The sequence below is a fragment of the Trichococcus sp. K1Tr genome, from assembly GCF_028309625.1.
In the GTDB taxonomy this organism is placed as follows: Bacteria; Bacillota; Bacilli; order Lactobacillales; family Aerococcaceae; genus Trichococcus.
This window is the reverse complement of sequence record NZ_JAQMHR010000005.1, coordinates 1-57,671: the sequence shown is the minus strand read 5'-3', so window position 1 is coordinate 57,671 and position 57,671 is coordinate 1. Positions and strand designations below refer to the sequence as shown.

53 protein-coding genes (1 of these 53 running past the window's edge) are annotated in these 57,671 nt (G+C 48.6%); 19 read left to right on the top strand and 34 right to left on the bottom strand.

Translation table 11 applies throughout. From position 1 onward, the window contains the following. The 5 genes from PH235_RS09585 to PH235_RS09565 form a co-directional block, all read right to left on the bottom strand. On the bottom strand, nt 1–307 hold the 5' portion of the coding sequence (locus tag PH235_RS09585; RefSeq protein WP_272162131.1) for a GntR family transcriptional regulator. The gene continues 95 nt to the left of window position 1, outside the view; the window shows 307 of its 402 coding nt (coding positions 1–307); its start codon is at nt 305–307; its stop codon lies off the left edge, out of view. Nucleotides 308–646: 339 nt separating this feature from the next. Beyond that, nucleotides 647–1,216: an RDD family protein gene (locus PH235_RS09580; RefSeq protein WP_272162130.1), complete on the bottom strand. Its 570-nt coding sequence runs from the start codon at nt 1,214–1,216 to the stop codon at nt 647–649. Beyond that, nucleotides 1,216–2,256, bottom strand: a complete 1,041-nt coding sequence (gene sppA, locus PH235_RS09575) for a signal peptide peptidase SppA (protein ID WP_272162129.1) — start codon at nt 2,254–2,256, stop codon at nt 1,216–1,218. Before sppA ends, PH235_RS09580 begins: the two co-directional genes overlap by 1 nt. A gap of 25 nt (nt 2,257–2,281) precedes the next feature. Further along, nucleotides 2,282–3,481 carry an AI-2E family transporter gene (locus tag PH235_RS09570; protein ID WP_272162128.1) on the bottom strand — a complete coding sequence of 400 codons (1,200 nt, stop codon included), beginning with the start codon at nt 3,479–3,481 and terminating at the stop codon, nt 2,282–2,284. An 11-nt stretch (nt 3,482–3,492) separates the two neighbouring features. Then, entirely contained in the window at nt 3,493–3,852 is a 360-nt protein-coding gene (locus PH235_RS09565) for a PTS glucitol/sorbitol transporter subunit IIA (RefSeq protein WP_272162127.1), read from the bottom strand. 174 nt (nt 3,853–4,026) lie between these two features. On the opposite strand from PH235_RS09565, the gene PH235_RS09560 reads away from it, so the two are divergent. From PH235_RS09560 to PH235_RS09550, 3 genes are all read left to right on the top strand, one after another. Next, nucleotides 4,027–5,058: a lactonase family protein gene (locus PH235_RS09560; RefSeq protein WP_272162126.1), complete on the top strand. Its 1,032-nt coding sequence runs from the start codon at nt 4,027–4,029 to the stop codon at nt 5,056–5,058. Nucleotides 5,059–5,243: 185 nt separating this feature from the next. Then, entirely contained in the window at nt 5,244–6,146 is a 903-nt protein-coding gene (locus PH235_RS09555) for a VOC family protein (RefSeq protein WP_272162125.1), read from the top strand. Nucleotides 6,147–6,150: 4 nt separating this feature from the next. Beyond that, nucleotides 6,151–6,768 carry a flavin reductase family protein gene (locus PH235_RS09550; protein ID WP_272162124.1) on the top strand — a complete coding sequence of 206 codons (618 nt, stop codon included), beginning with the start codon at nt 6,151–6,153 and terminating at the stop codon, nt 6,766–6,768. A 158-nt stretch (nt 6,769–6,926) separates the two neighbouring features. Here the strand turns inward: PH235_RS09550 and PH235_RS09545 are convergent, their stop codons facing one another. Then, nucleotides 6,927–7,436 carry a PTS sugar transporter subunit IIA gene (locus PH235_RS09545; protein WP_272162123.1) on the bottom strand — a complete coding sequence of 170 codons (510 nt, stop codon included), beginning with the start codon at nt 7,434–7,436 and terminating at the stop codon, nt 6,927–6,929. 218 nt (nt 7,437–7,654) lie between these two features. On the opposite strand from PH235_RS09545, the gene PH235_RS09540 reads away from it, so the two are divergent. Both PH235_RS09540 and PH235_RS09535 read left to right on the top strand, forming a co-directional pair. Beyond that, nucleotides 7,655–8,476, top strand: a complete 822-nt coding sequence (locus PH235_RS09540) for an undecaprenyl-diphosphate phosphatase (protein WP_272162122.1) — start codon at nt 7,655–7,657, stop codon at nt 8,474–8,476. A gap of 260 nt (nt 8,477–8,736) precedes the next feature. Further along, nucleotides 8,737–10,680 carry a heavy metal translocating P-type ATPase gene (locus PH235_RS09535; protein WP_272162121.1) on the top strand — a complete coding sequence of 648 codons (1,944 nt, stop codon included), beginning with the start codon at nt 8,737–8,739 and terminating at the stop codon, nt 10,678–10,680. 228 nt (nt 10,681–10,908) lie between these two features. Here the strand turns inward: PH235_RS09535 and PH235_RS09530 are convergent, their stop codons facing one another. Next, nucleotides 10,909–12,276 carry an aspartate kinase gene (locus PH235_RS09530; RefSeq protein WP_272162120.1) on the bottom strand — a complete coding sequence of 456 codons (1,368 nt, stop codon included), beginning with the start codon at nt 12,274–12,276 and terminating at the stop codon, nt 10,909–10,911. A gap of 212 nt (nt 12,277–12,488) precedes the next feature. Between PH235_RS09530 and PH235_RS09525 the strand changes: the two genes are divergently transcribed. Beyond that, entirely contained in the window at nt 12,489–12,851 is a 363-nt protein-coding gene (locus PH235_RS09525) for a DUF4828 domain-containing protein (protein ID WP_272162119.1), read from the top strand. A gap of 169 nt (nt 12,852–13,020) precedes the next feature. Here PH235_RS09525 and PH235_RS09520 read toward each other — a convergent pair whose 3' ends face one another. The 10 genes from PH235_RS09520 to gloA form a co-directional block, all read right to left on the bottom strand. Then, complete coding sequence (locus tag PH235_RS09520; protein WP_272162118.1) at nt 13,021–15,420, bottom strand: glycogen/starch/alpha-glucan phosphorylase; 2,400 nt, start codon at nt 15,418–15,420, stop codon at nt 13,021–13,023. A gap of 18 nt (nt 15,421–15,438) precedes the next feature. Further along, complete coding sequence (gene glgA, locus PH235_RS09515; protein WP_272162117.1) at nt 15,439–16,878, bottom strand: glycogen synthase GlgA; 1,440 nt, start codon at nt 16,876–16,878, stop codon at nt 15,439–15,441. A gap of 17 nt (nt 16,879–16,895) precedes the next feature. Further along, nucleotides 16,896–18,041: a glucose-1-phosphate adenylyltransferase subunit GlgD gene (gene glgD / locus PH235_RS09510; RefSeq protein ID WP_272162116.1), complete on the bottom strand. Its 1,146-nt coding sequence runs from the start codon at nt 18,039–18,041 to the stop codon at nt 16,896–16,898. After that, entirely contained in the window at nt 18,028–19,176 is a 1,149-nt protein-coding gene (locus PH235_RS09505; RefSeq protein ID WP_272162115.1) for a glucose-1-phosphate adenylyltransferase, read from the bottom strand. The genes glgD and PH235_RS09505 overlap by 14 nt, the downstream gene beginning before the upstream one ends. 58 nt (nt 19,177–19,234) lie before the next feature. Then, nucleotides 19,235–21,145: a 1,4-alpha-glucan branching protein GlgB gene (glgB, locus tag PH235_RS09500; protein WP_272162114.1), complete on the bottom strand. Its 1,911-nt coding sequence runs from the start codon at nt 21,143–21,145 to the stop codon at nt 19,235–19,237. 516 nt (nt 21,146–21,661) lie between these two features. Next, a complete protein-coding gene (locus tag PH235_RS09495; protein WP_272162113.1) occupies nt 21,662–22,045 on the bottom strand; it encodes a (deoxy)nucleoside triphosphate pyrophosphohydrolase in 384 nt (127 codons plus the stop codon). 21 nt (nt 22,046–22,066) lie between these two features. Then, nucleotides 22,067–23,350, bottom strand: a complete 1,284-nt coding sequence (locus PH235_RS09490; RefSeq protein WP_272162112.1) for an alkaline phosphatase family protein — start codon at nt 23,348–23,350, stop codon at nt 22,067–22,069. 168 nt (nt 23,351–23,518) lie between these two features. Further along, the gene (locus tag PH235_RS09485; RefSeq protein ID WP_272162111.1) at nt 23,519–24,640 is read right to left on the bottom strand and encodes a DUF4349 domain-containing protein; all 1,122 of its coding nucleotides are present in this window, start codon (nt 24,638–24,640) and stop codon (nt 23,519–23,521) included. 601 nt (nt 24,641–25,241) lie between these two features. Further along, nucleotides 25,242–25,889, bottom strand: coding sequence for an SGNH/GDSL hydrolase family protein (locus PH235_RS09480; protein WP_272162110.1), 648 nt, complete (start codon nt 25,887–25,889; stop codon nt 25,242–25,244). Between the two features lie 9 nt (nt 25,890–25,898). After that, complete coding sequence (gene gloA / locus PH235_RS09475) at nt 25,899–26,273, bottom strand: lactoylglutathione lyase (protein ID WP_272162109.1); 375 nt, start codon at nt 26,271–26,273, stop codon at nt 25,899–25,901. Nucleotides 26,274–26,420: 147 nt separating this feature from the next. Here gloA and PH235_RS09470 point away from each other — a divergent pair, with 147 nt between their 5' ends. Then, the gene (locus tag PH235_RS09470; RefSeq protein ID WP_272162108.1) at nt 26,421–27,269 is read left to right on the top strand and encodes a hypothetical protein; all 849 of its coding nucleotides are present in this window, start codon (nt 26,421–26,423) and stop codon (nt 27,267–27,269) included. Between the two features lie 49 nt (nt 27,270–27,318). Here the strand turns inward: PH235_RS09470 and PH235_RS09465 are convergent, their stop codons facing one another. From PH235_RS09465 to PH235_RS09455, 3 genes are all read right to left on the bottom strand, one after another. After that, entirely contained in the window at nt 27,319–27,717 is a 399-nt protein-coding gene (locus PH235_RS09465) for a cytidine deaminase (RefSeq protein ID WP_272162107.1), read from the bottom strand. Nucleotides 27,718–27,865: 148 nt separating this feature from the next. Further along, nucleotides 27,866–28,978 (bottom strand): iron-containing alcohol dehydrogenase family protein, encoded by a 1,113-nt coding sequence (locus tag PH235_RS09460; RefSeq protein WP_272162106.1) that lies wholly within the window; start codon nt 28,976–28,978, stop codon nt 27,866–27,868. A gap of 24 nt (nt 28,979–29,002) precedes the next feature. Beyond that, nucleotides 29,003–29,464: an S-ribosylhomocysteine lyase gene (locus tag PH235_RS09455; RefSeq protein ID WP_086942537.1), complete on the bottom strand. Its 462-nt coding sequence runs from the start codon at nt 29,462–29,464 to the stop codon at nt 29,003–29,005. Between the two features lie 179 nt (nt 29,465–29,643). Here PH235_RS09455 and PH235_RS09450 point away from each other — a divergent pair, with 179 nt between their 5' ends. Beyond that, on the top strand, nt 29,644–30,555 hold the full coding sequence (locus PH235_RS09450) for an AEC family transporter (RefSeq protein WP_272162105.1): 912 nt from the start codon (nt 29,644–29,646) through the stop codon (nt 30,553–30,555). Between the two features lie 24 nt (nt 30,556–30,579). Continuing rightward, nucleotides 30,580–31,206 (top strand): carbonic anhydrase, encoded by a 627-nt coding sequence (locus PH235_RS09445; protein ID WP_108032078.1) that lies wholly within the window; start codon nt 30,580–30,582, stop codon nt 31,204–31,206. 95 nt (nt 31,207–31,301) lie between these two features. Here the strand turns inward: PH235_RS09445 and PH235_RS09440 are convergent, their stop codons facing one another. From PH235_RS09440 to aroF, 7 genes are all read right to left on the bottom strand, one after another. Beyond that, nucleotides 31,302–31,859 carry a hypothetical protein gene (locus tag PH235_RS09440; protein ID WP_272162104.1) on the bottom strand — a complete coding sequence of 186 codons (558 nt, stop codon included), beginning with the start codon at nt 31,857–31,859 and terminating at the stop codon, nt 31,302–31,304. A gap of 97 nt (nt 31,860–31,956) precedes the next feature. Next, entirely contained in the window at nt 31,957–32,481 is a 525-nt protein-coding gene (locus PH235_RS09435; protein ID WP_239992640.1) for a transcription repressor NadR, read from the bottom strand. 152 nt (nt 32,482–32,633) lie between these two features. Then, nucleotides 32,634–33,779 (bottom strand): prephenate dehydratase, encoded by a 1,146-nt coding sequence (gene pheA, locus PH235_RS09430; protein ID WP_272162103.1) that lies wholly within the window; start codon nt 33,777–33,779, stop codon nt 32,634–32,636. A 20-nt stretch (nt 33,780–33,799) separates the two neighbouring features. After that, nucleotides 33,800–34,897, bottom strand: a complete 1,098-nt coding sequence (gene aroC, locus PH235_RS09425; protein WP_119093463.1) for a chorismate synthase — start codon at nt 34,895–34,897, stop codon at nt 33,800–33,802. After that, complete coding sequence (gene aroA / locus PH235_RS09420) at nt 34,894–36,189, bottom strand: 3-phosphoshikimate 1-carboxyvinyltransferase (RefSeq protein WP_272162102.1); 1,296 nt, start codon at nt 36,187–36,189, stop codon at nt 34,894–34,896. The genes aroC and aroA overlap by 4 nt, the downstream gene beginning before the upstream one ends. 58 nt (nt 36,190–36,247) lie before the next feature. Then, nucleotides 36,248–37,321, bottom strand: coding sequence for a 3-dehydroquinate synthase (aroB, locus tag PH235_RS09415; protein WP_272162101.1), 1,074 nt, complete (start codon nt 37,319–37,321; stop codon nt 36,248–36,250). Nucleotides 37,322–37,571: 250 nt separating this feature from the next. Further along, nucleotides 37,572–38,597, bottom strand: a complete 1,026-nt coding sequence (gene aroF / locus PH235_RS09410; RefSeq protein ID WP_272162100.1) for a 3-deoxy-7-phosphoheptulonate synthase — start codon at nt 38,595–38,597, stop codon at nt 37,572–37,574. 455 nt (nt 38,598–39,052) lie between these two features. On the opposite strand from aroF, the gene aroE reads away from it, so the two are divergent. The 6 genes from aroE (at nt 39,053) to PH235_RS09380 (ending at nt 42,823) form a co-directional block, all read left to right on the top strand. After that, on the top strand, nt 39,053–39,862 hold the full coding sequence (aroE, locus tag PH235_RS09405; protein ID WP_272162099.1) for a shikimate dehydrogenase: 810 nt from the start codon (nt 39,053–39,055) through the stop codon (nt 39,860–39,862). Between the two features lie 18 nt (nt 39,863–39,880). Then, nucleotides 39,881–40,411: a shikimate kinase gene (locus PH235_RS09400; protein WP_272162098.1), complete on the top strand. Its 531-nt coding sequence runs from the start codon at nt 39,881–39,883 to the stop codon at nt 40,409–40,411. Beyond that, complete coding sequence (locus PH235_RS09395) at nt 40,395–41,255, top strand: prephenate dehydrogenase (RefSeq protein ID WP_272162097.1); 861 nt, start codon at nt 40,395–40,397, stop codon at nt 41,253–41,255. Before PH235_RS09400 ends, PH235_RS09395 begins: the two co-directional genes overlap by 17 nt. Before the next feature lie 160 nt (nt 41,256–41,415). Continuing rightward, nucleotides 41,416–42,126, top strand: a complete 711-nt coding sequence (locus PH235_RS09390; protein WP_272162096.1) for a hypothetical protein — start codon at nt 41,416–41,418, stop codon at nt 42,124–42,126. Between the two features lie 9 nt (nt 42,127–42,135). After that, the gene (locus PH235_RS09385; RefSeq protein ID WP_272162095.1) at nt 42,136–42,579 is read left to right on the top strand and encodes a GNAT family N-acetyltransferase; all 444 of its coding nucleotides are present in this window, start codon (nt 42,136–42,138) and stop codon (nt 42,577–42,579) included. A gap of 19 nt (nt 42,580–42,598) precedes the next feature. Then, a complete protein-coding gene (locus PH235_RS09380; protein WP_272162094.1) occupies nt 42,599–42,823 on the top strand; it encodes a hypothetical protein in 225 nt (74 codons plus the stop codon). Between the two features lie 84 nt (nt 42,824–42,907). On the opposite strand, the gene PH235_RS09375 is transcribed toward PH235_RS09380, so the two are convergent. The 6 genes from PH235_RS09375 to PH235_RS09350 all read right to left on the bottom strand — a co-directional run bounded on the left by PH235_RS09375 (nt 42,908) and on the right by PH235_RS09350 (nt 50,665). Continuing rightward, on the bottom strand, nt 42,908–43,912 hold the full coding sequence (locus PH235_RS09375; protein WP_272162093.1) for a sugar kinase: 1,005 nt from the start codon (nt 43,910–43,912) through the stop codon (nt 42,908–42,910). A gap of 495 nt (nt 43,913–44,407) precedes the next feature. Continuing rightward, nucleotides 44,408–45,184, bottom strand: coding sequence for an IclR family transcriptional regulator (locus tag PH235_RS09370; protein WP_272162092.1), 777 nt, complete (start codon nt 45,182–45,184; stop codon nt 44,408–44,410). A gap of 126 nt (nt 45,185–45,310) precedes the next feature. Next, nucleotides 45,311–45,970, bottom strand: a complete 660-nt coding sequence (locus PH235_RS09365; RefSeq protein WP_272162091.1) for a YrrS family protein — start codon at nt 45,968–45,970, stop codon at nt 45,311–45,313. A gap of 88 nt (nt 45,971–46,058) precedes the next feature. Continuing rightward, nucleotides 46,059–46,523 (bottom strand): threonine/serine exporter family protein, encoded by a 465-nt coding sequence (locus PH235_RS09360; protein ID WP_106450850.1) that lies wholly within the window; start codon nt 46,521–46,523, stop codon nt 46,059–46,061. Further along, nucleotides 46,520–47,305 carry a threonine/serine exporter family protein gene (locus PH235_RS09355; RefSeq protein ID WP_272162090.1) on the bottom strand — a complete coding sequence of 262 codons (786 nt, stop codon included), beginning with the start codon at nt 47,303–47,305 and terminating at the stop codon, nt 46,520–46,522. The genes PH235_RS09360 and PH235_RS09355 overlap by 4 nt, the downstream gene beginning before the upstream one ends. A gap of 81 nt (nt 47,306–47,386) precedes the next feature. Continuing rightward, nucleotides 47,387–50,665 (bottom strand): DEAD/DEAH box helicase, encoded by a 3,279-nt coding sequence (locus tag PH235_RS09350; RefSeq protein WP_272162089.1) that lies wholly within the window; start codon nt 50,663–50,665, stop codon nt 47,387–47,389. 209 nt (nt 50,666–50,874) lie between these two features. On the opposite strand from PH235_RS09350, the gene PH235_RS09345 reads away from it, so the two are divergent. From PH235_RS09345 to PH235_RS09330, 4 genes are all read left to right on the top strand, one after another. Beyond that, nucleotides 50,875–51,510: a CBS domain-containing protein gene (locus tag PH235_RS09345; RefSeq protein ID WP_086987566.1), complete on the top strand. Its 636-nt coding sequence runs from the start codon at nt 50,875–50,877 to the stop codon at nt 51,508–51,510. A gap of 15 nt (nt 51,511–51,525) precedes the next feature. Continuing rightward, complete coding sequence (locus tag PH235_RS09340; RefSeq protein ID WP_272162088.1) at nt 51,526–52,353, top strand: pyruvate, water dikinase regulatory protein; 828 nt, start codon at nt 51,526–51,528, stop codon at nt 52,351–52,353. A gap of 24 nt (nt 52,354–52,377) precedes the next feature. Next, complete coding sequence (gene ppdK / locus PH235_RS09335) at nt 52,378–55,050, top strand: pyruvate, phosphate dikinase (RefSeq protein WP_272162087.1); 2,673 nt, start codon at nt 52,378–52,380, stop codon at nt 55,048–55,050. A gap of 466 nt (nt 55,051–55,516) precedes the next feature. Next, nucleotides 55,517–55,855 carry a zinc ribbon domain-containing protein YjdM gene (locus PH235_RS09330; RefSeq protein ID WP_205076523.1) on the top strand — a complete coding sequence of 113 codons (339 nt, stop codon included), beginning with the start codon at nt 55,517–55,519 and terminating at the stop codon, nt 55,853–55,855. A gap of 350 nt (nt 55,856–56,205) precedes the next feature. On the opposite strand, the gene PH235_RS09325 is transcribed toward PH235_RS09330, so the two are convergent. Further along, on the bottom strand, nt 56,206–57,303 hold the full coding sequence (locus PH235_RS09325; protein WP_272162086.1) for an RNA-guided endonuclease InsQ/TnpB family protein: 1,098 nt from the start codon (nt 57,301–57,303) through the stop codon (nt 56,206–56,208). Nucleotides 57,304–57,671 lie beyond the last annotated feature (368 nt).

Here is a 57,671-nt window from a genome sequence, read left to right as displayed (position 1 = left end):
GTTTATCAATCAGGATTTCCTTGAGCTTATCCTGCATCGCCGCTTTCGTGCGTTCATTGGACGCCATTGTCGCGCGTTCGCTCACGAAATAGCCTTTCTGGTTTTTTTCCAGCACGCCTTCGTCGGCCAACAGATTGTACGCTTTATTCACGGTATGCATGTTGATGCCCAATTCGCCGGCCAAACTCCGGACGCTCGGCAATCCATCCCCATATGACCATTCCCGTTTGAGGATGCCAATTTTGATCTGGTACATCAGCTGCGTGTAGATCGGCGTATCGCTGTTCGGGAGAATTTCGATGAACATATTTACCCCTCCTGTTCGTTATATAACAAGTATAACACTAGCGGCGGAATTTGCAAGTCGGAATAGGTGTGCTGCCGTCTCCTCCGGTTAAAGCTGTCTTCCCCGGAAGAGAGGGTAAGAAGGATAGGTGTCCTCCCACGAGCAGGTCCTCGCCGGAGGACATTCTGTGGTTTACCGCTCTTCTCCGGCGAATGACGGCATCGCCGGAGTTCCAAACTATTATACGTATTATCCACATTCTCCTCCAGCCATCCCGCAAAAAAAATTGACCACAACACAAAAAAAGGGCATGCGACCGATAACCACCGATCGCATGCCGTTTTTCCACATTTTTTCTCTCTACTGGTAACTTTCTTGCAAAGCCCTGATGCTGTTTTCCGTCACGACCGACGTATCGCAAAGCATATCGATCGGATGTTGTTTCTTGTTTTGGAAGGCAGCGACCAGATAGATAACGGCCACGACTTTGCCGATATAGCGGCCGACGCCTTCGCGGATCAGGATGGTCTGCCAACTGAGTTTTTCTTCTTTGAAGCAGACGACACGGATGCCGAAGATCATTTTCCCAAGTGTTTGACCGTTCGTATATTTCGTCGTCAATATGAAATACCCGACAAAGATCAGCAACTGAAAAAATCCGTACATGGTCAAGGGATCGTTCCCTTGCATATTGATGCCGCCCAAAGCGAAGATCGGCTTGATCAGGATCGCCACCAAAGCCTGCACGACAAGCAGGTCGACGAGGTAGGCAAAGAACCGGATCCAAAAACCGGCGAATACGTAATCCGGATAGCGGTGAAACGGGCGTTCCTGTTGGTCGGAAAAGCGCTCGGCTTCCTCCCAGGCTACTTTCTTTTTCCGGATCTCTTCCAAGCGTTCTTCATGCGTAGTGGTTTGCTCTTCCATCATCACTCACCTCCGTAGAGATAAAGCAATCTCGGCGCGGCGGTTGTCCCGAAAGTGTCACGGAGCAGCTGCAGTTCAGAAAGCGTCTGGTTGTCCTGGCTCGTCAGTTTGGCAGCCGCCTGAGCGAACAACCAAGAAAAATCGGAAAACAATCCAGGTGTCGAAGTATAGTCGAACACTTCCGCATCTTCGAGGTCGTAAGCTGCTTTCATCGCTTTCAAGGCATCATCCGTGTAGGCTATCTCATCCACCAACCCTAGCGCTTGAGCTTGGGTTCCCGAATAAATCATGCCATTCGCAACAGCGCGGACCTCTTCTTCCGGCATATCCCTTCCCGTCGATACGACGGTGACGAAACGCTGATAAGCCTCATCGACGTATGCCTGAAGCAACGCACGTTCTTCTTCCGTCATATCCCGATCCGGAGACCCGATGTCCTTGAGGCTGCCTGACTTGATCGTATTGTATTCGATACCCAATTTTTCAAGCAGGCCAGAGTATTCGATTGCTTGCATGATGACACCGATCGAACCGGTAGTCGTTTCGGCAGTGGCATAAATTTTGTCCGCACCGGCGGAGATGTAGTAGCCCCCGCTTGCGGCCGTGCCTTGCATCGAAGCATAGACCGGAAGTTTCTTCTCAGCGGCGATGCGGTACAATTTATCGTGCGCCTCCGCACTTTCATATACCCCACCACCCGGACTGTCCACTATCAGGAAGATCCCTTTGATCGTGTCATCCTCTTCGATGGCTTTCAATTGCTCCAGGAAAAGGTCGTGATCATAGCTGGATCCGTCCGTCAGCATACTGCCTGCACCTGATTGGATGGTGCCTTCGATATGCAGAACCGCAATCCGGTTGCTGGCATCGCCGCTTTCCAGAACACTTTCCTGCAGGCTCGTCCCTGGTATCAGATTGCCGGTAAGCTGGCTGAGGGAATCTTCCGTTTGGTCAGCCAATCGGGTCGACAAAAATTGCGAGCCGAGTGATGCCACGAAAAGCACAAGCGCGATTGCGACCGCAATCCATCTCTTTTTGTTCATCAAGCATTACCCCTTTTCGTTTCGATTATTCTTGAGCATAATCCTCTTCCGGTTCTTCCTCGACTTCAGGTTCATCCAAATACAAGCCGGAAATTTCTTTGTACCAATCGAAGATATGCATGAACAGCACTTTAAGGACAGCATAACCGGGAATACCCAAGATGAAACCGGTCAGGCCGAACAGTTTTCCTGCCGTGAGCAATACGAAGATGATCGTGACGGGATGGACCTCGAGATTGCTGCCGAGTACCTGCGGAGAAATGACGCGGCCTTCGATGAACTGCTCGATCGAAAAAACAAGCAGCACTTTTGCCAGCATCAGCGGTGAATCAACAATCGCAACGATCACTGCTGGTATCATCGCAATGAAGGACCCCATGTACGGGATGATGTTCAGGAAACCTGCGAGTATCCCCAGGACGATGCCGAACTTCATTCCGACGATGGCGTAGCCGATGACGAACATCAGCCCGACAAAGAAAGCAACTATTATCTGACCGCGCACATATTGGCTGATCTGCGTGTTGATTTTCTTCAGCAGTTCCCCGATCGATTCCCGCAGATTTGTGGGAAAGAATTGCAGAAAAGTCAGCGGCAACTTCTCTCCTTCTTTCAGCAGATAATACAGAATAATCGGCATCGTGATGATGCCCACAAACGCATTCGTCAACAATCCGACGACACTGCCCAAGCCGCTGACCGTGTTCGACAGCACTTCGTTCAATTTCGCGGAAACGCTGTTGAAGATGTCCGCATTGATTTCGTTGATCTGATCCTGCAGGGAGGTGAACCAATCATAATTGACCAATTCGATCGTCATGCTCTCAAGCGCCTGCCAATAAGCCGGAAATTCGCGTACAATGCCTATCGTCTGGTCGCGGATGATCGGAATCAGGATCGCAAATCCCCAGATCATCAGCAGCAACACCAGCACGAAAGCGATCCACGTCCCGACAAAACGCTTTATGCCCCGCTTCTCCATCAGCGTAACCAACGGATTCAGCATGTAATAAAAAATACCCGCCATTATCAGCGGAAAACCGATGACACTGAAGAAGCTGCCTATCGGCCCTAAAAGATAAGATACTTTTGAAAATACCAAAACGATCAGGAGAATCAGTAAAGTGATCAACAGGATAGTCACGAATTTGTTGTTCAGAAACCATCTTTCGAACCACGACAACCTATTCCCGGATTTCGTTCCTCTACGCGGAGCTCTTTCCATGGGACTCACCTTCAATCTTTCTTCTTATAAGTAATGGTGGTGCCGTCCGTTATTGCCGGCAAAATGTAAGGAGTCAAATAGATGCTTGTTTCCAGGCGTTCGTCATCCCAATTTTTGAAGATCATGGTTGTATGGCCGATCGACTGCAGATTTTTCAGGACGTGCGTACCGACATAGGATATACGGTATTCCTGGTCGTCAAACAAAATCCGATCACCGTCTTCCAGTTCGAACCATTCCTGGGGCTCGACAAAACGATGGATCACGGAAACCTCCTGCAATGGTGGCGTTGCGCTGTCATCGAACAGGATGATCATGGGTTCCTTTATATCTATCGCTTTTTCTCCAATTTGAATTACTTTGCTTTGCATTGACATATCTCCTTTTCAGACACTTTTTACAACTTCTATTCTATCACAGTTTATTTGGCAAACCATTGATTATACCATTGAATCCAACTTTATTTGCTTTACAAGCTTTTTTCCCTGTAATTGTGAATGGCGTTTGTTATAATGGAATTATCATAATATTTAGGAGGTCTTTGAATGGAACAAGTTTTATATCTTGGCTCTTACACGAAAAGAGAAAGTAAAGGGGTTCATCAAATCATTTTGGACACCGATAAAAAAGAATTGCGTGATTATCGCTTGATCGCGGAAGTCGACAGCCCTACTTACCTGGACTTATCTGCGGACAAAGAAACGCTGTACGCGATTTCCAAAACGGATGAAGGCGGCGGCATCACTTCTTTCAAGAAAAATGAAAACGGAACCTATGACAAGGTAGCCGAAATTTCTGCTGAAGGATCTGCGCCTTGCTATATCTACTTCGACGAAGACAAAAAATTGATCTTCACTGCCAATTACCACGGCGGATACTTGACAGTCTATAAAGAGAACGCTGACGGCTCCTTCACGATGACTGACCGTGCGCAGCATGAGGGTTCAAGCATCCATGAAAACCAAACTATTCCGCATGTGCACTACAGCGCACTTTCCCCGGACAAGAAATTCTTGTTGGCTTGCGATTTGGGTACCGACGAAGTTTACACCTACACGGTTTCTGATGAAGGCAAATTGGCGGAAGTTGCCCATTATAAAGCGACGCCCGGAACTGGACCGCGTCACTTGGTTTTCCATCCGAACGGCAAAGTGGCTTACATGTTCGGTGAATTGAGCAGCGATGTAGAAGTGTTGGCTTATGATGCAGCAACAGGCACTTTCTCATTATTGCAAGTCATCACGACTATCCCTGAAGAGCACACAGGTTTCAACGGCGGCGCAGCTATCCGCATTTCCGCAGACGGCAAATTCGTCTACGCTTCCAACCGCGGACATGATTCATTGGTTGTCTATGCGGTATCCGAAGACGGCGAAACATTGTCATTAGTGGAATATGTCCCTACCGAAGGAAACATCCCGCGTGACTTCAACTTGGATCCGAGCGGCCAATTCGTAATCGTGGCCCATCAGGATTCCGACAACCTGACTTTGTTCGAACGCGATGCAGAAACCGGCAAATTGACGTTGGTGCAAAAAGACGTCTACGCGCCAGAGTGCGTTTGTGTTTTCTACTAAAATAATAACAATACGCCTCCCGTTCTGATGAACGCGGAGGTTTTTTTGATATCATTCAGTCGGTTTCATTTATTTCCATCCACGGGTCCAGCTCTCCCGCCCCCGCTGAGCAGAATAGTTACCTCGCTGAGGCACTCTCCTGTATACTCGACTTATGGATTATTTGAATGGAGGTTGGAGCATACATGATTACCGGTTTTCACCATCTCACCGCCATCACCAAAGATGCTGAGAAGAACAAAACCTTTTACAGCGATACCTTAGGATTGCGTCTCGTCAAACAGACAGTCAATCAGGATAATTTGACCGATCCCCACCTTTTTTATGGGGACTACAAGGGAACTCCCGGTACGATATTGACCTTTTTCGAGTTGCCGAGAGTCGGCCAACGTCACGAAGAAGACAGCTATATCCATGAAGTGCTGCTGAAGATCCCTCAAGGCAGTCTGCCGTTCTGGAAAAAACGCCTTACCGCGGGAGCCGTTCGTTTAATTGGAAACGATGAAGCTAGCTGCACTTTCCTGGATCCGGACGACATGAAAATCAGTTTGGTCGAAGTGCCCGGAATGATTGCGCCCGATCAGGCGACGCGCCACAGCGATGTGCCCGCCGGATACCAGATCATCGGAATCCAAGGCATCCATTACACCGTTTCCGACCTGGAAAAAACGGAGACCTTTTTCCGAGATGTTCTGGGCATGTTGCTGACAGACCATATTGCCCATCCGATCCCTGCGCCTGGAGAGGAAAGTCGACTGATCCAGTCCACCAGCCTGAAGCCTAGCCGTCTCGGCAGAGGAGCCATCGATCACATCGCCTACAGCGTGCACGGACGCAAAGATCTGTATCAGATCCTCGAAAAGGCAAAAGAAAATAATATTACCGTGGAAAAAATCATCGACCGCGGTTACTTCCAAAGCCTGTATCTGCGCGAACCGAGCGGATTGCGCATCGAAATAGCGACAGACCAACCAGGATTCACTCTTGACGAACCACTGGAAAAATTAGGCGAGACGTTTGCCCTCCCTGATTTCCTGGAACCAAAACGAAAGACAATCGAATCCACTATCCTGACCAGAAAGAAGTGATCCCATGCAGCATTTCAATACCGAAGAACTCAACACGAAACAGATGTACAAACTTTTGACCGGGAGCATCATTCCCCGCCCAATTGCCTGGATCACTACCCAGAATCCAGAAACACAAGTAGTCAATGCCGCGCCCTTCAGTTTTTTCAGTGTCGCATCAAATGTGTTGCCGCTGATCAGCGTAGCCATTCTGAGGAATGACGGAAAAATCAAGGATTCCGCCAAAAACCTGCTGGCTTCCCGACAAGGCGTCGTCCATATCGTCAGCGAAGACTTGGTTGAGGAGATGAACAAGACGGCCGCCCAACTGCCGGATACGGAGAGCGAAATCGATCTGACGGAGTTGACGCTGACCGCCAGTCATACCGTCGCTGTACCCGCCATCAAAGAGGCGAAAATCCGCATGGAAACAACCGTGCACCAATATGTGCCTCTGGCGGATGCTGAGGGCAACGTGCTGACTGATCTGTTCATCCTGCGCGTCGAAGATTTCCTTTTCGACGAATCGGTATTCGACCAAGAAAAACAGTACGTTTTGGCCGACAAATTGGAGCCGATCGCAAGGCTGGCCGGCAACGACTATACAAAGCTCGGGGAGATTTTTTCGCTGGAACGTCCTTAACGGGTTGTATGTAGGCAACAGCCGTTGTTTCGATTGTTCAGAATATATCAGGTTCCGTTCAGTCGACACATCGGCGTGGCGTCGGCTGTTTACACGTATGGCGACGAAAAAGCTTCACCCGGCGATCAGCCGGATGAAGCTTTTTGCATATATTTTTGTTATTCCTTCGGCTGGACGCTTCCGATTTCTGCTTTTACGGCAGCCTCACCTGTCACATCCAAACTGAAGTTTTTTACTTTCTCCATATTCGTGATGACGACGACCATCGCGGAGTCTTTGCCGGCTTCCTGCAGTTGTGCCAGATCGACTTTGGCGATCAGAGTATCTGCAGTCAAAGCTTGCCCTTCCTTCACGAAGATTTCGAACGGTTTCCCGTTCAGTTCAACCGTATCCAATCCCATGTGCAACAAAAGTTCCAATCCGCTGTCCAACAAAATGCCTACTGCATGCTTTGTCGGAAATACGCTCAGCACTTTTCCTTTTGCAGGAGAATAGATGTTACCGTCTGCAGGAATGACAGCGAAACCGTCACCCATCATTTTTTGGGAAAACACTGGGTCTGCAACATCCGAAACAGGTACTACTACACCGTTGGCTGGTGAATACAAGATTTCCTTTTCAACCGGCAGTTTTCCCTTTTTATCATCCTTCTTAAAAAAGCCAAACATGCTATCGCCTCTTCCTTATTTAAATGAGCTTTTGTGAAAATTGGTATACTTCATTTTACCACAAACAGACTGGCATTGTGAATTTTTTTAGCACCGCTTACATTCGAAAATGCCCCTCCATTTCCTTAAGAATCCTTGAAAAGGATTGGCTAATCTTTTTCATTTCGCTATACTAGATGGTGGAGTATCAAAAAAATGCACAACAGAAAGGATATTATATGGAATTTATGGAAATATTGAAAGCAATCATCCTCGGCATTGTTGAGGGCATCACCGAATGGCTGCCCATCAGCAGCACGGGCCACATGATCTTGGTTGAGGAGTTCATCCAATTGGATCTTTCGCAGGCATTCAAAGAAATGTTCTTCTACGTCATTCAGCTCGGTGCCATCCTCGCGGTAGTCGTCATCTATTTTCACAAACTAAATCCCTTCTCCCCTAGCAAAACAAAGGAAGAGAAGACACAGACTTGGGATATCTGGAAAAAAGTGGTCATCGGGTGTATCCCGGCTGGAGTCATCGGCTTGCCCTTGAACGATTGGGCGGACGAAAACCTCCTGAACGCGACAGTTGTGGCTTTGGCGTTGATCATCTACGGGATTTTGTTCATCGTGATCGAAAACAAGCATAAGGATCGCGAACCGAGCATCACTGAATTCAGCCAGTTGACCTATATGAAGGCTTTCCAGATTGGTCTGTTCCAAGCGCTCTCGATCATTCCGGGTACATCGCGCTCCGGTTCTTCTATCCTTGGGAGCATCGTGTTGGGCACTTCCCGCTTCATCGCGACGGAATTCTCCTTCTTCATGAGCATTCCGATCATGTTCGGAATCAGCTTTTTGAAGATCATCAAATTCGGCTTCGACTTTACCGGACTTGAATTCGCCGTTCTTTTGTCAGGCATGATCACCGCTTTCCTCGTTTCGATCGTCGCCATCAAGTTCCTGATCGGTTACCTGAAACGCAACGACTTCAAAGCGTTCGGTTGGTACCGAATCGTACTTGGAGCAATCGTCCTGGTCTATTTCCTGTTTGTCTAAAACATGAGTTTCGCCATCCTTTTTGGGATGGCTTTTTATTTTGTCATCCAGAACATTCTTAGTCCTTATTGATAATTATTATAATCTATTATTTTTAGTCACCCTTCTGGTTTTATTGCTGTGTGCAATTTTCGACCTCTTCAAATTATGTCTGAAATATGGATAATGAGAATGAGATTCATTTCCGTTTGATTATAATGATTATAATCTAGACTTTTTTAGTGCTATCATGAAGGCATATAAGGAAGGAGTGTCAAATCATGAAAGACTTATTCAAGAATAAAGCGATGATCGCAACCACAATCAGTGGCATTCTCATCATTCTTGGCATTGTACTGCAATGGCAAAACTTTGATACTGCTGCAGCCATCATTTTCGTGCTGTCGTTCATCATAGGCGGCTATAAACAAGCAAAAGAAGGATTTATCGATACATTTGAAAATAAACATCTGAACGTCGACATATTGATGGTGCTTGCCGCAGTCGGTGCCTCGCTGATCGGTTACTGGATGGAAGGCGCGCTGCTCATCTTCATCTTCTCGCTATCCGGTTCACTGGAGGAATACGCGACCGAAAAAAGTACCCAAGCGATCACGGCGTTGATGAACATTGTCCCTGAAATCGCAAAACGCATCAACCCGGACGGTTCGATCGAGGACGTTGCAGTCAAGGATCTGAAAGTCGGCGATACCTTAATGGTCCCTAAAGGCGCCAGCATCCCTATCGATGGCACGATTGCATCAGGCCAAGGCCTGATCGATGAAGCCGCCATTTCCGGCGAATCCGTCCCTGTCGAAAAAACTGTCGGCGATGATATCTTCGGCAGCACAATCAACCTGAGCGAAGCGCTGACGATGACCGTCTCGAAAGAATCCAAGGATACCTTGTTCGCCAAAATCATCCGCATGGTGGAAGAAGCGCAAAAGACCCCTTCGAAGACGGCAAGCTTCATCAACCGCATCGAAAACACCTATGTCAAAATCGTTCTTGTTTTTGTGCCGGTCATGATCGCCGTTTTTTATTTCCTCCTGGATTGGGGTTGGAATGAATCGTTCTACCGCGGCATGGTGCTGTTGACGGTCGCCTCCCCTTGCGCATTGGTGGCTTCGGCCACTCCTGCTGTCCTTTCCGCCATTTCCAATGCAGCCAAGCGCGGCATCCTGTTCAAAGGCGGCATCGCGATCGAGAACTTCTCGGCCATGGATTGCATCGCATTCGACAAAACAGGCACGCTGACGGAAGGCAAACCTGTAGTGACGGAAGCCATCTACCTGGTAGGCACCGATGAAAAACACATCATGTCCGTCGTCTATGCGTTGGAGCACTCTTCAACCCACCCGATCGCTTCCGCGTTGGTCCAACATCTCGATACGAAGGAATATGAGAAGTCCCAGATGGATTCAATCCAGGACCTTACCGGTTACGGTTTGGCCGGTGAAGCGTTCGGAAGCCAATGGAAAATCGGCAAAAAGACCTTCGTCGTAACCGATGAACTGAACGAGCCTTCGTTCGTGAAGGAGGCTTTCGCGCTCCAGAACGAAGGAAAGACCGTCATCTACGTTTCACAGGATGACAAAGTCGTGGCCTATTACGCTTTATTGGATACACCTAAATCAGAGGCAAAAGACATGATCGCCTTTTTCAAAGCCAATGGCGTCCATACGATCATGATCACAGGCGACAATGAAGCAACCGGGCAGACGATCGGTGAGCAGTTGGGTGTGGATGAAATTCGCGCGAATTGTCTTCCTGAAGATAAGACCACCATCCTGAAAGATCTTCAGGCGAAATACAAATTGGTCGGCATGGTCGGAGACGGCGTGAACGACGCCCCTGCACTGGCAAACGCCGACATCGGCATCGCTATGGGAGAAGGAACGGACATCGCCATGGAAACAGCTGACGTGGTGCTGATGAAGAGTGAATTGGACAAACTGGAATATTGCTATGGGTTATCGAAGAAGCTGAAAAAAATCACCATGCAGAATATCATCTTTTCGATCACCGTCATTCTCATTCTGATCGTTTCAAATCTGTTCCAACTCATCAACCTTCCGCTCGGGGTGGTCGGACACGAAGGCAGCACGATACTGGTCATCATGAACAGTTTGAGGCTCCTGGCGAAAATCCCAACCCACCACTTCCAGGGCACTGCCAAATCGGACGGAAAGACTTCGAGTACCGGACTCGCGCACGAAAAATAATTTTACTCATGCTGGTGGCAACTGAACACATAAAAACGGAGCCGTCTCATTTTATTATGAGGCGGCTTTATCTATTTATATGCGTTCGCATTCTGCGGCATAAGCTGTACGGAAGCACACTGGATTGGGTCGGATATATATGTGATCGATAAAACATGAATAAAGGCCAATTATCCATGTCCACGCGCAAACGGGGCTGCCTCTAATTAGAGGCAGCCCCGTTTCTGATTAATCTAGTCTTTTTTTTGCTGGGAAGAATGCATCATACAGCACTTTGACTGCTCTGGCTTCGTCTTTTTCGTCGATTCCGAACATAATGCTGACTTCCGACGAACCTTGATTGATCATTTCCAGGTTGATGTCCGCTTCAGCCAGTGCGGTACAGGCTTTCGCAACTGTCCCGACGGAATTAACCATGCCTTCGCCGACGATCATCAATAAGCAGATGCCGCCTTTGACATTTACATCGTCCGCTTGCAATTCATTCTTCAAGCGGTACAGCAACTCTTGTTCTTGTTGCATCGTCATCTGATTGGCGCGCAGGATGATCGACAAATCGTCGATACCGGATGGCATGTGTTCAAAGTTCAGGTTGAAATCTTCGAAGATTTGCAGCACTCTGCGGCCGAAACCGACTTCTCTGTTCATCAAGTATTTGCCGATGTAGATGCTCATGAAGCCGGTCGAACTTGCGATACCGGAAACGATCTGTTTGTTTTCAGGCTTCGTTCTTGTGATGCTCGTACCTGGAGCAGAGGGATTGTTGGTATTTTTGACCACCACAGGGATTCCGGCGCTGAAAGCAGGCTGCAAGGCTTCATCATGGAAGACAGAAAATCCGCTGTAGGATAATTCACGCATTTCGCGGTAAGTCAATTGCTTGATTTTTTTCGGATGTTTGACCATCTTAGGATTTGCAACATAGATGGCATCTACGTCCGTAAAGTTTTCATAAAGGCTGGCTTTGACACCGTTGGCGACGATTGCGCCGGAGATGTCCGATCCCCCTCTAGAGAAGGTAAGCAATTGTCCATCCTTCGTATAACCGAAGAATCCTGGGAAAACGATGATTTCTTTCGAATCCCGCAATGCATATAGATTCTTGAAGGATTCCGGCAATACGCGCGCGTTCCCTGGGTTGTCGCTGACCAATAGGCCGGCATCCTTCGGGTTGACGTATTTGGCAGGGATGCCCTCTTTATTGAAAAATGCGGCTACAAGGATGGCGCTGTTGTCTTCGCCGCTTGCTTTGTACGCATCCAGCGCATACAATTCGTTGTAGAATTTCGTCTGGATCAATTTCTCATAGTTTTTGGAAATGATGTCCATAACGCTCGGGTCGATCTCCAATTCATCTACGATATCTTGATATCTTTTCAGGATCGTCTTCAGGGTTTTCTGGTGATCTTCTTTATTTTGCACCTCATCGGCCAACTTGATCAGCAGATCGGTAACCTTTTCGTCCGAGTCGTTGCGCTTTCCGGGTGCTGAAACGACCACAATTCTTCTGTCTGCGTCATCTTTCACAATCTGCAATACTTTTTTCAATTGAGTTCCATTCGCAAGGGAACTCCCGCCAAATTTGATAACCTTCAAACCGAACACTTCCTCACTTGATTTCTTTAATCTTTTTTTAATTTTGTAATTGTATTTTCATTTATGCTTTAGAATATCATCATATCATGGCTATGGCAATTACCTTTTCAAACTTTACATCATTTGTAACATATTTGTATTGTTAATGCTATGGCCATTTGCAAAAAAAGGAATATACTATGAGTTAACTTAATGTGGGAGGTTTCAAATCAGTGAAAAAAAATAATCCTTGGAGGATCGTAGTCGGATTATCCGTAATCGCAAGCATCAGCTCTGCTTTGTTCAAGTCAAATCGCAATGCCGGTAAGAGCCTATCAACATCATATACCCCTTACATCGGCACATGGAAAAACGACACACAGTCCTTGAAGGTTGAAATTACTGATAATCTGGAGATTCTCCTGAACAACAAAAAATTAAAAGCAACCCTTGAAGAAGCCAAACCCAACGAACTGGTCTTCCGCGACCACTTCGGCTATTATCTGATTCTGAAAAAAGATACATCCCCTACGCTTACCATCTACGATGAAGCGGAAGAGCAAGAATTCTACTTCAAACGCGAAACCGATAAATAACGAATCGTTAATGCAACACCGCCGCCCCTGATCAGGGCTTTTTTTATAGGAATTGAATTTATGCTCAGAGATTCCCAGTCAAAATCTATTTGGCGGGGAACTACACCGCTAAAATGCAAACAAGGGCTGCCCATTTCCGGGGCAGCCCTTGTTTGTAGTTAACATTCGATTAGGACTGTGGTTTGATCTTCCAGATTTCATCCGCGTAACGCAGAATCGTGTAATCCGATGAAAACGGCCCTGAGCTTGCGATATTCATCAGTGCCATGCGGTTCCATCTGTCTCTGTCAGAAAACGCCTTATCCGCCTCATATTGCGCTTGCAGGTATCCGTCAAAGTCCTTCAGCAGGAAATACTCGTCATTGTACATGACCAATGAATCGAAGATATCCCGGCCTTCCGTCTCGACACCTGGAATGGTGCCGTCAATAAGCAGATTCAGGATACGTTTCAAACGCGGATTCTTGTCGTAGATGTCTCTTGAATTGTATACGCCATTGCGATAGAACTCTTGGACTTCATCACTCTTCAGGCCAAAGATGAAGATATTGTCTTCACCTACATTATCCCTGATTTCAACATTGGCACCGTCCAATGTGGCCATCGTGATGGCACCATTCGACATCAGCTTCATGTTGCTGGTACCGGAAGCTTCCTTGCCGGCAAGAGAAATCTGTTCGCTGATATCGGCTGCCGGGATGATCAGCTCTGCCAACGAAACGCCATAGTTCTCAACGAAAACAATCTTGATTTTATCATTGATGGAAGGGTCATTGTTGATCAGATAAGCAATCGAATTGATCAATTTGATGATTTGTTTTGCGTAATAATAGCTAGGTGCAGCCTTCGCGCCGAAAATGAAGACGCGCTTCTGAAGGTTAGCATTGGGATTATCCTTCAGTTGTAGATATCTGTCCAAGATGTGCAGAACGTTCAACAATTGGCGCTTATAGGCATGCAATCGTTTGATCTGCACGTCGAACAATGCAGTCGGATCGATTTCGATGCCCATCTCTTGCAGCGCATATGCCGCAAACCGTTTTTTGTTGGACAGTTTGACTTGTTCCAGCTTATCCAGGACATTTTTATTGTCGCGGTGCGCCTTCAGGATTTTGATTTCTTCCGGATTGCTTTTCCACTCAGTACCGATCGTTTCGTCAAGCATCGCGGTCAGATTTTCGTTTGCGATCTGGACCCAACGTCGCTGCGTGATCCCGTTCGTTTTGTTGTTGAATTTTTGCGGATACATCACGTAGAAGTCATTCAGCGTATCAGCCATCAGGATATCCGTATGCAATCTAGCGACGCCATTGACGCTATGGCTGCCGATGATGGCAAGGTTGGCCATCTTGATCTGGCCATTGGCAATGATTGCAGTGCGCTGGGATAATTCTTCCCCATATAAAGGCGTTTTCTTGTCGATATGACGGCGGTTGATTTCCTGAATGATTTGGTAGATACGCGGCAACAGATCCGAAATCATCGTTTCCGGCCAACGCTCCATCGCTTCCTGGAGAATCGTGTGGTTGGTATAGCTGACTGTTTTCTTCGTGATTTCCCACGCTTGGTCCCAAGTCAACCCTTCCTCATCCAACAGGATCCGCATCAATTCAGGGATCGCCAAAGTTGGGTGAGTATCGTTGATGTGGATGGCGATTTTATCAGGGAAAAGGCTCCAGTCCAGTTTCAGTCGTTTGAAATAGCGGACGATGCTTTGGATGCCGGCAGAGGAGAAAAAGTATTCCTGCTGGACACGCAAGAGACGTCCTTCGTAATTGGAATCATCCGGATACAATACTTCGGTGATGCGTTTGACTTCTTCGCGTTGTTCTTCTGTCGAAAAACGTGCTTCATCCCCGTAAGGAATTTCTGCCGACCAAAGCCGCAAATTATTTACGACGCCGTTATTGTAGCCGACTTGGGCAGTATCGTAAGGAACTGCAAGGATATCACGGGTATTTTCGTGACGCACACGCAATCTGCCGTCCCCATCCTCCTGCGTAAAGCTGACATCTCCGCCGAAACGGACGATGACGGCTTTGTTCTCTTTCCTGACTTCCCATACGTTCTTGTTGCGGAGCCAATTCTCAGGCAATTCAATCTGATAGCCGTTGATGAATTTTTGTTTGAAAAGACCATAACGGTAGCGGATTCCGTTGCCGTTTCCGGCAAGGCCGGTCGAGGCGATGGAATCCATGAAGCAGGAAGCCAGTCTGCCGAGTCCACCGTTCCCTAAGGCCGGATCGACTTCAGCACGCGCCACTTCATCCAAGTCAAGCTCGAGCTCATCCATGCCTTGTTTGACGCAGTCCAGTATACCCATATTCAGGAGATTGCTTTTCAGCATCCTTCCGGGCAGGAACTCCATCGAAAAGTAATAGACTTGCTTTTCCTTTTTCTTGTTGTACTCCATGATTGTTTGAATCCAATCCTCGGAGTAGAGCCCACGGACCAAATCCCCCAAAGCAATGTACTGCTCCGTTTTCGAACCAGCCTCATAACCGTAAGCGAACAATTCCTCAAATTTCTTTTGGTATTCTTTTTTGAACTCTTGAACGTCAAATGCCATATATGCTTTCAACTCCTCTTATTCGTTGACTAATGACTGATAGACGTCCAGATAATCCTTGGCCGGTTCTTTCCAGCTGAAATCGCTGCTCATCGCTTCGCGCACCATCTCTGCCCAGGCTTTCGGTTGTTTTTCATATACATCCAGTGCACGGTAGATGGTTCCGAGCAGTGCATATCCACTGAAATCAATGAATGTGAACCCTGTGCCTTCACCCGTGTAGGAGTTGTAAGGGACTACTGTATCTTTCAAGCCACCCGTTTCATGCACAATCGGCAAAGTGCCGTAGCGCAAGGAAATCATTTGCGACAAGCCGCACGGTTCGAATGCGGAAGGCATCAGGAACATATCCGCGCCTGCGTACATCTGCTGAGCCAACGCTATGTCAAAATCGATGACCGCCGCAAAGCGATCAGGGTATTTTGCGGCAAAGTAACGGAATGAATTCTCGTATTCCGCTTCGCCGGTGCCGAGGATGGCAATCTGTACATCACGCGCATTCAATAGTTCCTCGGTTTTTTCCTGCACAAGCTGGTAGCCTTTTTGATCAGTCAAGCGTCCGACGCTCGTGATCAAAGGGATGTCGGGATTCACTTCCAATCCCAAACGCTCCTGAAGGGCAGCTTTGTTTGCCGCTTTTCCTGTCAAATCATCGGCTGTGAAATGATATTCCAGTTTCGGGTCGGTTTCCGGATCATTGACGTCATAATCAATTCCGTTGATGATCCCCTTGATTTTCCAGCTGTTGTATCCCAACGTGCCTTCCAAGCCTTCACCGAATTCCGGTGTCTGGATTTCATTCGCATAGGATGGGCTGACCGTCGTGACGACATCAGAGAAATTGATGCCGCCTTTCATGAAATTGACGTTATCATAATACTTCACGCCGGCTTCATGATAGATGTTCATGCCCGTCCCGAAGATGCTGGTCAGAATGGAAGGATCATAGACGCCTTGGAAACGGATGTTGTGGATTGTGATGACTTTGCGGATGCTTTGATACGCTTCGACCCAATGGTATTTGTCCACAAGCAGGACCGGAACCATAGCCGTATGCCAATCATTCACATGGACGACATCCGGAATGAAATCAATTTTTTCCATCATTTCGCAGATCGCCAAGGAGAAGAAACCGAATCTTTCGGCATCATCCATTTGACCGTACAAGGATGGACGATTGAAATAGGCTTGATTATCGATGAAATAATAAGTCACGCCTTCCAATTCCAATGTTTTCACACCGCAATACATGCTTTTCCAACCGACTTGTACGCGGAAATGCAGCAATTCTTTGATGTCTTCTTTGTACTTTGCAGGCATGGTTGAATAATAAGGAAGGACAACCCTGATATCCACGCCTTGTTTTACTAACTCCTTCGGCAATGCGTACGCGACATCACCGAGGCCACCTGTTTTAAAGAAAGGAGCAGCCTCACTTGCGGCAAATAAAATTTTCATCGTGCGCATCCTTCTTTCTAAACTGTGAGTGTTTTATTTTTTTCGATTACGACAAGATTATCTTTCGTGCCTTTCAAAATCACACCAGGACCGACTGTCACATTTTTATCCAAGATACAATATTCGAGGATTGCGCCTTCACCGATCTGTGCACCCTGCATGATGATGGAGTTGCGTATTTCGGCGTCCTTAGCGATGTTGACTTTACGGAAAATCAAGGAGTCTTCGACTGTCCCTTCAATGACGCAACCAGTAGCGAACTGGGCATTTTTCACATGAGCCCCTTTAGCATAATAGGTCGGTGCTCCGTTCTTCACCTTTGTGATGACGTGTTGGCTGCCGTGGAACAAAGCTGAAAACTTATTCTTTTCCAACATTTCCATATTAGCATTGAAGTAGGCGTCGATTGAATCGATGTTCGCCATATAGCCGGTATACTCGTAAGTATTGACTTGGTAATCCGGCAAGTAGTGTTTAATCAATTTGTCTGAATCGAGTTGCACGTTTTCCAATTCGGCACGCTGGATCAATTCCAACAGCTTGTCCGCTCTCATGAAGTACATGTTCATGCTCATCGCAAGGCGTTCAAGATCTGCAGGTGCTTCCTGCACGTCGGTCAGATGCAGCAAATACTCATCGCGATCGATTTTCAATACTTTTTCATGCGGTCTGTTTTCCAAGGCGCCTTTCGGAAGGCTCTTATAGACTACAGTGATGTCGCCTTCCTTCGCCAAATGATGTTGCATAATGGCTTTGATGTCGACATTGGCCAAGATTTTGCTGCCCATAACGATGACATATTCGCCTTTGGAACGGGTGATGAACTCTTTGTGGTTCATGTAAAAGTCCGGAGCATCACCGTTCTTCTCCTGGATTGCTTTCAGCAACTGTTGGGAATAGGTGAAAATCCCGCCGGTGAGTCCGGATTCAAGATTCCAGACGGAACCGCTGCGGATATGATCATAGATTGAACGGCCGCTTCCAGCGATGAACATGCCGACTGATTTGATTTCAGCATGGCTGATGCTGGAAAGATTGAAGTCGATCAAGCGATAACGACTCGCAAATGGTAACGAAGCAATTGGGCGGACATTCGTCAACGGTTTCAACGTTGTCTCGTCCTCGGTCAAGTTTAATATGGCACAAATACTATTCATCTTCATCTTTCAGTCCTCCTATAACTTCAGCATATCCAACAACTTCGATTTCACCGTTCTTGCCGATGACATTCGCATTGTCGGCAATTTTAGCATTTTCTCCGATGATGGCATGCTCGATTGTGACATTCTCTCCGATTGTTACGTTCGCCATGATCAAGCTATCGCGTACGACCGACCCATTTCCGACCCGAACATTCTGGGAAAGGATTGAATGGGTGATTTCACCTGCCACATAGCATCCGTCAACGATCATGGAATCCGTCACGTTGGAGGTTTCTGTCAAAAATTGCGGAGGGGATACCGGATTTTTGGAATAGATGCGCCATTCTTCATCGCGGATATTCAGGATATGCTCTGGATCCAGGAATTCCATGTTCGCTTCCCAAAGGCTTTCGATGGTACCGACATCTTTCCAATACCCATCAAACGCATAAGCAAAGCAGTTTTCGCCGTTTTCAAGATAGGTCGGGATGACGTTTTTACCGAAATCTTCCATTTCGCGTTGCTTCGCTTGATCCTCAACCAAATACTTGCGCAATACTGACCAATTGAAGATGTAGATCCCCATGGATGCCAGATTGCTTTTCGGTTCTTTCGGTTTTTCATCGAATTCGATGATGCGGTTTGTCTGATCCGTATTCATGATCCCGAAGCGCGGTGCTTCTTCCATCGGAACAGGGATAACGCCGACTGTCAAACTGGCATTGTGCGCAATATGGAATTCCAACATGTGGGAATAGTCCATCTTGTAGATATGGTCACCGGACAACACTAAAACGTATTCGGGATTGTATCTGTCGATATAGGCGATATTTTGGTAGATGGCATGAGCGGTACCCTTGAACCACTTTTCGCCATCCGCGCTCGAATACGGCTGCAAGATAGTCGCTCCACCATCTCCACCGTTCAGTCCCCATGATTCACCGTTGCCGATGTGTTCATTCAATTCTAAAGGTTGATATTGTGTCACTACCCCGACTTTATTGATCCCTGAGTTAGCGCAGTTACTTAAAGCAAAGTCGATTATTCGATATTTTCCGCCAAACGGAACGGCCGGTTTGGCTGTTTCGCGCGTCAATTTTCCAAGCCGAGTGCCTTGCCCTCCGGCTAATATCATTGCTACCATTTGATTTTTCATAGTATCAGGAAGAATGCCTCTTCCTTTCCCCTCCTTCTCATCATAACTATCTGTAGATCTATTTATTAACACCAAAAACGCGTTTTGGTTTGATGAACAAAACTCCTAATGCGGGTAACGTAAATTCGATCGAGAACGGTTGGCGATTCATGCCGTCGAGGCTGGTGACCATTTCAGGCAGATTTTCGGTCCAAGTACCGCCGAATTCCTGCATTTCAGTATTAAGCAATACTTCGTAGTGGCCCTCATATGGCACGCCCACTCGGAAATTGCGACGCTCTACAGGTGTGAAGTTGCAGACGACAATCAGGAAATCGCGCGGTTTTTCACCTGTTCTTATGAAGGAAAGGACTGACTCCGAGCTATTGTCCGCGTCCAAAAGTTCTAAACCGGTGTTTGCATCATCGACTTCATGCAAAGCTTTCGTATCTTTGTAAAGATGATTCAACGTTTTGATGTAATGCTGGAACTCCGGATTGAACTCATTATTCAAGACATCCCATTCGATTTGTTCGTAGAAGCGCCATTCCAGGAATTGTCCGATTTCATTGCCCATGAAATTCAATTTTTTCCCTGGGTGAGCCATCATATAGGCTTGCAGCGTCCGTAAGCCCGCAAATTGTTTATAGCGGTCACCCGGCATTTTTGCCAAAAGGGACTGTTTCCCGTGGACCACTTCATCATGGGATATCGGCAAAATAAAGTTCTCATTGAAAGCATACATAAATGAGAAGGTGATCAGGTTGAAATTATCTTTTCGGAACAACGGATCCATTTCGAAGAAACGCAACGTATCATTCATCCAGCCCATATTCCATTTATAGTTGAAGCCTAAACCGCCCATCTCGATAGGTTTCGTGACGTTCGCCCAGGCAGTGCTTTCTTCCGCAATCATGTAAGTATCCGGTTGGCGCTCGAAGACTTTCGTGTTCATTTTCTTCAGGAATTCGATCCCTTGGCGATTATCATTGCCACCGTCTTCATTCGGTGTCCAAGGGCCCTCATCATAATCAAGGTAAAGCATATTCGAAACGGCATCGACACGGATTCCGTCAAAATGGAACTCTTGTAGCCAGAAAATGGCGTTCGAAATCAGGAAACTGTGTACTTGCGCTTTACCCAAGTCAAAATTCAATGTTCCCCAGCGGTTGTTGATGGCGCGATTCGGATCGGCGTATTCGAAAGTCGGTGTGCCATCGAAATTGGCTAACGCATAGTCATTTTTGCAGAAATGTCCGGGAACCCAGTCCATGATGACCCCGACCCCTTCTTTATGCGCTTCTTCCACGAAATCCCGTAATTCGAGCAAATTGCCGTAACGGGCAGCCACCGCGAAGTATCCGGTGATTTGATAGCCCCAAGAAGCTTCCAACGGATGTTCCATCAATGGCATGAATTCAATGTGCGTGTAGCCCATTTCCTTCACATATGGAATCAACGTTTCAGCAAGATCCTTAAAGGAATACCAGCTGCCATCATCATGTTTTTTCCAAGAGCTGAAATGCACTTCATAAATGTTAAGCGGTTTTTGATAGATGGACTTTCTTTTTTTGTTTGCGGACCATCTGCCGTCTTTCCATTTTTTCTCAGGCATATCAAACACGACTGAGGCGTCTTTCGGCGGAACTTCGTACGCAAAAGAATAAGGATCGATTTTGTATTTCTTTTTGCCGTTTTTGTCTTCGATATAATACTTGTAGCAGTCCCCTTGTGCCGCATCCTCCGTAAAGAGTGACCAGCCACCGGTTTTGCCTATTTTTTGCATTTCTACGGGTTTCCACTCAGTAAAGTCCCCAACCACCGAAACGTTTTTTGCATTGGGCGCCCAAACAGTGAACCGCCAGCCTTCAATCCCGTTTTCGGTCCGTTGTTTACTTCCTAAAAAGCGATAGCTTTCAAGATGCTCCCCGATGTTGAACAAATACATCTCTTTTTCTAATTCTTTAAGTATGTTCGTTTTTGCACTCATCCAGACACTTCCCTTACAATTATATTGCTGTAACAAAACGATCCAATAATGATTTATTTAATCATGCCAGGCCCTTTCATTAATATATATCCATAATACCATTTTAAAGATGATTTTGCCATAATCCATAATAAATATATTGAGACCTATTTCTCTTCCTAATAGTAATAAACTATCATCCTTAATAGTTTTTTTACATAAAAACAACATTGTAAACGCTATTCAAACTTAAGACATGAATATCACTATATAGAATCCATCTGAGTCATGAAAATGAACTTTTGATTAGATAACGATGAGAGGCATTTCAACCAGGCTTATTGTTACAACACTTTGTCAACATTCACTTACAAATAAGGACATGTAAATACACAGATAGATTTAGTTATTTATTTCACAAATCGGGCAATCTCCCAGATTGCGAATGTTTCCGCTTACATTTATATAGTAAAGAAATCCTGATTTGCAAAGATTGTGGCATAATTTTTACAATTCAGGATTATTTTTACTTGGTATTTACAATCGTTGGATCAGCAGCTCCACGGTAGGGATATCTGCCGGCGCCCAGTCCAACTCAGGCAATTCTGAAACGTTCACCCAACGCATTTCCGTGTGCTCCGACAATCGCGGTTCGCCCTCGTTCAATTCACAGAGAAGCGTCGTCAACTCCACGGTCCCGAAATCATAAAGATGCTGGATTGTGAGCAGCTCCTCTTTGACCAGGATCCGGCAGGAAAATTCCTCCTCCATCTCCCGGACAAGGGCCTCTTCTGCCGTCTCGTTCTCCTCAAGCTTTCCTCCAGGAAATTCCCACAGGCCGGCTAATGCCTTACCCGGCCCTCTTTTGGCACAAAAAATGCTGCCTTCTTTTTCTATTACAGCTCCCACTACTTTGATCATGCGGCGATTAAATCCTCCCGATTACAAAAATATTTTGTTGATGACCCTTCCATCCGTGGCTTCCGGAAATTTCAGACCGATTGCATGCAGGAAAGTCGGTCCTTCGTCGATCAACCTGCCCTTTTCGACAACAGCGTCTTTGTCGATTCCGGGTCCGGAAACCATCAGCATCGTGGCATATTTTTTCTTTTTCGGACTGAAGCCGTGCGTTGCGCTATGCAGTCTTCGGTCGGGCAGGTTTTTGGCGGTGCTTTCCATGAAAGGATACAGCACATCGCTCTCGAAATAATAACCCGCCTTCGCTTCCAGAATGAAGAGGCAATTCTCATCCGCTCCCATTTTTCTGGCTTCTGCGGCCGAATGGATGGTTTCAACCCGGTCTTCAATCCCTTTCAATGCATCCAATATCATTTTATTAGTGATGCTGACATCTTTGCGGTAAATATAACAAGCACCATCTGCGGCTTTTGCCAGCACTTTCCAGTCCTTGATATTCTTTTTGCGGTCCAAAGTCTGCCACCCTTTGTCCAAAAATAGGTGGTTCGGGCGGATGACCGTATGCGTATCGATTTGATAATGATCGCCCAACACCGCCAACACGGTATCCTCATAGATGTCCGTTTCTTTCATCGCGTCGATGATTTGGCCGAGATGGCGATCCATCCGGACGATGGCTTCTTTCGCTTGGTCGCTCAAGACGCCATAATGATGACGCATACTGTCCAAATCGACCAGATGCACAGCCAGCAGATCCGGCTGTTTCGTTTTGATTGTGTCGACCGCAATCGCCGTGACAAACTCATCCAACTCCGGTTGGGCAATGCCGTTCCGCAACGAACTGTATTTTTTGTTCATCTCCAGCGCATATTTTGTGCTGGAGGCAAAAGCGGAAACCATGACTTGATTTTGCCACGGCCTGTTCGGAAAAATTTCCGCGAGGTTATAATCGATGGAAGAACTTTTCCCCGTCACTGGCCAAAGCAAAGCGCAGGTTGTATAACCAGCCTTCTTTGCGACATCAAACAATGTCGCCTTCTTTATTTCTTTGGCATACCAATACCAGTCCGGAGACTGTCTTTCCGGTTGCCGATGTGTATTGTGGATGACGCCGTGGCGATTCGGATTCATCCCTGTTGCGATCGAAGTATGGGCTACGTATGTCAAAGAAGGATAAACCGATTCCACCTCTTTGACGAGCGCACTTCTGTTCAATATTTCCTGGAAATGGGGCAGCGTCTTGGCAAATTCTAAGTCACTGGCACCAAATGCATCTAATGAAATGATATACAGTTTTCTTTTTACCATAATATTACCCTCCTATCCTGTTATTTTACCATATAATCCAGTCGTCCAGTCGACTTAGGCGCACTTATTTTAGCCATCTTTTATGCTTAAAGCTCAAAAGACTGCATCCGGATCTTTGAGCGATCGGGATGCAGTCCTTTGTTTGGTTGAATTCAATCCGTTCCTGACTTATGGCTCGAGCGGATCCCCTTCATTATCTTTCGGTTTCAAATCCGGCTGGTCGGTCTTTTCGACCGGCGGGACTGGGGTTTGTGGTGTGCTTGTTGTTTTCACAGACGGTTCCACGGTCGGTTTGGAAGCTACATTTGTGCCTCCCGGTTTTCTTGGATGGGTCCGGTCAAACCGTTCTTTCCGGCGCTCTTCGATCTGTTTTCTTTCCAGAAGTTGCTTTTCGGCCCTTTGTTTGCCCCAAATCGTTTTGCCGAACAGTTTTTTGATCGCCCACAGCAGCAGCAACAACAACAGAACTGCTACAAAGAATGGCATCGCATAGATGAACCAGATTGCGGCATCCTGCAGCCAATAGTAGAAGGAATAAAGCGAATCGGTGAAAGCATCCTTGACGCGATCCCAGAAAGGCGTCGATCCGCCTTGGTTATTCGAGATGCGCGAACGCTCGGAAACGGTCAGATACAAAGCTGTATAGTCGACCAAATCATCGATGTTGTCCAACTCAGCCTGAAGCACTTCCCTTTCGGCTATGGCAGCACTGAGACTGTCTTCGATAGCTAGGATCTCCTCGACTGTTTCCGCTTGCTCGAGCAGCGCCAACAAGCGCTCTTCCTTCCTTTGCAGCACGCTGATGCGGGTGGCCGTATCCTCGTAGTATTGCGTTACGTCCTCATTGCCCTGCTGCTCGCTGATTTTCGTTCCCAGTCCGCCCTCCAGATCGTCCAGGAAGGCTGTCACGGAATCTTTCGGGATCCGGATTGTGTAGCTGCCTTGGCGATAGTTTTGGCTCAATGAAGTAGTCGTGTAGAACATGTCGCCGCCGCTGGATTCGTAGGAATATTCCACATAGGCCCCGTATTTACCGACGATTTCCTTCAGGTAAGCGATGGAATCATCATATTTCAACGTTTCATAGGAGAGATGGACAGTGGTGACTACCTTTTCGCCGATGAGCAATCCAGACCCGACTGCCCCATCCATTTTGGATATTTCAGTCGTCACGTTGTCTACTCCGGCAGCGTCCTGTTGCGAAACACTCGTTTCTTCCGTCGTTAAGAATGAACAACCCACCAGCGAGAATGACAGCAGCGATAGTATCAATAATTTCAGTTTTTTCAATTGAGGCGCCTCCAATCTTTCCTAAGTTTCCTACTTAGATTATACCGCATGGCGGCCGCTGCGCCTAATAAAGCCCTTACATATTTATGGTCCGGCTTTGGCGGACTTGGCTTGGCCGAAGAACGGCCGGTGGGACCGGGGAAACCGGCCGCTCCTCCGGCGAAGCGGCTGTCGCCGGAGGAGCGGCCCATTTTCGGTGTTCTTCTCCGGCGAGCCTCTCCTCGCCGGAGGAGCCGATAATCCGGATGATCCAGCTCCGGCGAGCCGCCCCTCACCGGAGCTGGCGGCCCCAATCGCTGAAACCACAAAAAGAAAGGGCCGAAAAGGTAAACACCTAAGTGTTCAACTTTCCGACCCTTTCTTCTGATACGGCATGGGTAAACCCATGGATGGGACTGTTCACAGCAGTCACCATCAAACATCCACATCCTGTGGTTGTGCAAGCACGTATGTCCCGTTTGATTTGCAATCACTTCGCCGCTTGCGCGGAATGGGCGAACCCACCTGATTGCTCGTCGCCTCATCGCATGTAAAATATCTTATCATGCAGAAACCGAAAAGGCAAGTCTTTTTTTGATTGCAGACGCTGATTCACTGGTTTTTATTTTATGCCGCTCTCGTCAAATTGCTTCAGCCAAGCATCGGCGATGAGTTGGTGGCCTTTTTTGGTCGGATGGACGCCGTCATTCGACAATGTTTCATAACCATCGACAGCACCGATTGCATTCAAATAAGCATCCAGCCCAATCCATTCGGCATCGAATTCTTCGGCAAGGCGTTTGACGATTTCCTGTTTTGGATCTAAATCGACCCGCCAAGTTTTGCGGTCTTCCGGATACGGAAAAACGAACGGTTCCATCAGTATGATCCGGGCATCCGATTTTTTCCGCAAGGAGGCCAACAAATGGCGGTAATGCATTTCGAACTGTTCAGCGCCCTGTACGGTCGCGAACACCGTTTCATCGCCGACATTATGCCACGTATCATTGATGCCAATCAACATAGTGACGACATCGGGTTCGAGCGAAACGCAATCGGCGTGCCATCTTTCCGCTATATCATGGATTCGGTTGCCGCTGATGCCGCGGTTGATCAGCTGGTAGTGTTCGGCATCGCCCCTGTCCGCAAGAGCCTTCGCTATCATTGCCACATAGCCTTTCCCCAGCGAATCGGGATTGTTACGGTTGCGGCCGACATCCGTGATGCTGTCGCCGATGAAAAGCAATTTTTTCTTGGTCGTTTTCTCCATAGGTCCGCCCTATCTGTTCTGGATGACTTCAACCTTGTAGCCATCCGGATCGGTGATGAAATAGTATCTTACGGAAGAATCAGGCAAACCTTTATAGTCTGTCACGTTGAATCCGGCAGCTACTTGTTTGTCATGGAGCGCTTCAAATTCATCCACTCCGATGGCGATATGGCCATAGCCGTCACCGATGTTATAAGGTTCATGGTCGTAATTGTAAGTCAATTCCAACTCATAGTCATCGCCTTCCAAACCTAAGTAGACGATTGAAAACTTGTGCTCAGGGTAATCCAACTTCTTTTTCTCTTGGAAATCAAACGCCTCTTTGTAGAACGCAATCGATTTATCCAAGTGCTGCACGCGGATGCAAGTGTGTAACATTTTCATTCAGTCATCATTCCTCTCATTTATGCTGCCCTTATCATACCGAATTATCAGTTCCTTTACAAAAAATTTGTCGCAAAAATAACCTTGCTATATCCCACAAACTGAATTATTCTAGAAGTTAGTTACCAGTGAGAAGGAGAAAACTCAATGAAGATATGTACCTATTGCCATAATCGCATCCCGAAAGAGGCTTTGATCTGCCCGATGTGTGGGTCGGATGTTTCCGGTTCGGACGCGATCCATCAAGATGATTTTTATCAATCCACTTTATTCGAAGATAACACGGAAAATTTTGTCGATCTGACGGCTGATGAGGATGAAGAAGCGGCTGAAGCGGCTTCGCGTGCTGATAAGCAAGCTTTTTCTTTCAATGAAGCAAAGAATAAATTCATCCGTTACGTGCGTTTTTTGTGGAAAAAAATGAAAGACCCCGCGGAGACCAGAAAATCGCGCAGAGAAAGCCACAACCTTTACGGCTACTTTACCTTCATCCTTTCGGCGCTTCTTTCAGCCGGATTGGTGACGCGGATTGCGGTCGCATTGGCTTATCAATATGATTTACTTTCGCAGATTTCATTGTTGCCGACCGTCACTTTCCAGGTCGAACCGGTTGTTTGGTTCATGAAGAGTTTCCTGTTGTTCTTGGCGTTCTATTATTTGTACCCCTTTTTGGCGTACCTCATCAAAACATTCTTTTTGCACAGACGCCATGCCATCCATAACTGGATGACGCAGTATGCGGGAATGAACGCTTTCGGTCTGTTGCTGTTGGGTGCCGCTTTTGTGACCAGCCTCATCGCACCGATCCTGATGGCGGTCCCGGTGCTGTTGTTGTTCTTGGTCCATCTGTCCAGCTATCTGGTGACGTTCATCGCCAGCCTGTACCAGACGATCAACGAAACGAAACGGGATACGCTTTACCTTTGCCTCGGCGGCATCAGCGCGCATTTGCTGTTGATGACGACGATCGCCTACGTATTATTCCTGAAAATGTAGCATCAAAACAACTGCGGCCCACCTCTGATTGGTGGGCCGCAGTTGTTTTTTACATATCCAAATCGGTGAAAGCGTAAGGAACCAACTCTTTGATCGTCAGCTCCATGATTTTTCCGTGTTTGTCGGAAAGGTAGACAGGCGTTTCGTACCCGCACAATTCCACCATCACCTGGCGGCAGATGCTGCAAGGCGGGAGGAAGGTTTCCGTGTCGCCGGCGATGGCGATGGCTGCGACGTCGTCTTTGCGGTAGCCTCTCGTAACTCCGGTGAACAAGGCGGTTCGCTCAGCACAGTTTGTCGCGCCGAAGGAAACATTTTCCACGTTCACGCCTTCGATCACTTCGCCGTCCTTATAGAGGACTGCCGCTCCTACCGGAAAATGGGAATATGGGCTGTATGCATGTTGCATGGCCGCTCTTGCTCTGGAGACTAATTCTTCACTGTTCATCGATGATCCCTCGCTTATCAAGAATGGGTATTTTTTCTGACACGTAAATGTTCGTGTTTACAGTATACCGATTATTCCAGATTTTGCCAAACCGGAAAGGTCATTGATCAGCGTTGCCTAGCTCCTGCTCAAGCTTTAATCGTTGGGATCAGAGTTCCGGCAAATTCGCCATGTAATCCTCGAGTGCCTGGATCGCTTCCGCCATCAGTTCGGCAGTGACTTCGTAAGGCAGTCCGTGCGCCGGTGCTTCAGGTTTGGTCGACATCCGGGCGATTTCCATGATGCCTTCCGCGTCCAGTCTGTCCAGATGCAGATCGTGGAGGCTCTTCGGAATGTCCAAATGTTCGTAGAACGGGATCAGGTTGTCGATCTCCGCCCATTTTTTTTCATAGGCCAATTGGACCATGATTCCATAAGCAACTTTATGCCCATGCAGGAAATGATGCGATTCCGGGAAATTGGTGATGGCATCATGGATTTCATGGGCGATGGTCGTCCGCGCAAAAGCGTCCCCCATCCCGCCTACCATGCCGCTGATGGAAGTGATGACTTCCGTCAGCTTCACAAAAGCTTCCGTCACTTCGCCTGCTTCCAGACTGGCGATCGCCAACTCAGCGTGGTCCAGGATGCTCTGTCTGCAGATGTAGGCAGCTTGGCGCGCCATCATCAGCATCGGTTGTTGGGCATTCTCAGGCAGCGAAAGGATCTCATCCGATTCGTACCATTTGGCCAGCGTATCCGCCAATCCGGCCACAAAGAAATCCTTCGGCGAATCGATGATCAATTTTGGTTCCAACAACAAAAGCGAAGCTTGTTGCTGCAGGAAATCGTAACGGATGAACACGCCATCTTCACTGTACATGACGCTGAGCGGTGTCCAAGGCGCGCAATTGCTCGCCAATGTCGGAATCATCACATTCAGGATGCAGCCCGCTTTCGCGGCAGCATATTTCACTGCATCCATGATCTTTCCGCCGCCGATACCGATGATCGCATCGCTTTCGTGCTGTGCGGCCAATCCGACGATGCGGTCGACTTCCTCATAGCTGCATTCGCCCGAAAAAGCCACTTCTGTGATTACAAATCCTGCTTGATAGAGATCTTTAAGGTAGGGACGGGCTTTTTGCCAGGATACGGTTCCGTGCACAATCAAAACATTTTTTACGAAGCGTTCTTCCAAACGTTTCGGCAAAGTTGACAGAACGCCTTCCCTGCATTCGTATTCTTGCGGACCAGTCCTAACGATCAATTCTTTCGTCATATAATGTCAACCCTCCCTGAATTTCTAGACCGTACGCGTGAAAGGATCGCGGCTGATGCCGGCCGCTAACACTTGCTTCGCGTATTCTTGTGCGCCGAACAAGGAATGATCGCGGTAATTGCCGCATTCCTTCGCGGTCGTTGCCGGGACTACTGTCGTTTCCAATACAATCTGCAACACTTTTTCCAAAGCAGAAGCGATTTCTTCCGGAGTATGTTCACCCCAACAGATCATGTAAAAACCGGTGCGGCAACCCATCGGCGACAAATCAATGACGCCATCCACGTAATCGCGGATGTTGATTGCCAAAAGGTGTTCCAACGTGTGCATAGCCCCAGTCGGCAGTGCATCCTGGTTGGGCTGCACAAAACGCAGATCGAATTTTGTGACGACAGCCCCAGTTTCATGCACTTCATAGCCTGCTTGGCGGACATACGGAGCCTTTACCAAATCGTGATCCAATTCAAAACTTTCTACTTTAGCCATCTATATTTCTCCATTCTTCAGCTTGAGATGCTGTTGTTTGTTTTATGATGCATACCAATTCATTATACTAGACATTTATGAGATTTTCCTTAAAATTATATCACGTGGTGTGTTATCATGTTAGGAACAGAAAAAATCTGAAATTAAGCTTCCATACGTGAAAGGAGTGCCGCGCCACTTTGATAAGCATCGTTTTCCAACAGCTGTTGACCATGTTCACTATCATGTTCTTTGGTTTTATTCTGATCCGGTCGAAAGTCATCACCAGCGAGGGTACACGCCAAATATCGACCATCCTCTCCTTGTTCGTGATGCCCGCGACCATGATCACATCGTTCAATGCCGATTTTGATGCGCACCGCTTGAAGCTGTTGCTTTGGGCGACGCTGGCGGCTTTTCTGACAATTTCCATCCGCGCGTTCATCGTCCATGTCCTATTGAAAAAAGAGGACCGCATCGATAAATACGCCACGATTTTCCCGAATGCCGGTTTTGTCGGCATCCCCCTGGTACTCGCGACCGTGGGCTATGAGGGCGTCTTTTTCATGTCCGGTTACATCATGGCAAATAACGTCACCCAGTGGACTTACGGCCAATATCTGATTTCGGGCGACAAAAAAGCGATGACCTTGCGGCAAACCCTTCTCAATCCCGGAATGATCGGGGCTGCCATCGGATTGTCAATCTACATCAGCCGCCTGCCGGTCCCTGCTTTTCTCTGGAAGTCCGTCGACAACTTGGCAGCGTTGAATACGCCGCTGGCCATGATCATCCTCGGAAGCTACATCGCCAACAGCAATTTTTCGGAATTGTTGGCTTTCCCGAAAGCGTATTGGACCACTTTCCTGCGTTTGATCGTCACCGCCCTCATCTCGATCGGCGTCATTTATTTGTTGCCGATCGATGACTATATGGTGGAAATCGTCCTGACCATCGCCTCCTGTGCCCCGGCAGCAACGAACACTGCCATCCTTGGCCGTCTGTTCGGCGGCGACTACGAATATGGCGCGCGTCTTGTGGTCCTGACCACTCTATTGTCCTTATTTACAATCCCGATCATCGTGCAATTTGCACAACTGTTGTTCGGATAATCATTTCAGAAAGAAGGTATGAGCATGGATAAGTTATTAAAAGGGATCGTCAATTTCAGGAGGAGAGATTTTGAATCTCATCGTGAGCTTTTCAAGGGGTTGAAAAGCTCCCAGAAACCTCATACCCTATTTATTTCCTGTTCTGATTCACGCATCGATCCGAATATGATCACAGGCACTTTGCCGGGGGAATTGTTCATCATCCGCAACATCGCCAACATCGCTCCGCCTTACCGGATTTCTTCGGAATATTTGGCGACGACATCCGCCATCGAGTATGCCGTGCTTGCGCTCGGCGTAGAGAATATCATCATCTGCGGCCATTCGAACTGCGGCGGTTGCGCTGCTTGCCTACATCCCGAAGGCAAGCTCGATGATTTGCCGCACACGCGCAAATGGCTGGAACTGATTCACCCCGTCCGCGATCGCGTTCTGAAGGAAATTCCAGAATCCGAACCTGAAGCACGGGCCTGGATGATGGAACAAGGAAATGTCTTAGAGCAACTGAAACATTTGGTTACCCATCCCTATATTGCCGAAAGAATGGAAGCCGACACGCTGCAGATCAGCGGTTGGCACTACATCATTGAAACCGGCGAAATTTTCATCTATGACCCCAACTTATGCGAATTTTTGCTGGCAAACGGTTGATAAAAATCAAAGTATGAACGATCCGCACACAGAAAAAGGACGCATCCCGCAATTAAAGCCGGGATGCGTCCTTTTCATTTGATTCGTTTTTCGATCTACACAGAGCGTAGAGGCAGAGCTTTTTTGCCGACGGTTTTCCAGACGATTTGGGCCAACCAGTAATCGACCATGCTGTGGATGACGGTTCCGACGCCGACCAGCAGCATGACGGAAGAAATCAGGCCTTTATCGTAATACGCTGTCGTAAGGTTGCCTGCAAAGTAGAACAGGCTCACGACGATGACTTCGGAGCCAGCATGCAACACGCCAAGGACCAGGCTGAACAACAACGATTTTTTGATATCGTGCGCCATTTCCGGGTGCTTTTGGATGTATTTCGCACCGACATAAGAAAAAATCATGTGCGTTGCCGCACGCAGGACTACGACCAATGGAAAGCCGCCAAGCATAAAGCCGACTGCCGTTCCAAAGGCAACCGCAACAGCGATGCCGGGTGAAAGGAACATGGCGATCATCGTTGCCACATGGCTAGCCAAAGTAAAGGAAGCCGGTTCAAGAATTATTTTCAAAGGGGATATCATCGGTATCAGGATCCCTATCGCAATCAGTAGAGCAGCTATCGTAATGTGTTTCGTTTGTGTACGTGTATTCATTTCGCCAATCCCTCCAAAGATATTTACAACTGTCTTGACAGTTGTAAATATATTATATAATCTTTTCAGGAGTTGTCAAGCTAATTTTCATACGTTTTCACCCTGAATAGAGGATGCCGGCTTCCTGCAGTTCCTTTTTGATGCGCAGGAATGTTTCTTCGTCCTTGCAGGCAAGCGTATGCAGATGCACACCGCCCGTCAGCGAAGACAGCATCGCCGCTTCGTTTGATGCGATTTTCGACATAAAGTCGATGACATCATGGCGCGAACGGATATGCAGTTCCCCGGTCAAGGTGCCGTAGACCGGATGCTCGACCTGGACATCCACGACCTCGCCGCCATTGTCCACGATGATGTTCAGTTCCGTCACCGTCTCGGCCCGCGTATGCTGGCAGGCAATTTTACCTGTGAACAGACTGCCTTCGCCCTTGAATGCATTCGCGGAAAGATAGCCCCGTGGAGTTGCCAGGATCTCAATCCCTTTGGCGCGGATCAATGCGATATCGCCCACGATGACCTGACGGCTAACCGACAACAATTCAGCCAGTTGGGTGGCGTTCACCGGTTGGTCCGTGGCCTCCAATAATTTGATGATTTCATTTCGTCTCTCTGCTGCTTTCAATAAACTCACCCTTCCGTAACGCGTTCTCTTCTTAATAGTACCCATTTTTGCCCCGGACTGCAAGAATCGAAAATCAAAAAGCCAGCAACGCACCGCACGAAGCGGTTTTTGCTGGCTTTTCAGGTTTTCCGCGTAAGGGCGGAAAGCTTTGCTTATTTGTTTTCGGTAGCGGCCTTATAGCAGCCCAACAAGCGAAAATAGACGCTGCTCCGATGGATGAAGCGCAAGGCTTCATGGACGTTTTCGTCGGCGATGTTGCCTTCGAAGTCCAGGTAAAGCAGGTACTCCCATTTCTCCCCTTCGACGGGGCGGGACTCGATTTTGATCAGGTTGATGTGGTACCTCGCGAAATGACGCAGCAGCTTGAACAGCGTGCCGGCTTGATTGTCCAAAGAGAACACCACGCTGACTTTGTTGCAGCGCGGATTCGACTCAAGATCCTTGCCTACGATGATGAAGCGGGTCGTGTTTTCGCTCTGATTCTGGATGCTCTCCGCCAAGATGGATAGGCCATGGATATGGGCTGCCCTTCTGCTGGCTATGGCGCCCTTGTGCGCATCTCCGGAGTCCTTCACCATTTTCGCGCTGTCGGATGTGCTGTGGAACGGAATCTGACGCCACTGCTCGTGGTCCTTGAAATAATCGGTGGATTGCTGGAAACCTTGCGGGTGCGAATAGACTTCCTCGATCTGATCCAGACCGGTCCCTTCCAGGCCGATCAGATGCTGCTCGATTTTGATGTATTGCTCGCCCACGATGGAAAGGCCGTATTTGTACAACAGATCGAGCACTTGTGAAATCGCACCAGTGGAAGAGTTTTCCACTGGCAGAACGCCGTAATCGATTTCCCCGTTCTGGATACCCAAGAACAGCGATTCAAAGGTATGGTAGTTTTTCGGATCGCGGGGCGCTTCCTTGAAATAGGCCAACATCGCTTCTTCGCAGAACGAGCCCGTTTCCCCGAAATAACCGATCTGCGCGTGCTCTTTTGGATCGTGGATCGCAAAGATCTGCTCATAGTCATTCGAAGCCGCCCGGACATCCTTTTGGACTTCCTTCGAAAGATCCATGATCGTATCCAAGAAATGATGGGTCTGCACCGCAAACTCTTCACTCTTCAGGTGGGTAAGATTCTTTTCCACGACGCTTTGCTCACGGCCTTCGTCAAAGATGGGCAAATCATGCACCAGCTTATAATTGCCGATGGCTTGGGAAATGTGCATCCGTTTTTCGAACAGAGCCACAAGCTCCTGATCAATGGCATCCAACTCTTTGCGATAGTCTTCTAAATCCGTCATACTCGCCTTCCACTCCGTTCTCAGTCGTATTTATAGAATTTGGAATCCAACAGCAGATCCAGGATCGCGATTGCCGTCACGGCCTCCAATACAGGAATGGCGCGCGGTACGATGATCGGATCGTGTCTGCCTTCAACCGATAATTCCGCATCCGTCTTGTCTTCGATGTTGATGGTTTGCTGCAGCTTTGTGATGGAAGCTGGCGGCTTGATCGCCACTTTGTAGATGATCGGCATGCCGTCCGTGATGCCGCCCAAAATGCCGCCGTTATGGTTCGTGCGGGTCTTGATCTGGTCGCCGTCATAATAATAGGAATCATTCGCTTCCGATCCAAGCATTTCTGCGATGCCGAAGCCGCTTCCGAATTCCAAACCTTTGATGGCAGGCACGGAGAAAAGAATATGCGCCAGAACGGACTCAACGGAATCAAAGAACGGATTGCCGACTCCTGCCGGGATGCCCAATACACAGATTTCCGCGGTTCCACCAACGGAATCACCGCTGGCTTTTGCTTCGCGGATCAGGTTGCGCATTTCCTCTTCAAGCGACTCGTTCAACAATGGCAGTTCTTTGCTCGCAAAGCCTTTCAGCATTTCCGGTGTGACTTCGGTGTTCAGGAAGCTATCATCCTGGATCTTGGCTACGCTCTTGACGTGACCGCCGATGGTGATGCCTTGCTTTTCAAGCAATTGCTTCGCGATCGCACCAGCAAACACTAGCGGTGCCGTGATCCGGCCGGAGAAATGGCCGCTGCCGCGGTAATCGTTGAAGCCGTCGTAACGGACATAGCCTGGGTAATCGGCCTGACCGGGACGCATCAATTTCTTCATCTGACCGTAGTCTTTGGACCGCGTGTCGCTGTTGCGGATGATCGCCGCAAGCGGGCTGCCTGTCGTCATGTCGTTGAAGTAACCGCTCAAGATCTCAGGCTGATCTTTTTCTTTCCTTGGCGTCGTCAAAGCCCCTTGACCTGGCGCTCTCCGTTTCATTTCCTCCAGAACTTTATCCATATCGATCTTATGGCCTGGTGGCAGACCGTCGATGGTGACGCCGATTGCGGAACCATGTGATTCTCCGAAGATGGATACCTTTAATTTATTCCCAAATACACCGCTCATTGTATCTTGCCCCCTATTGCTTTATAGTCTTCCCAAAAATTCGGATACGATTTCGAAACGCACTCAGCATCCGTGACCGTGATCGGCTGTTCGCAGACTGTCGCAGCGATCGCCAGCATCATGGCGATGCGGTGGTCTTTGTAGCTCCAGACCGTCTCTCCGCCCTTCAGTGATTTGACGCCGTGGATCAGCAGTCCTTCCGGCAATTCTTCGATGTCAGCGCCCAGTTTCTTCAATTCGCTGGCCGTCGCTTGCAGACGATCGCATTCTTTGATGCGCAGTCTGCCGGCGTTGATGATTTCCGTTCTGCCTTCGCTCAGGCAAGCCGTCAACGCGACGACCGGAATGATGTCCGGGCATTGCGCTGCGTCGATCAGCGTGCCGTGCAGCCCATTTGCTGCCGTGCCGATCAAGCCGTTGCCCTGCTGCTCGAAAGAGACGCCCATCGCTTCCAGAATGGAGACGACAGCACGGTCACCCTGCAGCGAATCCATCTTCAGATCGTCCACCAAAAGGTCGTTCCCCAATGCGTCTGCGCAAAGGAAGAAGGCCGCTTGGGAATAATCCCCTTCGACGCGGTAATCCGTCGCTTTGTAGGATTGTCCACCCTTAATCCGGAAAAGTTGATGGCCTTCGTTTTCGATGGTGACACCGAAAGCGCTCATGACATCCAACGTCAAATCGATATAGCCGATCGATTCAAGCGGCGTCGTGATCGTGATGACCGAATCTCTGTCCAACAACGGCAAGGTGAACAAAAGACCTGTGATGAATTGCGAGCTGACATTTCCAGGAAATGAGAAATGTCCCGGTTTCAAGTTCCCGTCCACGACCAAATCAAGTTCGCCTTCAGTCGGTTTGTAAGAGATGCCTTGTTCCTCGAAAATATCGTAGAAGATCGTCAATGGACGTTTGCCCAGATTCCCTCTGCCGATGAAGCGGCTCGCGCCTTGGAAAAGTGTCGAGATCGGTACGACAAAACGCAAGGTCGAACCAGATTCATTGCAGTCGATCAGGTGCTCCGCGGTCGTTGCGCTTGCATCGGCTTTTGCTTCCGTAACGTATTGGCCTGCGCCGGTGATCGTCAAGGTGCTGCCATCCTGCTCGATGACTGCTCCGAATGCCTTCATGGCCTCCGTAGTTGCGATGATGTCATCCGAAAGCGCGATGTTGTCGATCTTGCAGGTGCCGTCGGAAAGCGCGGCACAGATGACCGCACGGTGCGCCAAACTTTTTGAAGGCGGGACAGTCACTGTTCCCGATAGCTTATGTGGCTGTATCGTCAAATCCATTGTAATCCTCCTGTTGTTTCTTCGATTTTGTTTCTTCTGTTTCTTCTATAGTATAGCTCTACATGTTCTCCAGATCGTCAAAGAAGGCGATGGTTTCATCCTGAACGTAGCTGTTGCCGATTTCCTTCAACAGGATGACTTTCAGATGGTCGTCCAAATTCTTTTTGTCCAACGTCATGATCGCCAACAAGCTGTCCAAATCAATTTCTTCCATATGCAGTTCCGTAGGCAAGCCGACTTGTTTCGCCAGTGCTTCGATCGCGGCTGCAGTACCAAGTTTTGTGAAGCCTTTTTTCTCGGAAAGGCGTGTGATCGCGACCATCCCGATGGCCACCGCTTCACCGTGCGAATATTTCGCATAATTGGTGTAGGTTTCCAAAGCGTGCGCAATCGTGTGGCCAAAGTTCAGCAGCATCCGTTCGCCGGTGTCCTTCTCGTCCTCTTCCACGACTCTGCGCTTGATGTCGCAGCACGTGTAGAGGATTTTTTCGATGTGCGCCATCATCTCTTCGCGGGTATGCAGCGTCTGCAGGAAGCTGAAGAATTCGGCGTCCTTGATGCAGCCGTATTTGATGACTTCCCCGAGACCGTCGCGGAAAAAGTGGTCCGATAACGTGTTCAGCATTTCCGGATCGATGAACACTTTCTTCGGTTGATTGAAAGCCCCGACCAGATTCTTCCCTCTTGCCAGATCGACGCCGACCTTGCCGCCGATGCTGCTGTCCACTTGGGCCAACAAGGAAGTCGGTATTTGGATGAAAGGCACGCCGCGCAGGAAGCTGGCAGCCGCAAAACCTGCGAGATCTCCGATGACGCCTCCACCCAAGGCAATGATCAATTCACTGCGGTTCAGTTGGAAATCCAACAATTGTTCATAGATCAGCGGCAGCATCTGGAAATCTTTCGTCTGCTCGCCTGGCGGCAAGGCTACGACAAGCGTCTCGTACCCTGCAGCCTGCAGGCCTACCTCCAACTGGGAACCGTAGTGCTCATTGACGTTATGGTCCGTGATGATGGCAATCTTCTTGCCGCTGTAGATTTTTTTGATTTCTTCCGGAAGACGGTGGCGCAAGCCATTTTCGATCAGGATCGTATAGCTGTTTTTGCCGAGTCCCACATGTAATTCAGCCATTGTTTCACTCCTTATTCAAATCTCATTAAAAGAAAAGCGGAACGGGTTCGTTCAGCCCTGAAAGAATTTTAGGAAATCGTGCCATGCAACGTTCCCTACGGTCACCTTGTACTGGGACTCTAAGGGATGAATCCCTAAGACTCCCATGCAACTGAGCATCGAAGAGCGCAATAGGTACGATTTATCTAAATTCCGAAGGGCTAACCCGTGAAGCTAGCCAACGCATTGGAATGCGCGGAAAGTTCTTCCTTTATTTTACCGCATCCAAATGCTTTCCTTCAATGGCAATCAGTTGTTTTACAACAACCATCAATTCCTCGAATTCATTCGGATTCAAACATTGTTGGCCATCGCTCCATGCGTTCTCGGGATCATGATGGATCTCAATCATTAAACCGTTTGCTCCGGACATGACTGCCGATTTGGACATGGATGGCACTAGGTAAGCAGAACCGCCAGCGTGGCTTGGATCGATGACGATCGGCAAGTGGGATAATTTCTGGATGACCGGAACAGCTTGGATATCCAAGGTATTGCGTGTTTCCGTTTCAAATGTACGGATGCCGCGTTCGCAAAGGATGACGTTTTCGTTCCCTTCGGACATGATGTATTCAGCCGACATCAACCATTCTTCGTATGTTGCGGACAACCCGCGTTTCAACAGGACTGGTGTCTTTGTTTTGCCGACTTCCTTCAATAGATCGAAATTTTGCATGTTGCGCGCGCCGATTTGGATCAGATCGACATCCGCTTCGAATTCATCGACGAATTTCGTGGACATCAATTCGGTTACGATCGGCAAGCCAGTCGCTTCCTTCGCCAATTTCAGCAAACGCAAGCCTTCCAATTCCAAGCCTTGGAAGCTGTATGGGGAAGTGCGCGGTTTGAAAGCTCCGCCGCGGAGGAAGTTAGCGCCTGCCGCTTTTGCGCGTTGCGCGATGCTGATGATCTGTTCTTCGCCTTCAACGGAACAAGGACCTGCGATCACACCGAAGTAGCCGTTACCGATGCGTTGGCCGTCGATTTCGACAACCGTATCGTCCGGATGGAATTTGCGGTTGGCCTTTTTGTAAGGCTCCTGAACTTTTAATACGCGTTCAACGATATGATGTTGCTGAATAGTGTCCATCGATACTTTCGAAGTGTCCCCTACCAAGCCCAAAATAGTCATTGTTTCGCCGATTACCGGGCTCACGATGACCCCTTTATCCGTTAAGCGTTTTGTCAGTTCGTCGATTTCCTCTTTTTTGGCCGTTTTCTTCAAAATGATGATCATGTCTTGTTCCTCCTAGTATGTTTTTGCTTTTAAAAAAATAAAAAGCGGTGCCCATGTTATATGAGCACCGCCTTAAGCTTCGTTATCCAAAAATGCTGTTGCCCGACGATCCGTCCTGCAACCTATTTCTCGCATCCCCTGATGTTTCTCATATTCGCTCTATGCAATTTTTTCCAAACAAAATATCCAGCGCTAAAATAGAAGCCCCAGAATGTAAAGTATGTAAAGTAAAAGTTTGTTTGTAAAAGATTGATAGCATGCGTGGAACCCATCGGATGACCTCTTCTCTTGTGTATCATTTAATCAGCTGAACTCATAATGAAAACGTCTGATTTCAATCATTATAACAAACGCTCTAATCATTGCAATAGTTTTTTTAATTTTTTTTTAATTTAATCTGGGTATTGAAATTTACATGGCAATAATCTACACTTTCCTAAAAGGAGTGAAACTTGATGCAATTTTTCGGCTTATTCGGCGAACATCTCAGCCACAGTTATTCAGAAAGAATCCATTCGACTTTTTTCGATCTGATCGGAATGAATGCCGGTTATAAACATATTGAATTGCCCCCTGAAGAGTTGGAAGCGGCGATTGAAGGGATCCGCGTACTTCAGTTTGTCGGCGTCAACGTGACGATTCCCTACAAACAGACGGTGATGCCTTACTTGGACGAAATCACACCGGAAGCGACGCGCATCGGTGCTGTCAACACAATCAAGGTAAAAGACGGCAAGCTGTACGGCGCCAATACCGATTATTATGGATTCGGAACTATGTTGGCTTCACACGACATTGCAGTCGAAAACAAAACAGCCATGGTTTTGGGCTTCGGCGGTTCCGCAAAAGCAGTCGTTTTATATTTGCTTGATAACGGCATCAATAAGATTATCATCGTTTCACGAAAAAAAGGCTCCCTGACTGATATTCCGGAGGATCCGCGCATCTCCTTGATGAGTTATGATGAGATAACGGACATCTCAGGCGATCTGATCATCAATACGACACCGCTCGGCATGTTCCCCGACAACATCGGCCTCAGCGCGGTCCCAGTCGAAGTGATCCGTCAATTCAGCGCAGCCGTGGACCTGATCTACAACCCGCAGGAAACGGAATTCCTCCGTTTGGCAAAAACAGCCGGCTTGAAGACCTGCAATGGATTGGAAATGTTGGTGCATCAAGGCATCAAATCCCAGGAAATCTGGCTGGAACGGCCTTTCGAACTTACATTGAACCAAGAAATCTATGAAAAAATAACATCATAACGGAAATAGGTGAAGGATTTGGGAAAAAATATCATCCTGACCGGACTGCCCGGTGCAGGCAAGACGACTTTAGGAAAATTACTGAGCAATATAATCGGTTACCGTTTCATCGATTCAGATGCCTTCATTGAGGAGAGGACCGGTAAAAGCATCACTGACCTCTTCCAAATCGGGGAGGACTATTTTCGCAACATCGAGTCGGATGCCTATAAGGAAATTGCCGATTTCGAGGATACGATCGTGAGCACGGGCGGCGGTGTCGTCAAACGCAACGAAAACATCGTGGCCTTAAAAAAGAACGGCACAGTCTACTACATCGACCGAGCAGTCGAAGACATCACGCACGACATCGAAGTTTCCCACCGTCCGCTGCTGAAGGACGGATTGGAACGGATCTATGCGCTGAAGGCCGAACGCGAAACACTCTATCTAAACGCTGCGGATTTTGTCGTGAAGAACGATAAGCCATTGGAAGAGCTTGCCGCTGAAATCATCGCTCACCACATTGGAGCAGGAAAGGAAGGCGACGTCCATGACAATCCCCAATAAAGAGCTGAACATCACAATCGTCGGTCTGGGCGTAATCGGCGGTTCTTTCGCAATGGCCCTTCACGATGCCGGCTACCGCAATCTTTACGGCATCGACATCGACCAAGCGACGCTGGATAAAGCCAAAGCGCAACAGCTCATCAAGGAGGGCTATCAGGATGGCAAAGACATCCTTCCGCAATCCGATTTGGTGATTTTTTCGCTTTATCCTCGTCTGGTGCACGATTTCATCGTCACCCATAAGCAGCATTTCAAGCCGGGCTCGATTCTGACGGATGCGACGGGTGTCAAAAAGTTCTTCATCGAAGATATCCTGTCGGTTTTGCCTGCCTCGATCGACTTCGTCTTCGGTCATCCGATGGCCGGACGCGAGAAAAAAGGGATCGATTTCGCCAGCAGTTCCGTCTACAAAAATGCGAATTACATCCTGACGCCGCTCCCATCCAACAAAGAGGAGAATCTTGCTTTCATGGAAGCTTTGATCATGGAGATGGGCTTCGGGCGGATCACGCGCATCTCTGCCGATTACCATGACGAAATGATCGCCTTCACCAGCCAGTTGCCGCACGCGATCGCCGTGGCTTTGGTCAACAGCGATGTTGAAGGCCGCGAAACGGAAAAATTCACCGGAGACAGTTACCGCGAGTTGACCCGGATTGCTAAAATCAACGAGGACCTGTGGAGCGAACTTTTCCTGGAGAACAAAGAGTACTTGCTGAAGAGCATCCAGACGTTCGAAGATCAGCTCGACCTGATCAAGGCAGCCATCAAGAACGACGACAGTATTGCGTTAAAACAGCTTTTCATCAAGTCCACCAAGCGACGGGAAAAGTTCGACAGATAAGCGCCCGTTTTTATTTTCGATCGCCGCAAAAAAGGATGCCATAACGGTATCCTTTTTTCGCGGCATAAAGAGGCCTGACAAGTTGCGAATCCCGCTGAAGTCGACTAAAATGAGAGTAGATGATACATGCGCTGAATAAATGAAAGAAGGCTGAAGAACCATGCGTGAAACGCTGAAAAAATTCAGTTACGCTGTTATCCTGTTCATCTTTGCGAGCTTCATCCTGATCACCGGGTATGAATTTGTGCGGTTCGTTCAAACGAGAGGCACCGAGAAGCAAGCTGAGCATTTCCTCCGGCTTGTTCAAGTAGGCTTCGGGCTGGTTGCTTTGCTCTTCCCTTCCCTCCTGCGGAAACATACGCGTATCCTCTTGCCTCAAAGAATCACCTTTATCTATGCTGTGTTTCTCTATTTGGCTCTCTTGTTGGGCAGTCTTGGCGGGTTCTATGACACGGTTGCCGAATGGGATACTATCCAACATGCCTTGAGTTCCGCTTTATTTGGGGTGCTCGGATTTTCCGTCATCGCCAATCTGCAGGAGGGAGGCGTCCAAAGATTGAACCTGACACCGGTTTTGTCTTCGCTTTTCTCTTTCTGTCTGGCAACTACAATCGGTGTGCTCTGGGAATTTTATGAATTTTTCGCCGACAGCGTCATGGGCCAGAATACGCAACGGACCGCTACAATCGAGGGCGTTCCGCTGATCGGTCAGTCAGCCCTATTGGATACGATGGGTGACCTGATCGTGAACTGCACCGCCGCAGCGATCGTCGCTATCCTGGGCTACTTCGCCTTGAAGAGCAGCGGCAATTGGCTTGAGGCTTACCTAATCACCTTCGAAACGGAAACCAAAAATAACGAAACGGACTAGGGGTAAAAAATGATCACTATACGTAACCTTTCACAAGACAATATCGAGGCCGCACTTGCGTTGAGCGTCGATGATTGGCAGCGCAAATACATCCGCCCGAATGCGGAAATGATTGCGCTCGCTTATGTCCAACCGCAAGAGTTTTTCCCTGTCGCCCTTTATGCAGAGGAAGAAATGGTCGGCTTGGCCTTCGTCAAAAAAGAGCAAAAAGCTGCGATCATGACGCTCGAACAGTTCATGATCGGCCAGCCCTTCCAATCCAAAAGTTTTGGTTCCGAAAGCGTCCGGGAGATTGCGAAATGGATCGAAACGCAATTCGACTGCACGCTGCTGCAGGCATCCATCCAGATCGGCAACCAATGGGGACGGGAAACGCTCGAAAACGCCGGCTTCATGAAGCGCGGAACCGATCTTGAAAAGCGCGAAATCGAAATGATCTACATTATGAAATAAAGAAAAGTGAGGAAACAATATGAAACCTGGACAATACGAAGCATACATCAAATGGCGCAACAACATGGTCGATTTATCGGAGGATCTCGATGAGGACGAGGCGGCGCACACGCTCATCTGGGATGCCACCGATTCGGAAGCCCGCGACGACTTCAACTTGTTGTTGGCTTTCATGACGCTCGACCAAGTGAGTCAAAATGAAATGAAACAGTTGGAGAAGAAATACGACAGCGAATTCATCTGATTTAAAACACTGCGCGGCGCAGCCGACAAAAAAGGCAAGCATTCGGTTTTTGACCGAACGCTTGCCTTTTTGATAGCCATTTTCTTATCGTTTGATTGCACCGGACTCGGAATTCTTGAAGTCTTCCACTTCTTCGGCGGAAAATTGGTTGCAATCGCCATGGATTGTGTGCTTCATGCTGGAAGCGGCGATCGCGAAATCGACGGTATGCTCCGCTGTATACTCGGAGAGGATACCGTGCAGGATACCGGCTGCATACGCATCCCCGCCGCCGATCCGGTCAACGATCGGAGTGATCGTATGCACGTTCGAGAAGCTCGTCTCTCCGTTGCGCCACATCGTCCCTTGGAGCACATTGTGGCTGGCGGAATGCACCTGACGGATGGTGGAATAGAAGACTTCGATGTTCGGATATTTTTCCGCCATCTTCTCGTAATAATAAGTCACGTCTTCCTGTTCGCTCGTATTTTCCGGAATCCCCATCAGATGCAAGGCATCCAATTTACCCGCAGAAAGATAGTCGGTCAACGGCAAGACTTGCTGCAGGAAAGCACCGCATTCAGCCTGCGTCCAAAGTTTGGCGCGGTAGTTGATATCGAAACTGACTTTGATTCCGCGTCTTTTCGCTTCCCGCACCAACTCGACCGACCATGCGGCCCAATCCTTTGTGAGCGCAGCAGTGACGCCGGAAATATGGAACAGGTTCACGTCCTCGAACAATTCGTCGAAATCCCACTCCAAGGTTTCCATGCTGGAAAAACTTGAATGGGCACGGTCATAGACAACGGAAGCCGCACGTTCCCCCACGCCGCTTTCCAAATAGTAGGTGCCCAGGCGTTCGCCGCCTTTTCGAAGCAAGGCTGTACAAATTCCGTAACTCTTCAGATGTTTGCGGACTGCAACACCGAGCGGATTGGCCGGCACTTTACTTGCGAAAGCCACTTCATGGCCAAAATTCGCCAGACTGATGCCGACGTTCGCTTCCCCGCCGCCGTAATGCCCGGTGAAATTTGTGGAATAGGTCATCAATGTTCCTGGATCTGTTGATAGGCGCAACATGATTTCGCCCAACGTCAAAATTTTACTCATCTTCTCGCACGCTCCCGATTATATTAATGGATTTTTTCTGAACGCGGTTACATTCTTGTTTCTGGTATGAGGCAACCGACGTGAAATGCATGATATAAAACTTACGTAATTTCCAAATAGGAAATCCTGTTTTCTTTTAGGAAATGCTTTGGTTTCATTATACGGTTTCCTTTTGGTTATTTCAACACCTATGTGAGCGAATTTCTATTTTATTGACGTTTGGACAGTAGTTTGTCACTTAACATTCTCAATTTCCCAGAGATTTAGGGTTTCGGGACATTGGGATATGAATTACCGCACAAAAATAACCCGCCAAACCCATTTTGGCGGGGAAAAACAGTTCAAATCACAATCAAAAAACCCGCCGAAACCACCTTGGCGGGGGAAAACGTCCACGGACAACACGAGATTCCCCGCCAAACCCATTTTGGCGGGGAGACCCGGTCAAATCCAAACGCGCAAACTCGAACCAGAATACCAAATCAGAATACCAAATCAACTAATAAACGTGTTCGTCCTGCTCAATTCGGACAACAGATTCTTTTTCGTTTCCAGCACCTTTTCGATGGTCTTCTCGCGCTCGAAACGGTACTTCGGCGTGCTGACGCTGAATGCGCCATAGATTTTGTTGTCGATCACGAGCGCCGCCCCGATGCAGATGACATCCAGGTCGTTCTCTTCGTCATCGGTCGCAAAACCCGACTCTTTGACTTTTTTCACTTCTTCCTTCAGAACATCCCGATCCGTTATGGTGTTCGGCGTGTCCGCGACCAGTTCGACCCGATCCAGATACGCTGCCAACTCTTCGTCGCTGAAGGCGGCCAGCATCGCCTTGCCCATCGCGGAACTGTAGAGATGGTTGGTGTTGCCGATGCGGGAATTGATGTTGGCGATCGCTTTCTGGGTCTCCAGCTTGTTGACGTAGAGGACCGCATCCTTATCCAGAATGCCCAAATGGACCGTTTCGTCCAAGCCCGCCTGCAGATTCCGCAGGTACGGATCGGTGATTTTGATGATGTCCAGATTCGCCAGCCGGTTGTTCGCATAGCGGATCAGCACGCTGCCCAAGGTGAAACGCTTGGTCTGTTCATTCTTTTCGACATATCCGATCAAAAGCAGCGTGTCCAGGATCTTCAGTGCCGTCGGGCTGGACAGACCCGTGTTGGCTGCGATGGCGGCCAGACTCTGGGCCTCCTTGCTGTTGGATAAATGATCGATGATTTTTGCGGCTTTCAGCAGGACCGTTCCGTAAGGTTTTTTCTCTTCTTCCATTTTTGACACCCCTCAACTGTTTCCTATTCAGAAATAGTTTACCCCAAAACGAGCATTCCGTACAGAAACATTTCCAAATAAGCAACGCAAAAAAGCGCCCTATCCAAGAGCGCCTTGCTGTGTTGATCAGTTGTTTGGTATTTCGTTCAGTTCTTCCACAAACGTGACTTGCCAGCCTTCGTCGTCGACCCAGTTGAGCTGGACGCGTGCGATCGTCTTTTTCTGTGTATCGGAGACTGTGGCGGTGACTTGCTGATCGCCGGCGTTGCCGATCCACCATTCGATCATGTTGTCGGCGCTGATGCCGGTCACGGCAGCAATGGCTTGCTTGATTTCATTGCGGTCGGCGGAGCCGTCGCTGTAATCCGTGACATGTTCCCCGGTTTGGGTCGTGCCGATCGGTTCCCAGTCACCGGTATAGGCCTTTGTTACGTTCTCATCGGACGATGGTACTTCTTCCGTATCCGTATCTTCATCCGATTCTTCATCTTTCTCTTCTTTCGACTCTTCCTTGGCGCTGTCTTCATCTTTATCTTCACTCGAAGATTCCTCTGCTGAAGAGGACGTTTTGCTGGAATCATCCGATTCGGTGATGATCATGCTTTGTGAGTTTGTTTGATTACCTGCCGCGACAGATGGTTCTTCATCATTCCCGTAAAAAATATTATAAAGGAGCACGAGCCCCAAAAATGCGGCGGCGATGATGCCCAATATAACGAGCAGGTTATTGCTTTTATGATTTCGGTGTAAATCTTGTCTGGTCGGTTTTTGATTGTTCTCGGACATGCAGTAGCCCCCTTCTGAATGATACAAGTTTAGCATATTTGCGATACGGCTACGTTAAATCCAGTTTACAACTCTGTGTCACAGGCTGCTATTTAGCTTGGCTTTTCTTTTGCTTTGAAGCCTTAATCCTGGCCATGAGCCCGAAAAGGCTGTCAACAATGAAGATTGCCAGTGCGATGGCTCCCGATATCTGTAGCGTCAGGACCAGATGCTGCTGCGCGACTGCATACTCTTTGTTGATGAAGGAATAGACCGATTGATATACGCCGGCTCCGGGAACCAAAGCGATGAAGGCAGGTATGAAATAGATCGTCACCGGCGTCTTCAGATGACGCGCGAACAGATGCGCAATCCAAGCGATGAACAGGCTCGCCAGAAAAGTGGCCCCGACGATGTCCAAAAACGATAGTGCGACAAGGTAGACGCCCCATCCCAAAGCCCCGCCCGATGCTCCATAGCGCAAAGTCCGTTTCGGAGCTTCCAAGGTGATGGCAATGAAGTAGACAGCAACAAAAGCGACGACCATTTCCAAAACGATATTAAACAGGGTCATCGGATCACCTCCCCGCCGACGATCAACCCGGCACCGATGCCGATTGCGATGAATACAGCGATCACAAAGGCCTCCAATATTTTGGCCGCTCCCGACATGTAATCCGCGCGGAAAGTGTCACGGATGCCGTTCGTCAGTACGGTACCCGGCAACAATGGCATGATGGCACTGATGATGATCGTATCCGGCTGGATCGGAAAGGTTAATAGTTCGGACAAAATGGCCGTCAACACGGCAATCACAAAACTGGAGACCATGTTCTGGATGAACGGGCGGATCTTCCATTTGACCGCGATGTGCAAAACAAAAGAAACTGCGGCGCTGACCGGAATCATCGCCAAAAAGTCATAGAAAGTCCCGCCCATCAAAAAGATGAACAATTGGATAAAGCCAATCAGCGCAAAGCTTTTCTGACGCCTGCTGTATTGGATTTCGTCGATGTTCTGCAGCGCATCGTAAGCCTCTTGGATCGTCAATCTGTCTTCGACGAAATTCCGCGAAACGGCATTGACGCGGGACACCCGGTTCAAGTTCGTCGTGCGTTCCGTAATCCGTTTGACGACTGTAATCGCGTGCATATTCGGACTGTCGAGCGTAGCGACGAGCCCGGTGGTCAAAGCCAATGCTTCGGTCATCTGCAGCCCGGTCTTCTTCAGGATGCGCGTCACCGTATCCTCGACACGGTAAGTTTCCGCGTTGCTTTCCAGCATGATTTGCCCGGCCAGGACCGCTGTATCCATGTATAATTCAAAATCCATTTCCGGATTAGGTGTAACTGTCATCCAAATCCCCCTTCCTTTTCAAAACATTATTGACTTGTGCGCAGCCTGCTAGCGGCCCACGCCCAATCATTACAGCAAACTCTATATTTCCAGCAGCTGCATCAATTCTTCCTTCGACAAGGAGGTGACCGATTGGCCGCCTGCCTGGATGACGGAATCGATCATTTCGCGTTTCTGTTCCTGCAATTCGTTGATCCGTTCCTCGATCGTGCCGGTCGCGATCAGGCGGACGACCTGCACGACCTTTTTCTGGCCGAAACGGTGCACACGGTCGGTCGCTTGGCTTTCGACGGCCGGGTTCCACCAGGAGTCATAGAGAATGACCGTATCCCCGCCGGTCAAGTTCAAACCGGTCCCGCCTGCTTTCAGGGAAATCAGAAAAAGATCCTTCTCGCCTTCGTTGAAGCGGGTTGTTAGGGTCAAGCGGTCCTGGTTCGGCGTCTGACCATCGAGGTAAAAATAGGCTTCGCCGGCCGCATCCAGTTTCTCGCGGATGATTGCCAGCATTTGCGTGAACTGGGAGAACAAGACGACGCGTCTGCCGTTCTCCTTTGCTTCCGCCAAATACTCCATCAGCCTGTCCAATTTGCCGGAACCGCCTTTGTAATCGGCAATGACCAAGGCCGGATCGCAACAGATTTGGCGCAGGCGCGTAATGCCTGCCAAGATTTTGATCCGGTTTTCGTTCAGCGTATCCGCGTCCAACATCTCTTTTGTTTCCTGTCGCATCAATTGCAGCTGCGACAAGTAGGCGGTCTTCTGTTTTTCGGTCATTTCGATGTAGGAGATCGATTCGATCTTCGGCGGCAGATCCTTCAGCACGTCCGCCTTCAGTCTGCGCAGGATGAACGGTTTGACTTTTTTGGCGATCTGCGCCGGTTCCATCTGTTTGAAGTCCGTTCTCGTTGCGAAAAGGCCTGGCTGCGCGATGCTGAAGATGGTGTACAATTCGGACAACGCATTTTCGATCGGTGTCCCGCTCAAAGCGATTTTATTGTTGGCTTGGAGCGCGGAAGCCGCCTTTGTCGTCTTCGCTGTGGCGTTCTTGACGCTTTGGGCTTCATCCAGGATGACGGTCCGGAAGGCTTTCCCTTCATACAGATCCTCATCGCGCTGCAGCAGCGGATAGGAGGTGATCCAGACCGGAATATTCTCGGCGATCGCAGCCGTTACGCAGTCGCTCCTTTCGCTCTTCGTGCCGGTGATGAGCTGTGTTTGGATGTCGGGCGCAAACTGCTTGAATTCCTTTTGCCAATTGTAGAGCACGCTGGAAGGGCAGATGACCAAATACGGTTTGGTGTCGCCTTCCCCGAGCGAGCCAGCGATGAAGCTGATGATCTGCAGCGTCTTGCCGAGTCCCATGTCGTCCGCAAGGATGCCGCCGAAGCCGTAATGATCAAGGCCTTTCAGCCATTTGTAACCTGTTTCCTGGTAAGGGCGCAAGGTAGCATTCAAATCCTCAGGCAATTCGAAGTCGATTTTTTCGGGCTTCTCCATCCGATTGATGAGCGTCATGAAATCCTCATCCTGATGGACGACCCCCGCATCGGTATCCACCCCGAAAGCCTTATAGAGCGGCAAGGACATCTCTTTTTCCAGATCCTTCAAAGGCACATCCAGCTGCACGATCGCATCGGTCAGTTCCTTAATTTCCTTTTGGCGCAAGTTGACGATCTTGCCGTTGGACAGGCGGTGATACGACTTATTCGCCGCAATTTGCCTGACCATCTGTTTCAGGTCATCCATGCTGATTTCGTCGGTGCTGAAGGTCACATCCAACAAACGCGATTGGTTGTTGACTTCGATTGCGACTTTCGGTGGCCTGACCTGTTGGTAAAGCAGGTTCTCGACAGCCACTGTCGTGAATATTTCGCAATGCGGAGCGAGCTTCTCAAGACCTTCGTACAGGAACGACATGATATGATCCAATTCTTCCAGGTAGAGCGAATCCTCAAATTTAAACGCATCATTTCCGGTCTCGATGAACTTTTGGAATAAGACTTCCTCAGCGATCCTGTCCCTGACAATTGTTTCAGGTGACAGCAATTTTTCAGTTTTGATTTCATTTGTGACAGCAATTTTGGTTTCACCATAGCGGAAAAACAATTCCAAAATCAGTCTTTCCATTTTCCAGTCCAGATAGAGCTCAGCCTGCAATGGGTAACGTTGGTATGTCGCTTGCACGGATTCCGCCAGTGTGATGTTCGCAAATTTCTGCAACGCTGGAACAGCGATCGCCAAGAAGTCACCCGCGGCTTCTGGTGGGACATGCAATCCCTCATGTCCGGACTGCGAAATGGCTGCATAGATGCTGTTCAAGCGGTCCTTTATGCTTGTGGTCAAATAATAAAAACGTCCGCCTATAAGAAAGATATCCGCCTCGTGGAAAAAAATGTTCTCGGGTGCAGCCTCTGTCGTCTCTTCGAAAAGAAAGCCACCATCCATTAATTCACTCAGGTCAAAATGGATCGGCAGTTTTTCAGAACCCATCACCAAATTTTCCGGCAATATGCGTTTCCCATAGGTCTGATATGGATTGGTTTTGAAGCTGGCTAGAGGTGTCATCGACAACTTCTCCAATAGTTCTTTCAGCATACTCCCGGGCAAAGTGATCTCTTTGCGGTCCTCGTTCGACCGACGATCACGGCCTGAAGCTGCAGCAGAATCGCTGACTTGCTTCAAAAGAAGAAAAACGGCACGGTCCTCAGCGGACAATTCATGTTTATCAGCTGAAAAAGTGAATTTCTTGCCAAAGGGAACCTGCTGTCCCGTCAAAATGCTGTTGACGACATGTTCGCAATCTTTCACAATATAAAGTTGCCCGCACCCTACCCGCATCTGCAGACTGAACCGTTGCCCATAGCGAAGGTTGGACATGATCAGTGTAAATTCCACCTGGATGGGTACCTTATCAAATATATCGTTTTCTTGAAGCAATTCGAATTGAAGCACGTTCAGCAAGCGTCTCGTCTGTTCGCTATCGTATTGCTTCGTCGAAGCAATGCTGGCCACGTTTCCTGTCGATTCTTTTTTGCTCGAGGATTTCCGTTCATCTCTGTAGTCCGAGGAAGAATGAAGTAACTCCAGCAGGAAGGCAACTACATGTTTACAGGGTCCAGGATAACCTTCGAAGGCCGGACACGGACAGTAATAATCCTCGATTTCCTCATATTCATCAAGATAAACCTCTACCTCATAGATTCTCGTCCCTTTGATGTCTGCATAGAAGGAACGCCCACCCTCTTCCGATGTGAATTTCCGGATTGCCCTGCTCTCAAACAATAGCATCCCTTTCTGGAAGGTCGTGTTGCTGTAAGTTATATCCTTAATATCTTGCGTATTGTATCCCACTGAAAACATTTTCGGCCCACACCCTTACTCGCTTAGTCTTTATAAGTTTACCATAGACCGGAGTTGATCAGGCTACAAAAATAGCACGGGTATTGTCGGATGCTACTCCAGCAGCCGAAACATTTCCTAAAAAAAGGTGTCACTTTGTGTTGACAACGCGTCCAATGTGACATACTATATACCCATTAGCACATCACATTAAGAATTGAGGTGGAAAAATGGAACTTACCGATAGGCAAAAACAGATCATCGAAATCGTCAAGAAACAGCAGCCGATTTCCGGTGAAAAGATTGCCTCCATACTAGGATTTGCGCGCGCGACGCTGCGCCCCGACTTTTCGCTGCTGACGATGAGCGGCATCCTTCAGGCCAAACCGAAAGTCGGATATCTCATCAACGAGGAGCACACCAACTCCGTGCTGGTCGAACAGATCGCCAAACAAAAAGTCGAAAAGGTGATGGCCATCTCGGTCAACCTCACCAAAGAAACGAGCATCCAAGATGCCATCATCCAGCTTTTCCTGGAGGATTGCGGCTCCCTTTATGTCACAGACAACCGGGAAATACTGGGGATCGTTTCCCGCAAGGACCTGCTCAAGAGCGCTTTGGGCGATTCCGATCTGAATGCAATCCCGGTCGGAATGGTCATGACGAAGATGCCGAATCTGTATACCGTCTTCAGCGATACGTTCGTTGTCGATGCCACCAAATTGCTCGTTACCCATCGCGTCGACAGTTTGCCGGTCCTTTCCCGTTCCGTGTATGAAGAGACCGGAAAAAAAGAGGTCATCGGAAAATTTTCGAAATCGACCGCCAGCAGATTGTTGCTTGATATATTCAATAAAGACCTTTAGGAGGAAAGTGTGCAAATGGACCTTAATGCGATTTACTTAGTATCCGATTCCATCGGTGAGACAGCCGATGTGGTGATCCGTTCCGCCCTCTACCAATTTGAGACGGAAAATTACCAACTGAAGAAATATTCCTATGTGCAGACGACTGAGGAAATCGACGACATCTGCGCAAAAGCGGCCGAAGATGAGAAGGCGATGATCTTCTACACCTTCGTGAAAAAGGAAATGGCCGATTACATGAAGGAGCAGATCGAACAAGCCAGCCTGATTGGTGTCGACATCTACAGTCCGATCCTGACAGGTTTGGGGCAACTGTTCCAGCTTCCGGCCAAAGAAAAACCGGGCATGAACCGCCAGCTTAACGAGGACTATTTCAACCGCGTCGAAGCCATCGAATTTTCCGTCAAATATGACGACGGACGCGATCCGCGCGGCATCGAAAAAGCGGATATCGTGCTGGTCGGCGTGTCCCGCACATCCAAGACACCGCTGTCGATCTATTTGGCGAACAAGAATGTGAAAGTCGCGAACATCCCGCTCTTTCCGGAATCGAAGCCGCCGAAAGAAATCTTCACGATTGCGCCGGAGCGGATCATCGGCCTGGTGAATTCGCCGAAAAAGCTCAATGAAGTCCGCAAAGAACGCCTGAAAACGTTGGGCCTGCCGCCCTCCGCCAGTTACGCCGGCATGGAACGCATCCTGGAGGAACTCGAATACGCAGACCAGATCATGAAACAGATCGGCTGCGAAGTCATCGATGTTTCGAGCAAAGCGATCGAAGAAACAGCCGACCACATCCTGCACTACATGGATGTCATGAATATCAGCCGCAAGCAACTATAGACCACTCACAAGGAGGAAAAGTATATGACGAAGCAATGGGTTTACCGTTTTTCAGAAGGCAAAAAAGAACAAAAGATGTTATTGGGAGGCAAAGGCGCCAACCTCGCCGAGATGACCAATCTCGGCCTGCCCATCCCTCCAGGATTCACGATCACAACAGAATCCTGCATCCATTATTTCGATGAAGGCCGGACACTTTGGACTGCGATCCAACAGCAGATCGATTCCGCCCTTATCGACCTGGAAAACGCAGTCGGGAAATCATTCCATGACCCTGCCAACCCGTTGCTGGTGTCTGTCCGTTCCGGTGCCGCCTTCTCGATGCCCGGCATGATGGACACGATCCTGAATTTGGGGTTGAATGACGCTTCAGTCGCAGGTCTGGCTGAACAGACGCAGAACCCGACTTTCGCTTTCGACAGCTACCGTCGTTTCATCCAGATGTTCGCCGATGTCGTGAAATCCGTTCCGCGCATCCATTTCGAAGCGATCCTGGATACTGTCAAAAATGAGAACGGTTACCAGTTCGACAACCAATTGACTCTGGAAGACCTGACCCAGTTGGTCGCGCAATACAAGGCCGTCTACCAACGCGAAACCGGCGAAACGTTCCCGCAGGAGCCGTTGGACCAATTGCACCAGGCCGTCCAAGCCGTCTTCTCTTCATGGAACAATGAAAGGGCTATCCTTTACCGCGAAATCCACAATATTTCGCATAACCTCGGCACAGCCGTCACTGTCCAAAGCATGGTGTTCGGAAACCGCGGCAACGATTCCGGTACCGGCGTGGCCTTCACGCGCAACCCGGCGACCGGCGAGAAAAAATTGTTCGGCGAATTCCTGATGAATGCGCAAGGCGAAGATGTCGTGGCCGGCATCCGCACGCCATTGAACATCGATACCCTGGAGGAAGTGATGCCCGCCGTTTTCAACGAATTCAAGGTCATCGCTGAAAAACTGGAGAACCACTACGCCGATATGCAGGACATCGAGTTCACGATCGAAAAAGGTAAACTGTACCTGCTGCAGACCCGCAACGGGAAACGCACAGCAGCCGCAGCCGTCGCAGTGGCCGTGGATTTAGCGGACGAAGGCCTGATCACGAAAGAAGAAGCCGTGATGCGCATCGAAACCGGCCAGTTGGACAAATTGCTCCACCCTACTTTCGACACGAAAGCACTGGATGAAGCAGCCTTGTTGGCGACCGGGCTGGGCGCTTCACCAGGAGCGGCATCCGGGCATATCTACTTCTCCACTGCCGATGCCGAAGCGGCACAAAAGGACGGCCTACCGGTCATCCTGGTCCGCCGCGAAACATCGCCGGAAGATTTGGCCGGCATGATGAGTTCGGAAGGCATCCTGACGGCGCGCGGCGGCATGACTTCCCACGCGGCAGTCGTGGCTCGTGGTTTGGGAAAATGTTGTGTGGCCGGCTGCACGGTAGCGATCATCGATGAAGATAACAAAACCGTCGTCATCGATGATGTGACCCTGCACCAAGGCGACTTGTTGTCGATCGACGGCGCAACCGGAAGAGTCTACGCCGGCACCATCGCCAAGCAGAACCCGACTTTGGGCGGCAAATTCAGCACCTTCATGGAATGGGTCAACGAAATGAAAGTGCTGCAGGTCAAAGCCAATGCGGACTCCCCGACCGACGTCAAACAGGCATTGTCCTTGGGTGCGGAAGGTGTCGGCCTTTGTCGGACCGAGCACATGTTCTTCCATAAGGACCGGATCCCGGTTGTTCGCCAGATGATCCTTTCCCGCACGCTGGACGAACGTAAGAAGTACTTGTCTGAATTATTGGGAATGCAGCGCCAGGATTTCCAGGAAATGTTCGCCTTGCTGCAGGATCGTCCGATGACCGTCCGCCTGTTGGACCCGCCGTTGCATGAATTCCTGCCGACAGCGCATGCGGATAAAGTTGCCCTGGCGGAAGCGATGGGAAGCACTTTGGTTGGACTGGAGGCGCACATCGATTCCTTGCATGAAGTCAACCCGATGCTTGGCCACCGCGGCTGCCGTTTGGCCGTCACTTACCCGGAAATCTACCGGATGCAGGCGCGCGCCATCATCGAAGGAGCCATCGCTGCGGCCGAAGAAACCGGCAGCACAATCACACCGGAAATCATGATTCCGTTGGTCTGCGACGTCGACGAGCTGCGCTACGTCAAAGCGGAAATCGTGGCGGAAATCGAGGAGGTCTTCTCCGAAAAGGCTGCGACCATCCCTTACCTGATCGGAACCATGATCGAGATCCCACGCGCGGCCGTCACTTCCGACGAAATCGCACTGGAGGCCGACTTCTTCAGCTTCGGCACGAACGACATGACGCAGATGGGCTTCGGCTTCTCCCGCGACGACGCCGGCAAGTTCCTGCAGGAGTACGAAGACAAAGGCTTGTTGAAGCCGAATCCGTTCCACTCATTGGACGTCAAAGGCATCGGCAAACTCGTCAAATTGTCCGCCAGATTGGGCCGCGAAACCAATCCTTGCTTGGTGCTGGGCGTCTGCGGCGAACACGGCGGCGATCCCGAATCCATCGCCTTCTTCTCAAGCATCGGCTTGGATTACGTTTCCTGCTCGCCGTACCGCGTGCCGATCGCCCGCTTGGCGTCCGCACAGGTTGCGATCAAAGAAAACAAAGCGAAAATGTCAGTAGAGAAAGACGCTATGTTGAGCGGCAGTATCTGATCCAGTTAAAAACAACCCCACCAACGATAGTCATTGCTGGTGGGGTTGTTTTTGTGCAGATTTGGGATTGTCGGATAACTTGAGTATATCCGGCAATTCGTAACAGATTATGTGTGAAATAGCCGAATGCTGGTTCCGCATTCGAGTATTCGAGCGATATCTGGGCCGAAATTGTCGAATGTCGTTCAGCATTCGACAATTTGATCTAAAACCAACACCAGGTTGTCGGATGCCCTCGATTTATCCGACAATCTGATGCCAACATCCACATAGGCATCCGTGATTGAGTTACTTCAAACATTCCTTCTCTTTCTGCTTATTGGTTATTATTCTTATATTGTCCGGATTCTATTGTCAACAAGGCTAAAATGTGGCAGTATATAAGCATCTTCCGCCTTGTCAAAACAGGCCGGAAATGAAAAGTCAGAAGACAGTATTTCAAAATAATGGAGGAATAAAAATCATGATGGAATTACCTAATTGCCCGAAATGCGGCTCTGCTTACACTTACGAAGACGGCGCTATGCTGGTCTGCCCCGAGTGCGCGCACGAATGGAGCGCGGATGCTGCTGATGCAGCAAACGAAGATCAATTGATCGTCAAGGATGCGAACGGCAACCTGCTGCAGGACGGCGACACAGTTACGGTCATTAAAGACCTGAAAGTCAAAGGCAGCTCGAGTGCCTTGAAAGTCGGAACAAAAGTCAAAGGCATCCGTTTGGTGGAAGGCGACCACAACATCGACTGCAAAATCGACGGTTTCGGCGCTATGAAACTGAAATCTGAGTTCGTCAAAAAAGCATAATTACGATTCCGAAAAAAACTGGCGAGGCACCCCTAAAGGGAACCTTGCCAGTTTTTCTATGTTTAGATCCACTTGGGTGATACATTACCATTCTATCCGGCCTCACGCCTTTCATCTGTACGATGGCTGTCACTCCTGACAGCTAGGAGATATGCGTCGGATCACCGTTCCTTTCCGTTGTGACTTGTCTTTAGAAAGTTTAATGGTCATCACCGTTGCCATAAATCAAATTTATGTTTACTTCCCTGTTCTTCGTGTTCAATTTCGTCCTTTTAGAGACTACTCTTGTTTGTTCAACACTCCTAGGGCTTAAATTCCGATGCAACGAATCGTACATATCTGAGCTACCGTTAGACTGCTTGGTAATCCCTCAGATTGAAGCTTGCGTTTAGATCTCTATCACAATGATGCCCGCACACGCAGTGGTAAACCCTGTCACTGAGTTTCAGGTCCTTTTTGAGCGTTCCACAATTATTGCACAACTTGGAACTTGGGTACCACTTGTCCGCTTCCACAAATACAATCCCGTACAGTTCGCATTTATACTGCAAGCATTGTTTGAAGAAATATAGTTTCTGATCCGCAATTGCCCTAGCCAAATGCTTATTCTTCATCATCCCGCTGATGTTCAGCGTTTCTACCACAATGCGGGATGGTTTGGATTTCACAATCTCCGCCGTTGCTTGATGGACATGGTTGGTTCTGATGTTAGCTAAGCGTCTGTGCTGTTTTCGGATTTCATCTTCTAATTTTAGGAGATGTTTAGATTTAGGCGTTCCCTTCTTGTATTTTTTAATTGCACGCCGCTGCAATCTCTTGAGGCGTTTCTCCGCTTTCCTCACGGAGGCTGTTTTGTTGATGTTATTGTAGAAAATGCCATCGGAGGTTACAGCCAACTCCTTGATGCCGACATCAACGCCGACACTCCGATTGTCCAGTTCAACTTTTTCCGGGTTTACCTCAACCCCGACGGTAAGATACCAATATTTGCCGTCGAACTTGATACGCGGGTTGAAGAATTTACACCCCATCGGCAACGATTCGTTGGTCTTCACCCAACCGATCTTTTCCAACAGAACGCGGTTGTCTTTCACTTTCAGCTTGCCGCAGTCATTGTAGAAACTCGGTGTGGACCGGCGTTTGGTTTTAAGCTGAGGATGATTGACCTGACCATTGAAAAAGGCTTTATAAGCTGCGCAGGCATCCTTGACTGCCTGTTTGACGACGTTATTGGAAACTTCATTCAGCCAAGCATATTTCTTGCGCTTCTTCATTTTGGTGATGTGCTTGCGCAGTTCATTATCGCTGATAAACTTTCCGCCGAAGCGATAATTAATTTCCTGCATCCGGATAGTGTAGTTATATGCCCAGCGGGCAACACCAGCTGCTTGATAGAGTTTGGAGGTTTCGTCTATCAGAATCAAGCGGACTTTCTTTGTCAGCATCATTTCGTTTCATTCCTTTCTATACGCAAAGTATATAAGGAAATGGAATCAAAAACAAAATATTTGAATACATTTAGCCAGATTTCTCCCAACTGGTATCCCCCCGTTTAATGCTTATGTTCATGATGATAAGCCTGGCTGATTCCGTTCAGAATCAATAAGAAAAGCATCGGGGAAAAACCATCCCGATGCCTTTTTTTGTGTAGTTGTATTATTTTTTTTGATAATCTGACAGTTTGTATTGCACTCCGTGGGTACTTTTATAGTACTCAGGATACATTTCTCCACCGCAATTCTCACAAGTGAAGCGAGGAGCATCCAACAGATCCCCTTCGTCCATCTGATCGAATTCATCCACCACTTCCTTCGGA

Coding starts and splice junctions, on each gene's coding strand:
- PH235_RS09580 (WP_272162130.1), bottom strand. CDS start 1,216: ATGATGGAAGAGCAAACCACTACGCATGAAGAACGCTTGGAAGAGATC.
- sppA (WP_272162129.1), bottom strand. CDS start 2,256: ATGAACAAAAAGAGATGGATTGCGGTCGCAATCGCGCTTGTGCTTTTC.
- PH235_RS09570 (WP_272162128.1), bottom strand. CDS start 3,481: ATGGAAAGAGCTCCGCGTAGAGGAACGAAATCCGGGAATAGGTTGTCG.
- PH235_RS09565 (WP_272162127.1), bottom strand. CDS start 3,852: ATGCAAAGCAAAGTAATTCAAATTGGAGAAAAAGCGATAGATATAAAG.
- PH235_RS09560 (WP_272162126.1), top strand. CDS start 4,027: ATGGAACAAGTTTTATATCTTGGCTCTTACACGAAAAGAGAAAGTAAA.
- PH235_RS09555 (WP_272162125.1), top strand. CDS start 5,244: ATGATTACCGGTTTTCACCATCTCACCGCCATCACCAAAGATGCTGAG.
- PH235_RS09550 (WP_272162124.1), top strand. CDS start 6,151: ATGCAGCATTTCAATACCGAAGAACTCAACACGAAACAGATGTACAAA.
- PH235_RS09545 (WP_272162123.1), bottom strand. CDS start 7,436: ATGTTTGGCTTTTTTAAGAAGGATGATAAAAAGGGAAAACTGCCGGTT.
- PH235_RS09540 (WP_272162122.1), top strand. CDS start 7,655: ATGGAATTTATGGAAATATTGAAAGCAATCATCCTCGGCATTGTTGAG.
- PH235_RS09535 (WP_272162121.1), top strand. CDS start 8,737: ATGAAAGACTTATTCAAGAATAAAGCGATGATCGCAACCACAATCAGT.
- PH235_RS09520 (WP_272162118.1), bottom strand. CDS start 15,420: ATGGCATTTGACGTTCAAGAGTTCAAAAAAGAATACCAAAAGAAATTT.
- glgA (WP_272162117.1), bottom strand. CDS start 16,878: ATGAAAATTTTATTTGCCGCAAGTGAGGCTGCTCCTTTCTTTAAAACA.
- glgD (WP_272162116.1), bottom strand. CDS start 18,041: ATGAAGATGAATAGTATTTGTGCCATATTAAACTTGACCGAGGACGAG.
- PH235_RS09505 (WP_272162115.1), bottom strand. CDS start 19,176: ATGAAAAATCAAATGGTAGCAATGATATTAGCCGGAGGGCAAGGCACT.
- glgB (WP_272162114.1), bottom strand. CDS start 21,145: ATGAGTGCAAAAACGAACATACTTAAAGAATTAGAAAAAGAGATGTAT.
- PH235_RS09495 (WP_272162113.1), bottom strand. CDS start 22,045: ATGATCAAAGTAGTGGGAGCTGTAATAGAAAAAGAAGGCAGCATTTTT.
- PH235_RS09490 (WP_272162112.1), bottom strand. CDS start 23,350: ATGGTAAAAAGAAAACTGTATATCATTTCATTAGATGCATTTGGTGCC.
- PH235_RS09480 (WP_272162110.1), bottom strand. CDS start 25,889: ATGGAGAAAACGACCAAGAAAAAATTGCTTTTCATCGGCGACAGCATC.
- gloA (WP_272162109.1), bottom strand. CDS start 26,273: ATGAAAATGTTACACACTTGCATCCGCGTGCAGCACTTGGATAAATCG.
- PH235_RS09470 (WP_272162108.1), top strand. CDS start 26,421: ATGAAGATATGTACCTATTGCCATAATCGCATCCCGAAAGAGGCTTTG.
- PH235_RS09465 (WP_272162107.1), bottom strand. CDS start 27,717: ATGAACAGTGAAGAATTAGTCTCCAGAGCAAGAGCGGCCATGCAACAT.
- PH235_RS09460 (WP_272162106.1), bottom strand. CDS start 28,978: ATGACGAAAGAATTGATCGTTAGGACTGGTCCGCAAGAATACGAATGC.
- PH235_RS09455 (WP_086942537.1), bottom strand. CDS start 29,464: ATGGCTAAAGTAGAAAGTTTTGAATTGGATCACGATTTGGTAAAGGCT.
- PH235_RS09445 (WP_108032078.1), top strand. CDS start 30,580: ATGGATAAGTTATTAAAAGGGATCGTCAATTTCAGGAGGAGAGATTTT.
- PH235_RS09440 (WP_272162104.1), bottom strand. CDS start 31,859: ATGAATACACGTACACAAACGAAACACATTACGATAGCTGCTCTACTG.
- pheA (WP_272162103.1), bottom strand. CDS start 33,779: ATGACGGATTTAGAAGACTATCGCAAAGAGTTGGATGCCATTGATCAG.
- aroC (WP_119093463.1), bottom strand. CDS start 34,897: ATGAGCGGTGTATTTGGGAATAAATTAAAGGTATCCATCTTCGGAGAA.
- aroA (WP_272162102.1), bottom strand. CDS start 36,189: ATGGATTTGACGATACAGCCACATAAGCTATCGGGAACAGTGACTGTC.
- aroB (WP_272162101.1), bottom strand. CDS start 37,321: ATGGCTGAATTACATGTGGGACTCGGCAAAAACAGCTATACGATCCTG.
- aroF (WP_272162100.1), bottom strand. CDS start 38,597: ATGATCATCATTTTGAAGAAAACGGCCAAAAAAGAGGAAATCGACGAA.
- aroE (WP_272162099.1), top strand. CDS start 39,053: ATGCAATTTTTCGGCTTATTCGGCGAACATCTCAGCCACAGTTATTCA.
- PH235_RS09395 (WP_272162097.1), top strand. CDS start 40,395: ATGACAATCCCCAATAAAGAGCTGAACATCACAATCGTCGGTCTGGGC.
- PH235_RS09390 (WP_272162096.1), top strand. CDS start 41,416: ATGCGTGAAACGCTGAAAAAATTCAGTTACGCTGTTATCCTGTTCATC.
- PH235_RS09385 (WP_272162095.1), top strand. CDS start 42,136: ATGATCACTATACGTAACCTTTCACAAGACAATATCGAGGCCGCACTT.
- PH235_RS09380 (WP_272162094.1), top strand. CDS start 42,599: ATGAAACCTGGACAATACGAAGCATACATCAAATGGCGCAACAACATG.
- PH235_RS09375 (WP_272162093.1), bottom strand. CDS start 43,912: ATGAGTAAAATTTTGACGTTGGGCGAAATCATGTTGCGCCTATCAACA.
- PH235_RS09370 (WP_272162092.1), bottom strand. CDS start 45,184: ATGGAAGAAGAGAAAAAACCTTACGGAACGGTCCTGCTGAAAGCCGCA.
- PH235_RS09365 (WP_272162091.1), bottom strand. CDS start 45,970: ATGTCCGAGAACAATCAAAAACCGACCAGACAAGATTTACACCGAAAT.
- PH235_RS09360 (WP_106450850.1), bottom strand. CDS start 46,523: ATGACCCTGTTTAATATCGTTTTGGAAATGGTCGTCGCTTTTGTTGCT.
- PH235_RS09355 (WP_272162090.1), bottom strand. CDS start 47,305: ATGACAGTTACACCTAATCCGGAAATGGATTTTGAATTATACATGGAT.
- PH235_RS09350 (WP_272162089.1), bottom strand. CDS start 50,665: ATGTTTTCAGTGGGATACAATACGCAAGATATTAAGGATATAACTTAC.
- PH235_RS09345 (WP_086987566.1), top strand. CDS start 50,875: ATGGAACTTACCGATAGGCAAAAACAGATCATCGAAATCGTCAAGAAA.
- PH235_RS09340 (WP_272162088.1), top strand. CDS start 51,526: ATGGACCTTAATGCGATTTACTTAGTATCCGATTCCATCGGTGAGACA.
- ppdK (WP_272162087.1), top strand. CDS start 52,378: ATGACGAAGCAATGGGTTTACCGTTTTTCAGAAGGCAAAAAAGAACAA.
- PH235_RS09330 (WP_205076523.1), top strand. CDS start 55,517: ATGGAATTACCTAATTGCCCGAAATGCGGCTCTGCTTACACTTACGAA.
- PH235_RS09325 (WP_272162086.1), bottom strand. CDS start 57,303: ATGATGCTGACAAAGAAAGTCCGCTTGATTCTGATAGACGAAACCTCC.